The 55,635-nt window shown below is 69.2% G+C and carries 55 protein-coding genes (2 of these 55 running past the window's edge); 15 read left to right on the top strand and 40 right to left on the bottom strand.

Annotated features, from left to right (window positions below; translation table 11 throughout):
• Positions 1-1,036: the beginning of a protein kinase domain-containing protein gene (locus tag ACFO8M_RS14215; protein WP_387976309.1), read on the bottom strand. It extends 1,280 nt beyond the left edge of the window; 1,036 of the gene's 2,316 nt are visible here — the first part of the coding sequence; the start codon lies at positions 1,034-1,036; the stop codon falls past the left edge of the window.
• Positions 1,017-2,081 (bottom strand): patatin-like phospholipase family protein, encoded by a 1,065-nt coding sequence (locus ACFO8M_RS14210; protein WP_387976306.1) that lies wholly within the window; start codon positions 2,079-2,081, stop codon positions 1,017-1,019. The genes ACFO8M_RS14215 and ACFO8M_RS14210 overlap by 20 nt, the downstream gene beginning before the upstream one ends.
• A 198-nt stretch (positions 2,082-2,279) precedes the next feature.
• Between ACFO8M_RS14210 and ACFO8M_RS14205 the strand changes: the two genes are divergently transcribed.
• From ACFO8M_RS14205 to ACFO8M_RS14195, 3 genes are read left to right on the top strand one after another with little or no spacing between them, the layout of a single operon-like run.
• Positions 2,280-3,221: a hypothetical protein gene (locus tag ACFO8M_RS14205; protein WP_387976303.1), complete on the top strand. Its 942-nt coding sequence runs from the start codon at positions 2,280-2,282 to the stop codon at positions 3,219-3,221.
• Positions 3,222-3,235: 14 nt separating this feature from the next.
• Complete coding sequence (locus ACFO8M_RS14200) at positions 3,236-3,364, top strand: hypothetical protein (protein WP_387976301.1); 129 nt, start codon at positions 3,236-3,238, stop codon at positions 3,362-3,364.
• Positions 3,357-4,484: an amidase gene (locus ACFO8M_RS14195; protein ID WP_387976298.1), complete on the top strand. Its 1,128-nt coding sequence runs from the start codon at positions 3,357-3,359 to the stop codon at positions 4,482-4,484. Before ACFO8M_RS14200 ends, ACFO8M_RS14195 begins: the two co-directional genes overlap by 8 nt.
• 328 nt (positions 4,485-4,812) lie before the next feature.
• Here the strand turns inward: ACFO8M_RS14195 and ACFO8M_RS14190 are convergent, their stop codons facing one another.
• Positions 4,813-5,433 (bottom strand): response regulator transcription factor, encoded by a 621-nt coding sequence (locus ACFO8M_RS14190; protein ID WP_112135091.1) that lies wholly within the window; start codon positions 5,431-5,433, stop codon positions 4,813-4,815.
• Positions 5,434-5,622: 189 nt separating this feature from the next.
• Here ACFO8M_RS14190 and ACFO8M_RS14185 point away from each other — a divergent pair, with 189 nt between their 5' ends.
• Positions 5,623-7,353 (top strand): P-loop domain-containing protein, encoded by a 1,731-nt coding sequence (locus ACFO8M_RS14185; protein WP_387976296.1) that lies wholly within the window; start codon positions 5,623-5,625, stop codon positions 7,351-7,353.
• Positions 7,354-7,622: 269 nt separating this feature from the next.
• Here the strand turns inward: ACFO8M_RS14185 and groL are convergent, their stop codons facing one another.
• Together groL and groES are read right to left on the bottom strand one after the other, a co-directional pair.
• Positions 7,623-9,260 carry a chaperonin GroEL gene (gene groL / locus ACFO8M_RS14180; protein WP_387976293.1) on the bottom strand — a complete coding sequence of 546 codons (1,638 nt, stop codon included), beginning with the start codon at positions 9,258-9,260 and terminating at the stop codon, positions 7,623-7,625.
• 53 nt (positions 9,261-9,313) lie between these two features.
• Entirely contained in the window at positions 9,314-9,613 is a 300-nt protein-coding gene (gene groES / locus ACFO8M_RS14175; RefSeq protein WP_091037834.1) for a co-chaperone GroES, read from the bottom strand.
• 218 nt (positions 9,614-9,831) lie between these two features.
• On the opposite strand from groES, the gene ACFO8M_RS14170 reads away from it, so the two are divergent.
• Positions 9,832-10,995 (top strand): THUMP-like domain-containing protein, encoded by a 1,164-nt coding sequence (locus tag ACFO8M_RS14170; protein WP_387976289.1) that lies wholly within the window; start codon positions 9,832-9,834, stop codon positions 10,993-10,995.
• Here the strand turns inward: ACFO8M_RS14170 and ACFO8M_RS14165 are convergent.
• The 5 genes from ACFO8M_RS14165 to ACFO8M_RS14145 all read right to left on the bottom strand — a co-directional run bounded on the left by ACFO8M_RS14165 (position 10,992) and on the right by ACFO8M_RS14145 (position 13,852).
• The gene (locus tag ACFO8M_RS14165; protein ID WP_387976286.1) at positions 10,992-11,276 is read right to left on the bottom strand and encodes a HigA family addiction module antitoxin; all 285 of its coding nucleotides are present in this window, start codon (positions 11,274-11,276) and stop codon (positions 10,992-10,994) included. The two genes, ACFO8M_RS14170 and ACFO8M_RS14165, sit on opposite strands and share 4 nt — an antisense overlap.
• A 46-nt stretch (positions 11,277-11,322) precedes the next feature.
• A complete protein-coding gene (locus ACFO8M_RS14160; protein ID WP_387976283.1) occupies positions 11,323-11,604 on the bottom strand; it encodes a type II toxin-antitoxin system RelE/ParE family toxin in 282 nt (93 codons plus the stop codon).
• Positions 11,605-11,757: 153 nt separating this feature from the next.
• Positions 11,758-12,150, bottom strand: coding sequence for a RidA family protein (locus ACFO8M_RS14155; protein WP_387976282.1), 393 nt, complete (start codon positions 12,148-12,150; stop codon positions 11,758-11,760).
• Between the two features lie 53 nt (positions 12,151-12,203).
• Positions 12,204-12,716, bottom strand: coding sequence for a 5-(carboxyamino)imidazole ribonucleotide mutase (purE, locus tag ACFO8M_RS14150; protein WP_387976279.1), 513 nt, complete (start codon positions 12,714-12,716; stop codon positions 12,204-12,206).
• Positions 12,717-12,718: 2 nt separating this feature from the next.
• Positions 12,719-13,852, bottom strand: coding sequence for a 5-(carboxyamino)imidazole ribonucleotide synthase (locus ACFO8M_RS14145; RefSeq protein WP_387976277.1), 1,134 nt, complete (start codon positions 13,850-13,852; stop codon positions 12,719-12,721).
• Between the two features lie 179 nt (positions 13,853-14,031).
• Here ACFO8M_RS14145 and map point away from each other — a divergent pair, with 179 nt between their 5' ends.
• A complete protein-coding gene (gene map, locus ACFO8M_RS14140; protein WP_387976275.1) occupies positions 14,032-14,799 on the top strand; it encodes a type I methionyl aminopeptidase in 768 nt (255 codons plus the stop codon).
• Here the strand turns inward: map and ACFO8M_RS14135 are convergent.
• The 4 genes from ACFO8M_RS14135 to ACFO8M_RS14120 all read right to left on the bottom strand — a co-directional run bounded on the left by ACFO8M_RS14135 (position 14,796) and on the right by ACFO8M_RS14120 (position 19,700).
• Positions 14,796-15,425: a GNAT family N-acetyltransferase gene (locus tag ACFO8M_RS14135; protein WP_387976272.1), complete on the bottom strand. Its 630-nt coding sequence runs from the start codon at positions 15,423-15,425 to the stop codon at positions 14,796-14,798. The two genes, map and ACFO8M_RS14135, sit on opposite strands and share 4 nt — an antisense overlap.
• A 31-nt stretch (positions 15,426-15,456) precedes the next feature.
• Positions 15,457-16,695 carry a molybdopterin molybdotransferase MoeA gene (locus ACFO8M_RS14130; protein WP_387976269.1) on the bottom strand — a complete coding sequence of 413 codons (1,239 nt, stop codon included), beginning with the start codon at positions 16,693-16,695 and terminating at the stop codon, positions 15,457-15,459.
• A 54-nt stretch (positions 16,696-16,749) separates the two neighbouring features.
• Positions 16,750-17,640: a UTP--glucose-1-phosphate uridylyltransferase gene (locus ACFO8M_RS14125; RefSeq protein WP_387976266.1), complete on the bottom strand. Its 891-nt coding sequence runs from the start codon at positions 17,638-17,640 to the stop codon at positions 16,750-16,752.
• 86 nt (positions 17,641-17,726) lie between these two features.
• Positions 17,727-19,700, bottom strand: a complete 1,974-nt coding sequence (locus ACFO8M_RS14120) for a diguanylate cyclase (protein WP_387976264.1) — start codon at positions 19,698-19,700, stop codon at positions 17,727-17,729.
• A 158-nt stretch (positions 19,701-19,858) separates the two neighbouring features.
• Here ACFO8M_RS14120 and ACFO8M_RS14115 point away from each other — a divergent pair, with 158 nt between their 5' ends.
• Positions 19,859-20,461: a 5-formyltetrahydrofolate cyclo-ligase gene (locus ACFO8M_RS14115; RefSeq protein WP_387976261.1), complete on the top strand. Its 603-nt coding sequence runs from the start codon at positions 19,859-19,861 to the stop codon at positions 20,459-20,461.
• Between the two features lie 90 nt (positions 20,462-20,551).
• Positions 20,552-20,872 carry an FmdB family zinc ribbon protein gene (locus ACFO8M_RS14110; RefSeq protein WP_387976258.1) on the top strand — a complete coding sequence of 107 codons (321 nt, stop codon included), beginning with the start codon at positions 20,552-20,554 and terminating at the stop codon, positions 20,870-20,872.
• 61 nt (positions 20,873-20,933) lie between these two features.
• On the opposite strand, the gene ACFO8M_RS14105 is transcribed toward ACFO8M_RS14110, so the two are convergent.
• The 5 genes from ACFO8M_RS14105 to ACFO8M_RS14085 all read right to left on the bottom strand — a co-directional run bounded on the left by ACFO8M_RS14105 (position 20,934) and on the right by ACFO8M_RS14085 (position 25,668).
• Positions 20,934-23,120, bottom strand: coding sequence for a transglycosylase domain-containing protein (locus ACFO8M_RS14105; RefSeq protein ID WP_387976255.1), 2,187 nt, complete (start codon positions 23,118-23,120; stop codon positions 20,934-20,936).
• A 72-nt stretch (positions 23,121-23,192) separates the two neighbouring features.
• Positions 23,193-24,146, bottom strand: coding sequence for a complex I subunit 1/NuoH family protein (locus ACFO8M_RS14100; protein WP_387976253.1), 954 nt, complete (start codon positions 24,144-24,146; stop codon positions 23,193-23,195).
• Positions 24,136-24,750: an NADH-quinone oxidoreductase subunit C gene (locus ACFO8M_RS14095; RefSeq protein WP_387976250.1), complete on the bottom strand. Its 615-nt coding sequence runs from the start codon at positions 24,748-24,750 to the stop codon at positions 24,136-24,138. The genes ACFO8M_RS14100 and ACFO8M_RS14095 overlap by 11 nt, the downstream gene beginning before the upstream one ends.
• Positions 24,743-25,309, bottom strand: coding sequence for an NADH-quinone oxidoreductase subunit B (locus ACFO8M_RS14090; RefSeq protein WP_387976248.1), 567 nt, complete (start codon positions 25,307-25,309; stop codon positions 24,743-24,745). Before ACFO8M_RS14090 ends, ACFO8M_RS14095 begins: the two co-directional genes overlap by 8 nt.
• Entirely contained in the window at positions 25,300-25,668 is a 369-nt protein-coding gene (locus ACFO8M_RS14085) for an NADH-quinone oxidoreductase subunit A (protein WP_387976245.1), read from the bottom strand. Before ACFO8M_RS14085 ends, ACFO8M_RS14090 begins: the two co-directional genes overlap by 10 nt.
• 215 nt (positions 25,669-25,883) lie before the next feature.
• Between ACFO8M_RS14085 and ACFO8M_RS14080 the strand changes: the two genes are divergently transcribed.
• From ACFO8M_RS14080 to ACFO8M_RS14065, 4 genes are all read left to right on the top strand, one after another.
• Complete coding sequence (locus ACFO8M_RS14080) at positions 25,884-26,777, top strand: RNA polymerase sigma factor (RefSeq protein WP_387976242.1); 894 nt, start codon at positions 25,884-25,886, stop codon at positions 26,775-26,777.
• Positions 26,774-27,697, top strand: a complete 924-nt coding sequence (locus ACFO8M_RS14075; RefSeq protein ID WP_387976239.1) for a hypothetical protein — start codon at positions 26,774-26,776, stop codon at positions 27,695-27,697. Before ACFO8M_RS14080 ends, ACFO8M_RS14075 begins: the two co-directional genes overlap by 4 nt.
• A gap of 332 nt (positions 27,698-28,029) precedes the next feature.
• A complete protein-coding gene (locus tag ACFO8M_RS14070; protein WP_387976236.1) occupies positions 28,030-29,883 on the top strand; it encodes a 2-oxoacid:acceptor oxidoreductase subunit alpha in 1,854 nt (617 codons plus the stop codon).
• Entirely contained in the window at positions 29,876-30,895 is a 1,020-nt protein-coding gene (locus ACFO8M_RS14065) for a 2-oxoacid:ferredoxin oxidoreductase subunit beta (protein ID WP_387976233.1), read from the top strand. Before ACFO8M_RS14070 ends, ACFO8M_RS14065 begins: the two co-directional genes overlap by 8 nt.
• Positions 30,896-30,954: 59 nt before the next feature.
• On the opposite strand, the gene ACFO8M_RS14060 is transcribed toward ACFO8M_RS14065, so the two are convergent.
• Together ACFO8M_RS14060 and ACFO8M_RS14055 are read right to left on the bottom strand one after the other, a co-directional pair.
• Positions 30,955-32,154 (bottom strand): hypothetical protein, encoded by a 1,200-nt coding sequence (locus ACFO8M_RS14060; protein WP_387976230.1) that lies wholly within the window; start codon positions 32,152-32,154, stop codon positions 30,955-30,957.
• Between the two features lie 79 nt (positions 32,155-32,233).
• A complete protein-coding gene (locus ACFO8M_RS14055) occupies positions 32,234-32,974 on the bottom strand; it encodes an IclR family transcriptional regulator (RefSeq protein WP_387976400.1) in 741 nt (246 codons plus the stop codon).
• A 675-nt stretch (positions 32,975-33,649) separates the two neighbouring features.
• Here ACFO8M_RS14055 and ACFO8M_RS14050 point away from each other — a divergent pair.
• Together ACFO8M_RS14050 and ACFO8M_RS14045 are read left to right on the top strand one after the other, a co-directional pair.
• Complete coding sequence (locus ACFO8M_RS14050) at positions 33,650-34,816, top strand: MFS transporter (protein WP_387976227.1); 1,167 nt, start codon at positions 33,650-33,652, stop codon at positions 34,814-34,816.
• 77 nt (positions 34,817-34,893) lie between these two features.
• Positions 34,894-35,889 carry a polyprenyl synthetase family protein gene (locus ACFO8M_RS14045; RefSeq protein ID WP_387976224.1) on the top strand — a complete coding sequence of 332 codons (996 nt, stop codon included), beginning with the start codon at positions 34,894-34,896 and terminating at the stop codon, positions 35,887-35,889.
• 197 nt (positions 35,890-36,086) lie between these two features.
• On the opposite strand, the gene ACFO8M_RS14040 is transcribed toward ACFO8M_RS14045, so the two are convergent.
• From ACFO8M_RS14040 to ACFO8M_RS14025, 4 genes are read right to left on the bottom strand one after another with little or no spacing between them, the layout of a single operon-like run.
• Positions 36,087-36,335: a type II toxin-antitoxin system RelE family toxin gene (locus ACFO8M_RS14040; RefSeq protein ID WP_387976222.1), complete on the bottom strand. Its 249-nt coding sequence runs from the start codon at positions 36,333-36,335 to the stop codon at positions 36,087-36,089.
• Entirely contained in the window at positions 36,332-36,592 is a 261-nt protein-coding gene (locus ACFO8M_RS14035) for a type II toxin-antitoxin system Phd/YefM family antitoxin (protein WP_387976220.1), read from the bottom strand. Before ACFO8M_RS14035 ends, ACFO8M_RS14040 begins: the two co-directional genes overlap by 4 nt.
• A gap of 35 nt (positions 36,593-36,627) precedes the next feature.
• Complete coding sequence (locus ACFO8M_RS14030) at positions 36,628-37,218, bottom strand: TetR/AcrR family transcriptional regulator (RefSeq protein WP_387976217.1); 591 nt, start codon at positions 37,216-37,218, stop codon at positions 36,628-36,630.
• On the bottom strand, positions 37,196-38,722 hold the full coding sequence (locus ACFO8M_RS14025; protein ID WP_387976214.1) for an MFS transporter: 1,527 nt from the start codon (positions 38,720-38,722) through the stop codon (positions 37,196-37,198). Before ACFO8M_RS14025 ends, ACFO8M_RS14030 begins: the two co-directional genes overlap by 23 nt.
• 279 nt (positions 38,723-39,001) lie before the next feature.
• On the opposite strand from ACFO8M_RS14025, the gene ACFO8M_RS14020 reads away from it, so the two are divergent.
• Positions 39,002-39,550 (top strand): hypothetical protein, encoded by a 549-nt coding sequence (locus tag ACFO8M_RS14020; RefSeq protein WP_387976212.1) that lies wholly within the window; start codon positions 39,002-39,004, stop codon positions 39,548-39,550.
• Between the two features lie 56 nt (positions 39,551-39,606).
• On the opposite strand, the gene nuoN is transcribed toward ACFO8M_RS14020, so the two are convergent.
• The 15 genes from nuoN to ACFO8M_RS13945 form a co-directional block, all read right to left on the bottom strand.
• Complete coding sequence (nuoN, locus tag ACFO8M_RS14015; RefSeq protein WP_387976209.1) at positions 39,607-41,160, bottom strand: NADH-quinone oxidoreductase subunit NuoN; 1,554 nt, start codon at positions 41,158-41,160, stop codon at positions 39,607-39,609.
• Entirely contained in the window at positions 41,153-42,697 is a 1,545-nt protein-coding gene (locus tag ACFO8M_RS14010; RefSeq protein WP_387976206.1) for an NADH-quinone oxidoreductase subunit M, read from the bottom strand. The genes nuoN and ACFO8M_RS14010 overlap by 8 nt, the downstream gene beginning before the upstream one ends.
• Positions 42,694-44,592, bottom strand: a complete 1,899-nt coding sequence (gene nuoL, locus ACFO8M_RS14005; RefSeq protein WP_387976203.1) for an NADH-quinone oxidoreductase subunit L — start codon at positions 44,590-44,592, stop codon at positions 42,694-42,696. The genes ACFO8M_RS14010 and nuoL overlap by 4 nt, the downstream gene beginning before the upstream one ends.
• Before the next feature lie 10 nt (positions 44,593-44,602).
• A complete protein-coding gene (gene nuoK, locus ACFO8M_RS14000; protein ID WP_387976200.1) occupies positions 44,603-44,902 on the bottom strand; it encodes an NADH-quinone oxidoreductase subunit NuoK in 300 nt (99 codons plus the stop codon).
• Positions 44,899-45,678 (bottom strand): NADH-quinone oxidoreductase subunit J, encoded by a 780-nt coding sequence (locus ACFO8M_RS13995; RefSeq protein ID WP_387976197.1) that lies wholly within the window; start codon positions 45,676-45,678, stop codon positions 44,899-44,901. The genes nuoK and ACFO8M_RS13995 overlap by 4 nt, the downstream gene beginning before the upstream one ends.
• Positions 45,675-46,241 (bottom strand): NADH-quinone oxidoreductase subunit NuoI, encoded by a 567-nt coding sequence (gene nuoI / locus ACFO8M_RS13990; protein ID WP_387976195.1) that lies wholly within the window; start codon positions 46,239-46,241, stop codon positions 45,675-45,677. The genes ACFO8M_RS13995 and nuoI overlap by 4 nt, the downstream gene beginning before the upstream one ends.
• Entirely contained in the window at positions 46,242-47,552 is a 1,311-nt protein-coding gene (gene nuoH, locus ACFO8M_RS13985) for an NADH-quinone oxidoreductase subunit NuoH (RefSeq protein WP_387976192.1), read from the bottom strand. It abuts the gene before it with no gap.
• A complete protein-coding gene (locus ACFO8M_RS13980) occupies positions 47,552-49,999 on the bottom strand; it encodes an NADH-quinone oxidoreductase subunit G (RefSeq protein ID WP_387976189.1) in 2,448 nt (815 codons plus the stop codon). Before ACFO8M_RS13980 ends, nuoH begins: the two co-directional genes overlap by 1 nt.
• Position 50,000: 1 nt before the next feature.
• Positions 50,001-51,251, bottom strand: a complete 1,251-nt coding sequence (gene nuoF, locus ACFO8M_RS13975) for an NADH-quinone oxidoreductase subunit NuoF (protein ID WP_387976397.1) — start codon at positions 51,249-51,251, stop codon at positions 50,001-50,003.
• A 77-nt stretch (positions 51,252-51,328) separates the two neighbouring features.
• Complete coding sequence (gene nuoE, locus ACFO8M_RS13970; RefSeq protein WP_387976186.1) at positions 51,329-52,036, bottom strand: NADH-quinone oxidoreductase subunit NuoE; 708 nt, start codon at positions 52,034-52,036, stop codon at positions 51,329-51,331.
• Positions 52,033-53,367, bottom strand: coding sequence for an NADH-quinone oxidoreductase subunit D (locus ACFO8M_RS13965; RefSeq protein WP_387976183.1), 1,335 nt, complete (start codon positions 53,365-53,367; stop codon positions 52,033-52,035). Before ACFO8M_RS13965 ends, nuoE begins: the two co-directional genes overlap by 4 nt.
• The gene (locus ACFO8M_RS13960; RefSeq protein WP_387976179.1) at positions 53,364-54,038 is read right to left on the bottom strand and encodes an NADH-quinone oxidoreductase subunit C; all 675 of its coding nucleotides are present in this window, start codon (positions 54,036-54,038) and stop codon (positions 53,364-53,366) included. The genes ACFO8M_RS13965 and ACFO8M_RS13960 overlap by 4 nt, the downstream gene beginning before the upstream one ends.
• A complete protein-coding gene (locus tag ACFO8M_RS13955; RefSeq protein ID WP_387976176.1) occupies positions 54,035-54,670 on the bottom strand; it encodes a NuoB/complex I 20 kDa subunit family protein in 636 nt (211 codons plus the stop codon). Before ACFO8M_RS13955 ends, ACFO8M_RS13960 begins: the two co-directional genes overlap by 4 nt.
• Before the next feature lie 10 nt (positions 54,671-54,680).
• Positions 54,681-55,040 (bottom strand): NADH-quinone oxidoreductase subunit A, encoded by a 360-nt coding sequence (locus tag ACFO8M_RS13950; protein ID WP_387976173.1) that lies wholly within the window; start codon positions 55,038-55,040, stop codon positions 54,681-54,683.
• Between the two features lie 4 nt (positions 55,041-55,044).
• Positions 55,045-55,635, bottom strand: partial view of a geranylgeranyl reductase family protein gene (locus ACFO8M_RS13945; protein WP_387976170.1) — the 3' portion only. 696 nt of this gene lie beyond the right edge of the window; the window shows 591 of its 1,287 coding nt (coding positions 697-1,287); its start codon lies off the right edge, out of view — the gene reads right to left on this strand; it ends in the stop codon at positions 55,045-55,047.

Below are 55,635 nucleotides of genomic sequence, written 5' to 3'. Positions count from 1 at the left end.
CCTTGACCTCGGGCGCGACGTATCCGGCCTCGCCGGGTTCGGCCCCGGGGAGTATGCGGGTGTGGAGGAAGTTCACGCCGAGGTCGATGAGCTTGAGCTTGACGGTGGTGTCGTTCTCCGCCTGGACGATGATGTTCGACGGGGTCAGGTCGTCGTGATGACCGACCTTCTCCGCGAGCACGGCCATCGCGTCCAGCAGGGCGGTGCCGAGGACGCGCAGCTGCTCGACGTCGATGGCACGCAGGATCTCGGACTTCGGTTCCTTGCGCTTCCCGGCGATCGAACGGAGGTGGTCGGTGAGGGTCGGACCGTCGACGAAGTCCATGAACACCCAGCTGTCATGGCTCGCCCAGACCGTGACCAGCGGTGACTCCTTGGGGCGGACACCGCCGAAATCGCGCTGGTAGTCCTTGGTGGCCTTGACCATCGCGGGAGTGCGCAGGTGCGGGTAGATGAGGCATTTCAGGGCATGGCGCTCGGCGCGGCCGACCGCGGGGGGCTTCGCGTACACGGAGATGATGATCGACGTGGTGCCGTGGCGGTGGAATTCCATGGAGGTGAAGTCGATGGTGTTCCAGACGGCTGCCACCGGCCCGTCGCTTTCAGACGGCGCGTACAGACCCTTCATTGCCTGTTGCACCTGGGGATCGGCGATGAGCTTGCGGCACAGTGCAACCGGCGACTCACCGGCGATCTCGCCGCTCTCGTAGGCCTCGCCGAGGTAGCGGATCCGGTCGGAGCGGTGCATCGAGACGAGCGTGAGCAGGAAGACCCCGAGATAGCCGGTGGTCACGGGACTCACCCGGTCGTCCGCTTCGGGGTCGGACCACCAGGCCCAGAGCGCTTCCATCTCGACGGACCGGTCGACGGTGAGCCGGTCGGCATAAGCGCGCTCGTCGAGCGGCACGTCGAGGAGCGCGGCCCGCCAGTCCTCGGGCTTCCAGCGATCGAGCTTCGTTGCGGCGGTTCTGTTTTCGGTGCGGCCGGTGAGGTGCGCGCAGGCGGCGGAGAGGAGGTCAACCGATGCGTTCGCCATTGGCGGTCCTAACGGTGACGAATCGGGGCACGGAGCGGAAGGAGCCGTCGCGGATCTCCGCGACCGGGATCCCTTGGATCGCGGCGCTCATGACGGCGTGCGCGTGGCGGGCGGCGGCGGTGAGCGCGTCGCGGTCCCTGGTCTGGTTGCCCACTTCACGCATCCACGGCAGCGGCGCGAGGTCAAGGACGCTAGGTCCTGGTCCGGGCTCGGTCATCCACTGCTGCAACTGTTTTCGTTGCGTCCGGTACCCGAACTGGGAGTCGACGTAGGCCCGGCCGAGTCCCTTCTTGAGCCGTTCCAAGTAGGCGACGGAGAAGCGCCGGCCCGGGGTGAGGCGGGTGGGCGGGGCCTTGATCGGCTTGGTGCTCAGGGAAAGCACGTGCGTGCACCCGTCTTCCAGTGCGAGCAGGTGGGGGTGGGCGGTGAGCACGCCGCCGTCGAGGGCCCGCTCGCCCCGGAACATGCCGGTGCCGGGGACGGCCACGGGCATCCAGCAGCTCGCCTTCAGCGCCGATTTCAGGTCCTCTCTGGACTCGAACTCGTGCGGGCCGATCCCGGTGAGGCTGTCCACCAGGCTGATCGTGACATGGAACTCGACCGGGCTATTGAGGATCTTCTCGAAATCGAGCGGTTTGATGGCCTCCAGGACTTCCTCGAAGGCGTAGTCGAGGTTGAGCATGGGGCGCTTGGTGAACATCTGCCGCATGTCGACGAACTCGCGCGTGCACAGGTCGTCGAAATAGATGGTCAACGGGTACCAGCAGTCGCCGCCCGACATGAAATAGGCGGCGTTGATCGAGCCGGACGAGGTGCTGTACACGGCGTCGAACACGCCGCGCAGGCCCAGGTCGTCGAGGGCGACGAGCATCGCGGCGGAGGTGACCCCGCGCATCCCGCCGCCTTCGACGGCCAGGCCCAGCTTGCACCCGTCGACCCGGGCGCCAGGCGCGGAACCCGCGGCTTGACGTGCCCGGACCAGTTCGAGGACGGGATGGTCGTCGGCCCAGTAACGGGCGGCGTCGAAGGCGTATGCATCGGACAATTCGGCCTCGCTCAGGGGAGATGGAGCGGCGGAATCGGATTGTCCTCAGGATAGCCCTAACGGCCACAATGCGCAGTCCGGAAAACGCCGGACCCGTCCCGTGTCCGAGGGTCGGAGCCGCACCGGCGTTTTCGGGTCCGCGACATGCGGGCCGCGCCGGGGGTTCAGATTTCGGCTGCGGCGAAATACCCTGGTGGCATGGCATCACTCACGCCGGAGGACCGGCTGCGGCTGGCCCAGGAGATGGACAAGACCCGTCTGCGCATGTACCGCATGAAGGTGCTCCGGGAGCAGCCCGACATCGGGCCGTTGGCGCAGCAGCGCGCCGTCCTGGACTGGATGAGCACCGGCGGGATCCAGGACTTCGGCGTCCCGCAGGAGGAGCGCCCGCAAGGGATGGAGGCGGCCCTCGCGAACGACCTCGAACGCTCGTATGCGCGACTCGCCGCGGCCTTCGACGCGACCGAAGCGCCCTGGGCGCTCGCCGGAAGCCTGGCGGTCTCGGCCCGGATCGAGCCCGTGTACATGACCCATGCGAGCGTGATCCTGTCCGTCAGGGAAGAGGAGGTCGCGCACGCCATCCTCGACGGGCTGGAGGAGTCGGGGCTGCGCCTGCTCAGCGTCACCGACCAGATGTCGGTCAAGAACTGGGACCACGAGCAGGGCCGACCGGCCGACCTGGCGAACATCGAGATCGAGCATCACCCGAACGGACTCGTCGCCGGAGCCCGGCTCGTCGACGACTCCGACGACCGGGACCTCGAGGTGGACTTGATCTTCGCCGCCTCCGGGATCGAATCCGAGATCACCGCCGCGGCCGAGGTGCTGGAGATCCTTCCCGGGCAGGAGTTCCGGGTGGCCCGCACCGGGCATCTGATCGCGTTGACGCTCCTGTCGTTCGGTGAGACCGGTCGCCAGCCGCTGGCCGACCACTTCGAGACGATGGACGCGTTCGATTCCGAGCAGGCCTACGGCGGCATCCGCGAACACGCCGATCTCAAGGCGTTGACGGACGCGGCCACCGACGAGGACTGGCGTCTCGCCTGGGAAGCGGCCGACCTGATGACGAGCAGGAGCGCCACCAGGTCGCGCGACCTTCGGGCGGAGCTGGCGGCGTTCCTGGCGGAGTCGGAGGACTGAGTCCGCCGGCTCCGGTGCCGACACGCAGGCTCGTGGCGACCCTCGGCGGGCCGTTCGCCGAGACCGCGGAACACTGGATCACGACAGGTCTCGACGAAGACCTGGACGAGCGCACATCGCCGAAGGAGCTCCACCTTGACTGATCCATTCATCAGGACCTTTGAGGACATGGGGCGCGAAGGACCCTTGGCTGGGCTGCGTCTGGCGGTGAAGGACCTGTTCGACCTCGCGGGAGTGCCCACGGGCGCAGGCAATCCGCGTTGGCTCGAGACCCATGAGGTGCCGACCGAGGACGCGGCGGCGGTGGCGCGGCTGCGCGCCGCCGGTGCCCGCGTGGTCGGGAAGACGATCACCGACGAGTTGGCGTGGAGCCTCAACGGCACCAACGCGCACTACGGGACGCCGGAGAATCCGGCCGCACCCGGGCGGGTGCCCGGCGGGTCCTCGTCGGGGTCCGCTTCGGCGGTCGCCTTGGGGCTGGCGGACATCGGCCTCGGCACGGACACGGGCGGTTCGATCCGCGTCCCGGCGTCCTATTGCGGGCTGTACGGCCTGCGGCCGACCCACGGGCGGGTGAGCCTGGAGGGCGCGGTGCCGCTCGCGCCGTCGTTCGACACGGCCGGGGTGCTCACGCGGGACGCGGCGACGCTGCGGCTGGCGATGGGCGTGCTGCTCGAAGGGACCGCAGCGGCCGGGCCGATCACGAGACTGCTCGCGCCCCAGGACATCTGGGACGAGATCCCGGAGGCGACACGGGCCGCGGTGATGCCGAAGGTCGAGTCGCTCGGGCTCGAGGTGGACCACTCGCCGCTGTTCGGCGAGGTGGACGATCCGTCGCCCCTGGAGACCGCGCGGGTCGCCTATGCGACCTTGCAGGCTTGGGAGGCGTGGCAGGCGCACGGCGGGTGGATCGAGGCGAACGCCCCCGAGTTCGGGCCGGGCGTGACGGCCCGGTTCGCGAACGCCGCGAAGATCGGCAGCGCCGATATCGCTGTGGCGCAGAAGGTCCGCAGCGGCATCGTCGCGCTCGTCCGGGACCGGCTGCCGGAGGGCACCGCGCTGGCGATCCCGGCCGCGCCGGGACCTGCTTTCAAGATCGGTGGAGCGCCCGACCGCGAGGCGATCGTGCGGCTGACGTGCATTGCGGGGCTGGCGGGCGCGTCGGGCCTGGCCGTGCCGGCCGGCACGGTCGATGGTCTGCCGGTGGGACTCCAGCTCGTGGCCGCGCCGGGCGGCGACGAAAGGCTGCTGGAACTGGCCTGACCGGAAGCGCTCCGAGTCGATAGGTCGGTAGCCGCCGAAGGCGATCCGGCCGCGGGTCCTCACCGCGTGCCGGTGGCGTCCGCGTCCGCCGCGGCGGCCTCGCGAAGCTCGAGATCGAGCGCCGCGTGCCGCCGCCAGGACCGTGCCGCGGGGCCCCCGCCCCGCGGAAGGCCTCGGTCCGGTCGTCTCGTCTCATCGGGTTCTCGCGCGTAGGCGATCCGGTACCAGTGAGGCTGCCGGTCACTGCGGTCTCGCTGCGCGCGGATGGGTCCGGGGAACGGTCGCGTCCTCCCCTGCCAGTCGGGACGCGTTTGTCTTCAGTGGATGTTCAGCAGACGAGGCCGGAACGGAAGGCCTCGGCCACCGCGTGGGCCCGGTCGCGGGCGCCGAGCTTGCGGAACATGCGCCGCGCGTGGGTCTTGACGGTGTCTTCGGAGACGAACAGGTCGCGTCCGATCTCCGCGTTGGACTTCCCTTCGCTCATGCCCCGCAGGACTTGGAGTTCGCGCTCCGTGAGCTTCATGCCCTGGAGCGTCGAGCGCTGCCGCGGAACGGCTTCCGTGACGCGCTGGAGCGTCGGCGAGGCGAACATGATCGCCTGCGCCAGCGCGACCAGCAGGTCGTCGGAGTTGTTGGACGGGGTGCGGATGACACCCCGGGCGCCCGCGGCGACCACCATGGCCGCCGTGCGCGGATCGGCCGCTCCGGACAGGAGGACTCCTGTCCTGGGCGAGCGGGCGCGGACGGTCTTCACGAACTTGACCGGGTCGGGCGCGGCCAAGGCCACGTCGACCAGCACCACGTCCACTTGGCGTCGGCCGAGCTCGAGGAACAGCTCCGGCGAGCCCTCGACCGACTTCACCGCCTGCGCCAAGCCCATGCGGGTCGCGCAGGCCGAGATCTTCTGTCCGGCTTGAGGAGTCTTAACACAGACCAGTACGGTTCTCACTTTGTTCTACCTTTCGCTGCGGTAGGCCGTGCGTGTCTCTCTGTTACCAGCACGCAGGCGGTCCGCCGCCATGACGCGAGTTCGCGCGAATTTTTCGAGTGACTTTTCGAGTTTTCGGGACGAGGCGTGGACGCATGGTGTTCGGGTTCGCTGACGCGAGTTCCTCGTCCCGGATGGGAAACTGGGGGCATGACACAGCGAAGAGGCGGTCGACGGTACCGAGCCGAGTCCCGCGATTTTGGTGATTCTCGTTCACATCCACCTCGCCATGACCTGTCTAACGAACTAACGGCCCTGGAAGGTACGAGTTACGGCCGATATAAATCCTTGCGTGGCAAATGGTGGGCAGGTCCGGCGATTCTGGACATTTCCAAGATCCAGTCCGACCCGTACGCGCCGCCGAGCCGGGTCGCGCTCGAGTTCGACGCCGAGGCCGCTGACCTGCTCGAAGACTGGTACGCGACGCCGGAGCGGCGGCGGGCGCTGGCGGTGCTGCTCGCCAAGCGCTTCCGGAAGGCGTGCCCCACAAGGGACCTGCGGATCGATGCGGGCGGGCAGGAGATCCTCCGCCGGGCCTCCTGCACGGTGGGCGAGGACGGGTCGGTGGTGTTCCGACTCGGCGCGCAGCTGCCGGGGCACGGGCGGCGGATCGCGGGGCGGCAGGCCGCGCGGCTGCTGTGCGAGATCCTGCCCGACGCGGCCGACGAGACGCTCGCGGTGCCCGAGGAGGACGTGCTGGTGTGGACGCGGCACGCCGATGACCTCAAAGCGCTCAGGGAGGCCGTGGCGGCCGCGGGACTGGTCGGGTTCGTGGCGGACGGGGCGATGCTCGCGAGGCGTTCAGGAGTGGACCAGCGGCCCTTGGAGAACGGCGTGCCGTTCGCGACGCCGGAGTCGATGGCGGTCGAGTTCGACCTGCCGCACGCGGGGACGGTGCGGGGCATGGGGATCGGCCCTGGAGTCACCCTGATCGTCGGCGGCGGCTTCCATGGCAAATCGACCCTGTTGCGGGCCTTGGAGTCCGGGGTGTGGGACCACATCCCCGGGGACGGGCGCGACCTCGTTGTCGCCGACTCGTCGGCGGTGAAGATCCGGGCCGAGGACGGCCGCGCGGTGACGGGCGTCGACGTCCACGCGTTCGTCGACCACCTGCCGAGCGGGGACGACACGCGGCATTTCACGACCGAGAACGCGTCCGGGTCCACCTCGCAGGCGGCCGCGGTGGTCGAGGCCCTTGAGGCGGGCGCGAAGGCGCTGCTCATCGACGAGGACACGGCCGCGACGAACCTGATGATCCGCGACGCGCGCATGCAGGAGCTCGTGGCGAAGGACCGCGAGCCGCTGACGCCGCTGGTGGACCTGGTGCGGTCGATGGCCGACGACCACGGGGTGGCGACGATCCTCGTCATGGGCGGCTCGGGCGACTACATGGACGTGGCCGACCGGGTCGTGCTCATGGACGCGTACCGGCCTGAGGACGTGACGGAGCGGGCGAAGGCCTTGGCGGCCAAGCCGACCGGGCGGACGGTGGAGGCCGGGGGCTTCCGGATGCCGCGGGCGCGCGTGATCGACCCGCGGTCGGTGTCCTCCGAGTCGCGCGGGAAGCAGAAGATCAAGGCCGGCGGCACGGACGGGCTGCGATTCGGCGAGTCCGATGTGGATGTTCGATCGGTGGAGCAGATCACCGACCCGGCGATGACGACCGGGATCGGCCTGGCGATCGAGGCGGCCGTGCGGCACGGCTGGATCGACGGGGAGGCCACCGTGGCGGAGGTCCTGGACCGCTTGGACGAGGTGCTGGACGCCGGCGGCGAGGCCGAGCTGCTGCGGATCCGGGAGGTGGACCTGGCGGTGCCGAGGCGGTACGAGGTGGCGGCGACGCTCAACCGGATGCGGGAGCTCGTGGTGCACCAGGAGTGATGGGGCCCTGCGGATCCTGGTGGAACCAGGCATCTGGGAGGGAACAAAAAGTGCCTTCGCGGCTCCGATCCCCAAAGGCCGCGAAGGCACTTGAACTCTATCGGTTTCCCGACAGTAGTGCGACTAAGTGTCGGGATGTTGACACTTGGAGTTCCGTCCAGGCGTTCGACCTGGGCTTAAACCACGGCCGAAGAACGGAGCAAGGCCGCCGACGGTGTCGGCGGCCTTGCTTGCGTTCCGTTGCGGAGTCCTACGACCCCGGCCCGGCTCTAGTGCGAGTGGCTGTGCCCGCCGTGCGAGTGCGAGTGGCCGTGACCGGCTTCCTCGTCCTCGTCCGCGGGCTTGTCCACGATCGTCACCTCGGTCGTCAGCAGCATGCCGACGATCGAACCGGCGTTCAGCAGCGCGTTGCGGGTGACCTTCACCGGGTCGATGATCCCGGCGGTGACCAGGTCCTCGTACTCACCGGTGGCGGCGTTCCAGCCTTCGCGCCAGCCCTTGCCCTCGACCGCGTTCACGATCACGTCGCCGGACTCGCCGGCGTTGATCGCGATGCGGCGCAGCGGCTCGGACAGCGACTCCTCGACGATCCGCAGACCCACGCGGGCCTCCGGGTCGTCCAGCTCGATCTTCTCGAGCACGCTGATCGCGTGGATCAGGGCCGCGCCGCCGCCGGCGACGATGCCCTCTTCCACCGCGGCCTTGGTCGCGTTGACCGCGTCCTCGATGCGGTGCTTGCGCTCCTTCAGCTCGACCTCGGTGGCCGCGCCGACCTGGATGACGGCGACGCCGCCCGAGAGCTTCGCGAGGCGCTCCTCGAGCTTCTCGCGGTCCCAGGAGGACTCGGTGGTGGAGGCCTGCTGCTTGATCTGCGCGATGCGGGCGTCGACGTCCGCGCGCTCCCCGCCGCCGTCCACGATCGTGGTGGCATCCTTGGAGACGGTGACGCGACGGGCCCGGCCCAGGTGCGACAGGTCGGCGGCCTTGAGCTCCAGGCCCACCTCAGAGGAGATGACCTCGGCGCCCGTGAGGGCCGCGATGTCGCCCAGGATGGCCTTGCGGCGGTCGCCGAAGGCCGGGGCCTTGACGGCGCACACGCGCAGCGTGCCGCGCAGGGCGTTCACCGTCAGGGTCGCGAGGGCCTGGCCCTCGACGTCCTCGGCGATGATCAGGAGCGGCTTCGAGGTCTCCACGACCCGCTCCAGCACCGGCAGCAGCTCTTCGATCGAGCCGACCTTGCCGTTGGTGATGAGGATGTAGGGGTCCTCGAACACCGTCTGGCGCGAGTCCTGGTCGGTGATGAAGTTCGGCGAGATGAAGCCCTTGTCGAACTGCATGCCCTCGGTGACCTCGAGGATGGTCTCCAGGCTGGAGCCGTCCTCGACCGAGATGACGCCCTCGACGCCGACCGTGTCCATGGCCTTGGCGATGAGCTCGCCGATCTCCGGGTCCTGCGCCGAGACCGCCGCGACCTGCGCGATGTTCTCGTGGTCGGAGATCTGGATGGCCTGGCGCAGCAGCTCGTCCGAGACGGCGTTCGCCGCGGCCTCGATGCCCTTGCGGATCGCGATCGGGTTGGCCCCGGCCGTGACCGCCTTGATGCCCGCGCGGCTCATCTTCTGAGCCAGCACGGTCGCGGTGGTGGTGCCGTCGCCCGCGACATCGTTCGTCTTGGTGGCGACTTCCTTGACCAGCTGCGCGCCGAGGTTGGCGTACGGGTCGGCGAGCTCGATCTCCTTGGCGATGGTGACGCCGTCGTTGGTGATCAGCGGCGCGCCGAAGGAGCGCTGCAGGACCACGTTGCGGCCCTTCGGGCCGAGCGTGACCTTGACGGTGTCGGCCAGCTGGTCGATACCGCTCAGCAGGTTGTGCCGCGCGTCCTCGGCGAAGTTGAGAATCTTCGGCATGGGTGTCCCTTCCTAAGACACGAAAGGGCCCTCAAGTGAGGGCCCCAGGCGTGCTAGTTCTCGACGACCGCGAGGACGTCGCGCGAGGACAGGACGAGGTACTCCTCGCCGTTGTACTTGACCTCGGTCCCGCCGTACTTGGAGTAGATGACCACGTCGCCGACCTTCACGTCGATCGGGAGGCGGTTGCCCTTGTCGTCGAAGGCGCCCGGGCCCACGGCCAGAACGGTGCCCTCCTGGGGCTTCTCCTTGGCGGTGTCGGGGATGACGATGCCCGAGGCGGTGGTGGTCTCGGCCTCGTTCGCCTGGACCACGATGCGGTCGCCCAGCGGCTTGATGGCAGCCTTGCTCACTTGGTTTCTCCAAACCTGCGTGTTCAATACGGATGTCGCCACGACGGCTCGGGTCTCGTCGTCGCGGGTGCCGAGGCACCGGCCCGTGGCTGTTGGCACTCTCCAGGTGAGAGTGCCAAGCCGATCATAGCGCTTAGCAATCTCGGTCTGCGAGTGCTAAGACGTAAGTTAATTCACGCAGGTGGGGACCGTCAACACGGGGTCTCCGACGTCATACCATGAGGCACGTGGATACCAGCCTGCTCCAAGCCCTGAAGGCCGCCCCCGAGCTCCAGAACCAGGCCGCGGAGGCCCTGCGGAAGGACGGCGACCGGGCGCCGCTGACCTTGCGGAAGGCGGGCATCGCCCCCGATCTCGCGGCAGCGGCATTGACGCTGGCGGACCTGCGCGAGCACGCCAGGACCAAGTTCGGCGAGCGGGCGGAGAACCTCTACTTCACCAGGGCCGGCCTGGAACAGGCCACGCGGTGGGTGGTGGCGGAACGCCGGGCCGCGCGGTTCGCGAGGCACGCGGACGAAGTGACCGACCTGTGCTGCGGACTGGGCACCGAGGCCCTGGCCTTCGCGGAAGCGGGCATGAGGGTCGAGGCCGTGGACATGAGCGCGGAGACCGCCGAGTACGCGAAGGCGAACGCCGACGCGACAGGCCTGACGGTCGAGATCAAGGTAGGCGACGCCCTCAAGACCCCCCTGCTGGAATCGGCCTTCGCCGACCCGGCCCGCCGCTCGGGCGCGGGACGGAACTTCAACCCGGCCGACTACTCGCCGCCGTTGAACGACCTCCTGACCCACATGTCGAAGACCAAGTTCGCCGCCCTGAAACTCGGCCCGGGCATCAGCCATGAGTGGATTCCAGAAGGGGCCGAAGCGGAATGGGTCTCGGTGGATCGGGACGTCGTCGAGGCCTGCCTATGGCTGGGCGAGGCAGCGGAGGTCAAGCGAAGGGCAAGCCTCTACAAGTCGGGCAAGTGGCACGAGCTGACGGGTGCAGGCAACGAGCACGCCGAAGTAGGCGAGATCGCGGACTACCTCTATGAGCCGGATGGAGCAGTGATCCGGGCAGGCCTGGTGGCAGAGCTGGCGGAGCAGCTGGCAGCCCACACCGCCAACGAGACCATCGCCTACCTCTACAGCAATGAGCTGCGGGAAACCCCGTTCGCCAGGGCCTGGAAGGTGGAGGAAGTCTGGCCCCTCCACCCCAAGAAACTGCGGACCCTGTTGGCAGAACGAGAAATCGGCCGCCTGACGATCAAGCAAAGAGGAACGGGAATCGACCCGGCAGCGCTGAGGAAGCAGCTGAAGCTGAAGGGCGCCAACGAGGCGACGCTAGTGCTCACCCGCCTCGGAGAAGCCCACGCGGCAATCCTCTGCCAAGAGGCCTAGGCGGCCGCGAACGGCTTGATCTGACGCAGATCGTTCGCGAGGCGGTCGCGCTCGATCTCGAGGTCGTAGCGGTTCTGGAGGTTCATCCAGAACCGGTCGGAGGTGCCGAAGTACCGTGCGAGCCGCAGAGCGGTGTCGGCGCTGATGCGCCGTTTACCGTGCACGATCTCGTTGATCCGTCGTGGCGGCACCCCGATCGCCATCGCAAGCCGGTACTGAGAGACGCCCAGTGGCTCCAGGAACTCCTCGGCCAGAATCTCTCCCGGGTGAATCGGCGGCATCAATGCCTCCATCAGCCTCCCCTTCCCGTGTCGCGTCCACCTCAATCTAGTGATAGTCAACGATCTCAACCCCTTCCGGGCCCGCATCTGTCCAGCGAAAACACACCCGCCATTGCTGGTTGACCCGGATGCTGTGCTGCCCTTCACGGTCGCCTTTCAGCTTTTCGAGGCGGTTGCCGGGCGGTACCCGAAGGTCCTCGATCGTCTCAGCCGCGTCGAGCATCGTCAGCTTCCGGAGCGCGGCGCGCTGCGTGGCGTCGTCGAACCTCTTCGATCGCTTCCTCTCCCATATCCGCTCGGCTTCCTTGTCGGCGAATGACCTAAGCACGCCCAATAATAACGCATCGCGTTAATAACGTCGAGCGTTCATACAGTGCCGCGTGGGCTTCGGCGAGTTCTTCCTCCGTGAATTCGCCACGCCCACGGGTGTGCGCGTTGAGAAGCTCACGAAGGCGCTCTCGCCGAGGCGGTCGGTGGTCGCTCATTCGGGGAGGCGGGCGGTTAGGTCGACTTCTATGAGTTGGCCGGGGTAGCCGAGGGCGGTTACCCCCATTACCGTGCTGGCGGCTTTGAAGGCGGGGCCGAGCGGGGTCTTCTCGGAGAGGTGGTGCCAGGCGCCGCCGACGGTGGCGCTGTCGGCGCTCACCACGTAGACGACCGAGCGGACCACGTCCTCCGGTTTCGCCCCGACCGAGTCGAGGGCGGCGAGGCAGTTGGCGACCACCTGGTCGATCTGCGCTTCGAGGTCGCCGATACCGACGACCTGCTGGTCCTGGTCGACCGGGCACTGTCCGGCCAGATATGCCGTGCGGCCCGTTTCGACGATCGTCACGTGCTCATAGCCCCCGGTGGGGTGCAGCTCATTGTTCGACACACCGCGAGTCTATGGCCGGGGCCCCCGGTCGGGAACCGAGTTTTCCGGAGCCGCTACTCGGGATTGGCGATGCGGTAGCGGAGCTTGGCGTCCTTCTCGGTGACCATGCGTTCGAGGTCGACCTGGAAGTCCGAAATCTTCTGGCGGAGGGCCTCGTCGGTAGCGCCGAGGATGCGGACGGCCAGGAGGCCCGCGTTGCGCGCCCCCGCCACCGAGACCGTGGCGACCGGGATGCCGGCCGGCATCTGGACGATCGAGAGGAGGGAGTCCATGCCGTCGAGGTGCTTGAGCGGCACCGGGACGCCGATGACCGGGAGCGGGGTGGCGCTGGCGACCATGCCGGGCAGGTGGGCGGCGCCGCCGGCTCCGGCGATGATGACCTGGAGGCCGCGGGAGGCGGCCGAATCGGCGTAGGAGAGCATCCCGTGCGGGGTGCGGTGGGCCGAGACGACGCGGACCTCGTGAGCGATGTCGAACTCTTTGAGGGCTTCGACGGCCGCTTCCATGACGGGCCAGTCGGAGTCGGAGCCCATGATGACGCCGACGCGCGGCTTGTGCTCGGTCATGTCTATTCGCCTTCTTGAAGCCATTTCGCGGCCCGCAGGGCGCGGCGCCGCAGGACGTCGGGGTCGTCGCCGCAGACGGTGACGTGGCCGATCTTGCGGCCGGGCCGCACCGCCTTGCCGTAGAGGTGGACGTGCGCGCCCGGGTCTTCGGCGAGGAGGTGCTGGAGGCGCTCGTCGAGGCGCGGGCCGCCGGGCGGGCCGCCGAGGACGTTGGCCATCACGGTGTACGGCGCGGCGGTCTCGGTCGAGCCGAGCGGGTAGTCCAGGACGGCGCGCAGGTGCTGCTCGAACTGGCTGGTGCGGGCGCCTTCGATGGTCCAGTGGCCCGAGTTGTGGGCGCGCATCGCGAGTTCGTTGACGAAGAGGCCCTTGCTGGTCTGGAAGAGTTCGACGGCGAGCATGCCGCAGACGCCGAGTTCGGCGGCCACGGTTTCGACGATGTGCCCGGCCTGCTCGGCGGTCGCCTCGTTCAGGCGCGGGGCCGGGGCGATGACCTCGGTGCAGATGCCGCCGGTCTGGACGGTCTCGACGACCGGGTAGACGGCGGTCTCGCCGCGCGGGGAGCGGGCGATCTGGATCGCGAGTTCGCGCTGGAGGGCCATGCGCTCCTCGACGATGAGGCGGATGCCGGAGGCGAGCACCGCTTCGGCGTCGGCGGGCGTGTCGATCATCCACACGCCCTTGCCGTCGTAACCGCCGGTGGCGGCCTTGAGGACGCACGGGAGGCCGAAGGCCTCGACGTCCGAGATGGAGTCGACGGGGGCCCAACGAGGTTGGGGCAGGCCGAGTTCGGTGAGGCGGGTGCGCATGGCCTGCTTGTCCTGGGCGTACAGCAGGGCCTCGGGGCGGGGCTGGACCTCGACACCCTCGGCGACCAGGACGCGCAGCGCCTCTTGCGGGACGTGCTCGTGGTCGAAGGTGACCACGGTGCAGCCCTTGGCGAAGCCGCGGAGGTCCTCGACGTTCCGGTAGTCGCCGTAAGCGGTCGCGGGGGTGACGACGGCGGCGCTCTCGGCCGGGTCGCCCGCGAGCACTTTGAGGCTCTGGCCGAGGGCGATGGCGGCCTGGTGGGTCATGCGGGCGAGCTGACCGGCGCCGATCATGCCCACCGTCGGAAGTTGCGTCGCGGCGTCCACGGCCAGAGCCTAACCCGGGCCCAGGTCCCGGCCCCGGTGTTCGGCACGTGGCGTGACCTGGACCCTTACAGGATGATGGGATGTCTCGGCGGTCGCAGTTTGCGGGGGCTCGCGGCGGCGGTGGGCGAAAGCGGCGATGATGGAGGGGACACCGCTTTGCCGAGTTCCGAAGGGCCGCCATGATCGAGTACTACTCCCCCGCCGAGATCGAGGCGATGCGTCCGGCAGGGCGCTTCGTGGCCGGGATCCTCACCGAGCTGTCGCAGACCGCCGAGGTCGGCATGAACCTGCTCGAGCTCGACGACCTGGTCGCGCGCCGCATCAAGGAGGCCGGGGCGGTCTCCTGCTATGTGGACTACCACCCGTCCTTCGGCGGGAGTCCGTTCGGGAAGGTGCTGTGCACCTCGGTGAACGACGCGGTGCTGCACGGCCTGCCGTTCGACTACAAGATCCAGGACGGCGACCTCGTGAGCTTCGACTTCGCCGCGGAAGTGGACGGCTGGGTCGCGGACTCGGCCCTGTCGGTCGTGGTCGGCAACGCGAGCGAGCAGGACCTGCACCTCATCGACACGACGGCGCGGGCGCTCGAGGCGGGCATCGCGGCGGCGAAGGTCGGGAACAAGCTCGGGGACGTCGGACACGCGATCGCCACCGTGGCGCGCGGCGACGGCCTCGGTGTGAACACCCAGTTCGGCGGCCACGGGGTCGGCCGGACCATGCACGGCGACCCGCACGTGCCGAACGACGGCCGCCCGGGCCGGGGCATGAAGCTCAAGCCGGGACTGGTCATCGCGATCGAGCCGTGGTTCCTGCAGACGACCGACGAGATCGTCTACGACCCGGACGGCTGGACGCTGCGCAGCGCCGACGGTTCGCGGGGCGCGCACATGGAGCACACGATCGCCGTCACCGAAGACGGGCCGATCGTCCTGACCGCCAGGAGCTAGTGGTCCGCTTCGGTCCGGGCGAGCCGGGTCATGCGGTCGATCATCCGCTCGGTGGCGATCTCCTCGGCGGTGACGGCGTACCCGTAGTGGTCGCGCCAGTCGCCGTCGATGTAGAGGTAGCGCTTGTGCAGGCCTTCGCGGCGCAGGCCGAGCTTCTCGGCGACCCGGTTCGACGGGCCGTTCTCGGGCCGGATGTTCACCTCGATGCGGTGCAGGCGGCCGACGGTGAGCGCGTGGTCGATCACGAGCGCCAGCGCGGTGGCGGTGATGTTGCGCCCGGCGTGGCCGCGGTCGATCCAGTAGCCGGCGTAGGCGGAGCCGAAGGCGCGGCGCACGATGTTGCCGACGGTGAGGCCGCCGACGAGCCCGCCCTGCCAGCAGACGGCGAGCGGCCAGCTGGTGCCGTCCTTGATGGAGCGTTTGAGGCCGCGGACCATCGCGCGGAACGCGGCGGGCGAATGGGCTTCGTGCCAGGTGGTGCCGGTGCCGGGTTCCCAAGGGGCGAGCCAGGCTTCGTTGGCGCGGCGCAGTTCGGACCAGCGGTTGGCGTCGGAGCGTCGGAAGGGGCGGACGCTGACGTCGCCGTGGTGCAGGTGCACGGGCCAACCGGGGTTGGAGAGGGTCATTCGGTGTCCAGCGGCGGGTCGTTCGAGAAGATCATCGGTTCCGGTCCAGGAGCAGCACGTCTACGGTCGATCCGGCGGGCACCCGGGTCGCGTTCTCGCCGATGGTCATGAGACCGGTCGCCTCGGCGAGTCCGGAGAGCGTGTAGGAAGTGGATCCCAGCGGGGCGACGGTGTAGCCGCCGCCGCGCCTCTCGGCGACGCGGACGGGCCGGAATTCCCTCAGCCCGTTCGGTGAGGATACGGGCTCGGTCAGGTTGGCGCGCACGCTGGGCCGGAAAACGGGCTCGGCTCCGGCGAGGCGCTGGATGAGCGGGCGGGCGATCACCTCGAAGGCGATGGTGGCGGCGACGGGGTCGCCGGGGAGGCACACGACGGGGACCTCTTCGGGGCCGATGGTGCCGAAGCCCATGGTCTCGCAGAGGTAGACGGCGACGGGGTTGAAGTCGACGGCGCCGTCGCGGGAGAAGGTGCGGCGGACCATGTCGCCGGGGCCGAGGCCGGTGCCGCCGGTGGTGATGACGAGGTCGGCGCGGAGGATCTGGTCGTCGAGGACGGACCGGAGGGCGTCGGGTTCGTCGTCGCAGATGCCGACGCGGTAGGCGTGGGCGCCGGCTTCGGAGGCGGCGGCGGTGACGAGGTGGGAGTTGACGTCGATGAGCTGGCCGGGCTGGGAGGGCCGGCCGGTGTCGACGAGTTCGTCGCCGGTGGCGATGACGACGACGCGGGGGGTCGGGCGGACGACGACGTCGGCGACGCCGGCGGCGGCGAGGAGGCCGATGAGGTTGGGGGTGACGCGGCGGCCCTCGTGGGCGAGGATCTCGCCCGAGGCGCGTTCGGATCCCATGCGGCGCACGCCGTGTCCGCGGCGGGGCACCTGGCGGACGTCGACGGTGGCCATGCCCTCGTCGGTCCAGGCCAGGGGCACCACGATGTCGGCGCCGACCGGAAGGGCGGCGCCGGCGGCGACTGAGAAGCACGTGCCGGTGACGAGGCGGACGGGCCGCCAGGACGACGCGGCCAGGTCGCCGAGGACCTTGAGGCCGACGCCGCGCTCGGGGCTGGCCCCGGCGATGTCGTCGGCGTTGCACGCGTAGCCGTCGATCGCGGCGTAGTCGAAGGCGGGGACCGGCCCGGGGTTGACCGCGTTCTCGGCCAGGACCGACCCGGTCGACTGGGTCATGTCGATGTCGACCGGGGGCAGGGGTCGCACCAGGGCCAGCGCCTTCGCAAGGAAGTCGGCCAATGGTGTCGCCTCGCCGGTCCCCTTCACTCCTCATCCCCCCGTCGGTCAAGTTCCTCTCAGCGCCGCCTTGCGGTCGCCGGGTCAGTCAAGTGTCGCACTGAATTCGCGCAGCCAGGCGTTGAAGCCGGGCAAGTCGTCCCGCTGGGTGGCGAGCTCGACCAGGGTCTGGAGGTACGCGACGGGTTCTCCCGTGTCGTAGCGGCGACCTCGGAAGACGACCGCGTGGACGGGGGTTCCGTTGGCGCGCATGGTTTCCATGGCGTCGGTGAGTTGGATCTCGCCGCCGCTTCCGGGCTCGGTCCGCTCCAGGACGGGGAAGATGGAGCCGGGGAGGACGTAGCGTCCGATGAGGATGAGGTTGGACGGCGCGTCTTCGAGGGCGGGCTTCTCGACGAGGCCGGTGACGCGGACGACGTCGTCGGCGTCGGTGGTTTCGACTGCGGCGACGCCGTATCGGCTCACCTGGTCGTCGGGGACCTCGATGAGCGCCAGGACGATGCCGCCGGTCTCGGACTGGAGGTCGATCATGCGCGGCAGGAGCTTGTCGTCGAGGTGGCACCATTCGTCGCCGAGGAGGACGGCGAAGGGCTCGTCGCCCACATGGGAGGCGGCGCGGCCGACGGCGTGGCCGAGGCCCTTGGCGCCGCCCTGGCGGATCGCGGTCATCTCGGCGATGGACTCGGGGGCCTTGACCTTCGCGAGCATCTCGTCCTTGCCCTTGGCCTTGAGGGCGTTGTCGAGGTCGGCGCGGGCGTCGAAGTAGTCGATCATGGCGTCTTTGCCTGGGGCGGTGACGAGGGTGACGTCATCGGCGCCGGCGGCGGCGGCCTCCTCCACGATGTACTGGAGGACCGGCTTGTCGACGATCGGCAGGAGTTCCTTGGGGATGGCCTTGGTGACCGGGAGGAAACGGGTGGCGAAGCCTGCCGCGGGGATGACGGCTTTTGTGGCGCGAGGCGAGGTTGCTGACATACCGCGAGGGTATCGTGCACACGCTGCGTCGGAGGTCAGCCACCCTGGCGAACGGAGGGTGAACGTTCATGTCGGGTGGTCCGGCTCTAGACCGCGACTCTCCATGTGTCGCGACCGGCGGCTTTGGCGGCGTAGAGGGCTTCGTCGGCGGCGGTGAGGACGCCGGAGGCGGTGTCGGAGTGCTCGCCGAGGACGGCGATGCCGATGGAGACGGTGATGCGGAGCTCGCGACCGCCGGAGGCGTCGTTGACCTTGAAGCGCTTCGCGTTGACGGCCCGGCCGAGGCGCTCGGCGACCGCGGAGGCGCCGCCCGCGTCGGTCTCGGGCAGCAGCACCATGAACTCCTCGCCGCCGTGGCGGAACGCGAGGTCGACCTCGCGGATCTGCCCGGTGATGCGGCGGGCGAGCTCGATGAGCACCTGGTCGCCGACGGGGTGGCCGTACGTGTCGTTGACGTCCTTGAAGCGGTCGAGGTCGATCGCGAGGAGCGCGGAGGGCCGCTGGTAGCGGCGGGCGCGTTCGGCCTCGCGGCGCAGGGAGGTCTGCATGAACCGGTAGTTCCACAGGCCGGTGAGCGGATCGGTGAGGCTCAGGCGTTCGGCGTGGCGGTGGAGGAGCACGTTCTCGACCGCGACGGTGGCCTGCCCGGCGAAGGTCTTCAGCGTGTCGACGTCGCCGCTTTCGAACTCGTCCCCGGCGATCCGGTTGTAGAGGACGAGGACGCCGAGGACCCCGGCGTCGGTGCGCGGCGCGCCGCCGAACTCGGACTCGTTGGCGGAGCGGCCGCGTTCGTGCTCGACGAGCGGGCGGCCCGCGAAGGGGACCGCGACGATCGTGTGGGCGTCCGGTTCGGTGGGGGCGCGGTGGTGGCCTTCGAAGCGGCCGTCGACGATGCGGCCGTTGGCGGGGACGCCTTTCGCGGCGATCGCGCCGATGATGCCCTCGCCGATGCGGATGCTCGCGGGCTGGTCGATGCCGAGGTCGCCTTCGCCGGCCCGCTCGCGGAGCTGGTCGGCGTCGTCCACGTCGACGAGCATGATGACGCCCGCCTCGGCTCCGGCGGTGACCATCGCGGTGTCGAGGATGACTTCGAGGATGCGGTCGAGGTCGAGGGTCGCGGTGAGGGTCTGGCCGAGGCGGCCGAGCTGGCCGCGCATCTGGTCGCGGGAGGCCGTGAGCGCCTGCACGTACGCCTGAGTCTGCGCGGTCATGCGGTTGAACGCGAGCGCGAGCTGGGCGACCTCGTCGCGGCCGTGGACGGGCACGCGCACGTTGAGGTCGCCTTCGGAGACGCGCTCGGCGGCGGCCGAGAGCTCGGCGAGGGGCCGCGTGGTCGAACGGGCGAGCCACGCGGCGAGCCCGACCGCGCACACGGCCGAGGCGGTGACCATCGCGGCGAGCGTCCAGTACATCGGGGTCACGTCGGTGGCGACGGTGCCGATGCTCAAAGGCAGGAAGGCGTCGGTGAAGTCCCAGCGACCGGCGTCGGCGCTGCCGACTTCGAGGAGGTCGGGGCGGGAGTCCTGGAGGATGATGTCGGCGTCGGCGACGCGGGCGAGGCGGCCGAGGAACTCGCGGTCGACCACGCGGAAGGCGCTGAAGACCGCGGTGGAGCCGTCGGCGTTCTGGACCTCGGCCTGGGCGCCGAGCGCCACGATCTCGCCCGAGCCTACGTTGGCGACGGTCTCGCCGCAGTCGACCCAGTTGCCCTCGGGGGCCTCCGCGCCGATGTCGGTGCCCGGATCGGTGCCGACCGAGGCGAGGCTGGAGAAGACGACGCCGTCGACCACGGCGCGGTCGACCAGGAGCTGCGCCATCTCGACCGCGTCGGACTGATCGCCGCTACGGTAGTTCAGGGCCACGGCCGCGGCCGAGGCCTGGATGCGCTCGCAGATGGTGCCGAGGGTCGAGTCGACCATCGTCACCGCGGAGTTCGCCAGCGCGTCGCCGCGGGAGTCCGCCAGGTGGGACATGACGGCAGCGACGAAGACGGCCCCCACCAATACCGGTCCCAGCACGACGACAAGGAACGCCGTGGTGAGCCGTGAGCGCAGCGACACTGAAGCCCCCTCAAGTTCACTGCTTAGAAGACTACCTAGAGCTACGGAACGGACACGACACGGCAGGGGCTTTATCGGAGGATTAACCGAAAGGGTGAGTGCGACAGGACGTTCAGGGGAATCCTTCCAGGTAGATACCACCATTGAAAGGAACTGGCATGCAAGAGGCGAAGGCGGCGGCGCGCCGACACCTGCTCGAGGCGCGGAAGGCGATGCCCGGCGAGCAGCGCGGGTACGCGGACCTGGCGACCTGGAAGGCCTTGCGGGACTTCCTGATCGAGGTCGTGGACGAGGGCGCCGTGGTCGCGGCGTACCGGCCTTTCGGCGCGGAACCGGGCGCGGCACTCGAACCCGAACTGCCCGAACGACTCGCGGTCGTCTACAAGGTCCTCGAACCGGTGCTCCTGCCGGACAAGGATCTCGCCTGGCGCGAGGTCGGAGGGCCTGGGGGCCAGGGAGAACCTGACGAGAACTCGGTCGGCGGCGACGGCCCCACGCCGGGCGGGGCGGTGCTCGGACCGGACGCGGTGGCGCATGTCGCGGCCGTGATCGTCCCGGGCCTCGCCGTCTCAAATGATGGGATTCGACTCGGGAGGGGCGGCGGTTCCTACGACCGGGCGCTGGCCCGGGTGGGCCCGGACGTGCCGGTGGTGGCGCTGCTGCGCGACGGCGAGTTCGGCATCGCGGTCCCGGCCGAGCCGCACGACCGGGCGGTGACGGGTGTGATCACCCCGGCGAAGGGGTTCACGTCGTTGAGATAGCCCACACTCCACAGGCGGATGGGATTAGCACTCCTCGGCGTTGACTGCTAATGTCGATCGGGATTTGTGTTGACTGCTGGAGGTTAGGCCGTGCCTGTCTACGAATACCGCTGCAAGGAGTGCGGGTACGAGTTCGACCGTCACCAGTCGTTCTCCGAAGCGCGTTTGACGGACTGCCCGAGCTGTGCGGCGAAGGGCGGCCTGCGCAAGGTCTTCGGGAACGTCGGCGTGACGTTCAAGGGCAGCGGGTTCTACCGCACCGACTCCCGGTCCACCGACTCCAGCTCGCTCAGCTCGAACGGCTCCAAGAACGGGTCGAAGAAGAGCGAGGGCAAGTCGGAGGCCAAGTCCGAGACCAAGGCCTCCTCGAGCGCCAAGTCCGACTCCGGCAGCGCCGCCAAGGCCGCCTGAGCGGGAGTCATCTGAACGTTCACCGGTGCCCGGTCGCAGCTAGCGACCGGGCACCGGTCTTTCACGTCGTGCCGTCGCCGCCGTCCGGGGTCTCGGACGACTCGCCGTCCCCGATTTCGGAGTCGGTTTCGGGGGGACTCTCGGACTCCTGGGCCGCCTCGGCGTCGATCTCGTCCTGCTGCCGGGCCGGTTCCTCGTCGGTCAGCGGGTCCTCCCCCTGGCTGACCATGCCTTGCTCTTCCAGCATGGCCTCTTCGAGCTCCTCTTGGTCCAGGCGGTACTCGTCGGAGCGGCCGTCCATCACCTGCCACCAGATCCGCTCGGCGATCGTGCCCTCGTGCGAGCTTCCGTCGCCCTCCTTCTTCTCGTCCCCGGCCCACACCGCGAGCGAGAGGCCCTCGGAGAAGCCGGTGTGCCAGGTCGAGGAGGCGTTCACGGCGACCTCGTAGTCGTCGTACTCAAAGCTGTTCAAGTAGAGCGGCAGCGCGGCCTCGCCGGCGATCCACGGCTCGAACTCCGTCTCGGCGGTCTCGGGCTCGGCGTCGTAGAGCTCGCCTTCGGGGCCGCTGACGGTCTCGACGAAGAAGGGCTCGGCGGTGGTGCCCTCGGCGGCGATCGCCGCATGCATCGAGGCGGCGTCGAGCGTGGTGATCGGGTAGGCGCCGATGCCGATGTCGGGGTGGAAGCCGATGGCCTCGGCGGGGTCGATCTCGGCGGCCACGCCGTGCTCGTCGAGGTCGTGCGGGTCCCACATCCGGTCGACGCCGAGCGCGGCGGCGGTCCGGGCGATGGCGTCGCCGCCGAGGCGCTCCGACATGTCGTAGACGGCCGTGTCGATCTTCCCGCCCACCGCGTCGGCGAGGCTGATGTCCTCATCGGGGTCGGCCCCGCCGATGTTCACCAGGTCCTTCGGTTCGCCCTTGTCGTCGACGTAGGTCGCGAACTGGCGGGGCGAGTTCCCGTCGAGTTCGGACGACCAGACGTCGATCCCGGCGTGCATGGCCGCCGCGAAGACGACGGTGTTGAACGAGGTCCCGGGCCGGTGGCCGACATCGGCGGCGAGGTCGAGCCCGGCGCCGTTCTCGCCCCCGTAGTAGGCGAGGACGCGGCCGGTGCCGGGTTCGACGGCGGTGAGGGAGGCGGCCGTGTCCTCGTCCGCCGCGGCGACCTCGCGGATGCCGCTCCGCTCGACGGCGAGCTCCTGGAGCTCGGGGTCGAGGGTGGTCACGATGTCGAAGCCGCCGCGCAGCACCTCGTCGGTGCCGATGCCGGCGTCGGCCAGCTCCTGGAGCACGAAGCCGTTGGTGATGAAGCCTTCCGGGCCGAGCCCTTCGGGGTCGTTCGTCGGGTCGAGGGTCTCCGGGAGCGCGGTGATCGCGTCGCGCTTGACCTGGTCGAGGCGGCCCGTGAGGACCATCTGGTTCAGCACGTAGTTCCAGCGCTCAGTCGCCTCCTCGACGCTGCCGCCGCTGCCGTAGGGGTCGCGCGGGTCGTAGGGGCCGTCAGGGGATTTGATCTGGGCGACAAGGAGCGCGGACTGGGAGGTGGAGAGGTCGGCGGCCGAGCGGCCGAAGAACTCCTGCGCGGCGGCCTCGACCCCGTACGCTCCGCGTCCGAAGTAGACGATGTTGAGGTAGTGGTTGAGGATCTGGTCCTTCGAGTACTCGTCCTCCATCTTCATCGCCATGGCCGCCTCGCGGGCCTTGCGGAGGTAGGAGCCGTCGCCGCGGATGTCGGCGACGAGGCCGACGTACTGCTGGGTCAGGGTGGAGGCGCCCTGCTGGTCGCCGCCTTTGACGTTGTTGACGAGGGCGCGGAGCACTCCCTTGGCGTCGACCCCGGGGTGCTCGTAGAAGTTGGCGTCCTCGGCCGCGACGATGGCGTTCTCGACGTCGTCGGCGATCTCGTCGAGGTCCACGGAGGTGCGCTGCTCGGCGGCGAGCTCGCCCATCACGGTCGTGCCGTCGCTGTAGTAGACCGTGGAGCCCTGGCTGAGGGCCGCGTCGAGCTCCTCGGGGAGGTCGACGGTGGCGTAGAAGACCGAGCCGACCACGAACGCGGTCGTCGCCAGGACTGCGATGACGAGCCCGAACGCGGCGATCGTGCGCTTCTTGCGGCGGTGCTTCGGCTTGGTCCGCCGGGGCCGCTTCGCCGGGGCCTCCGCGGCAGCGGGCCGTTTCAGGAAGGGCAGCAGGTTGATCGTGCGGCCGGGATCGTCGGTCTCGGCGGTGTCTCGACCTTGTTCCATGCTCAGGAATACGCGCGAAACTCGTCAAACGGTTGCGCCGTGATCAACTAATCCTTATGGGACAGATGTGACTCAGAGGGCCAGTGCGACGGCCGTGGTCAGGACGAGCTGAGCGAGCGCGACGGGGACGAGTCCTTTCCAGCACAGGGCTTGGATCTGGTCGACGCGCAGGCGAGGCCAGGCCACGCGGAGCCAGATGACGACGGCGGCGAGCGCGCCGGTCTTGAGGAGCGTCCACAGCCACCCGAGCGATTCGGGGCCCGGGCCCTTCCAGCCGCCGAGGAAGAGGACGGCGGTGAGGGCCGAGATGACGACGATGCCGACGTACTCGGCGAGCAGCAGCAGCGCGAAGCGCAGCCCGGCGTACTCGGTGAGGTAGCCGAAGACGAGCTCGGAGTCGGCGACGGGCGCGTCGAAGGGCGGGCGGCGGATCTCGGCGAGCCCGGCGGTGAAGAACACGAGCGCGGCCGGGGCCTGCCACAGGAGCCACCAGGGGTTCCAGGCCTCGACGATCGCGGGCAGGCTGAGCGTCCCGGCCGCCACGGCGACCGAGGCGGCGGCGAGCACGAGCGGGAGTTCGTAGGCCATGAGCTGCGCGGCCCCGCGCAGCGCGCCGACGAGCGTGTACTTGTTGGCCGAGGACCACCCGGCCATGAGGACCGCGAGCACGCCGACCCCGACGAGCGCGACGACGATGAACAGCCCCATGTCGAGGTTGGCGCCGACGAGGTCGCCGGGTCCGAGCGGGATGAACAGGATGACCAGGAGATACGGCAGCAGCGCGACGGCCGGCGCGAGTTTGAAGACCGGCTTGTCGGCGGCGTCGGGGACGAGGTCCTCCTTCTGCGCGAACTTGACGCCGTCGGCGATGAGCTGCGCCCAGCCGTGGAAGCCCCCGGCGTGCATCGGGCCGAGGCGGCCCTGCATGTGGGCCATGAGCTTGTGCTCGGTCTGGCCGACGACCAAGGGCAGCACCAGGAACGCGGCGAGCACGGCGGCGATCTTGACCGCTACCTCAAGAAGCATCGGGCCGCCTCAGGCGGGGATCGGGTGCTTCGGGTTCCATCCAGTCGTCAGGGGAGCCGGGCGGGCGCTTGGGGGCGCGCTTTCTCACGGTGCCATGGCCCTCACCTGGTTCTTTGGCGCCGGGCCAGGGCTTGACGACGCGGGAGGCGAGCACGAAGTCCTTGCGGAGCGGGTGGCCCTCGAACTCGGGGGCGAGCAGGAGCGGCTGGAGGTCGGGGTGGCCGGGGAAGTCGACGCCGAACATCTCGTGCGTCTCGCGCTCGTGCCAGTCGGCGCCGGGGTAGAGGTCGGTGACTGAGTCGACGGCGCCTTCGGTGAGGAGGGCGCGCAGGAGGACGCCGCGGCGTTCGGCGACGGACCAGAGGTGGGCGACGATCCGGAAGCGGGGGCCGGGAGCCGGGGCGTCCTCGCCTTCGGCTTCGGCTGGGCCCTCATCGACGGCGGAGAGCCAGTCGAAGAAGTCGCAGCCGAGGTCGTCGCGGCAGGCGCGCACGGCCGCGTGCCAGTCCTTGGGGTCGACGTCGGCGACCGAGCGCGGGCCGTCAGTACCGAGTTCGTCGACGCCGAGGGCGGTGCGGACGCGGTCGTCCCAGAAATCAGGCACCGGGCCTCCTCAAGAGCGGTCGCAGGCTCGGTTTGCGCTGTGCCGGTTCTTCGGCTCGCGAGCTTCGCCGAAGCGGCTCGGCGGCGATCTTCTTCTGGAGCTCGCCGATGCCGTACAGGAGCGCCTCGGGGCGGGGCGGGCAGCCGGGAATGTAGACGTCGACCGGGATGATCTGGTCCACCCCTTTGGTCACGCAGTACGAATCCCAATAGGGCCCGCCGGAATTGGAGCAGGCGCCGAAGGAGATCACGTACTTCGGCTCGGGCATCTGCTCGTAGAGCCGTTTGATCGCGGGGGCCATCTTGTCGGTCACGGTGCCCGAGACGACCATGAGGTCGGCCTGACGCGGCGAATGCGCGAAGGGGATCACGCCGAGGCGCATGAAGTCGTGGCGGCTCATCGAGGCGGCGATGAATTCGATCGCGCAGCAGGCGAGTCCGAAATTGAAGACCCACAGGGAATAGCGGCGGCCCCAATTCAGGACGTAGCGGATCGGCTCGCCGAGCACGTTCGGATCGGCATCCGAACGGCGAGAAGGGAACGGCAGTCTCACCGCCATCGCAGGACCCCTTTCCTCCAGGCGTACGCGAGTCCGAGGGCGAGGACGCCCACGAAGACGCCCATCTCGACCGCGGCGGCGGGGCCGAAGCCCCGGAACACGGCGGCCCACGGGAACAGGAACACCGCTTCGACCGCGAAGAGCACGAACAGGAACGCGTAGACGTAGTAGCGGATCTGGACCTGGGCCCAGTCCTTGCCGACCGGGTCCACACCGCACTCGTACGCCTTGCCCTTCTCGGCGGAGGGCGCGCTCGGCCGCAGGAGCGAATTGGCGGTCATCGCGGCGGCCACGAACGCGAACCCGGCGAGCAGCAGCACCCCGAACGTGAGGTAGTCGCCCAAGCGGGTGGAGTCCATATCCACACCTTAATGCCGCGCAGGCCCCGGCGATACCCGTGTGCGCGCCCGAATCGGCACGATTCCGAGCCGTTTTCGAGGAACTCCGGCGCACCGGGCGCAACCGCACGGCATTGACGGACGTGTTGTTGTACGAAGAGGATTCACGGCGACTGCGGCACGGCCCCCATCAGCGGCCGAGCGGCACTCGCGCGCGCTATGCACAGGTAACAGGAATGGGATCACCGCACATGACCGCCGCCGGCGCTTCGACGCTGCTCCGGGTCGACGACGAGTTCGCCTCGCTGCTGCTCGACCGGCCCGCGGACCTCGGCGACGCCTTCGGCGCCCCGGCCGGTCCGGCCGCCGAAAGGATTGTCGACATAGCGACCCCGCCTCGCATCTCCCCCTTCACTAAAGCGACAATGGTTGCCACCGGGCACGAACACGATGACCCGGACCTTGCCCTTGTCCCACCTACCTGCGCTGGAGCGGATGTGCGAACGGAGGCGGATTTCACCGACCTCTACGAGAAGCATTTCTCGGAGCTCGCGGCCCAGGTATGCGCCTACCTCGGCGACGCCACCGAAGCCCAGGATCTGGTCCAGGAGGCCTTCCTGCGCGCGTGGCAGCGCTGGGACAAGGTCGGCGGTTACGAGGAGCCGGTCGCGTGGGTGCGCCGCGTCGCGTGGAACCTCGCCACCAGCAGGCACCGCCGCAACCAGGTGGCGCGCAAGTTCCTCCAGAAGTCCTCCGCCCCTGAGCTCGCCCCGGCCGCGAGCCCCGACCACGTGGCGCTCGTCGCCGCGCTGAAGTCGGTCCCGGCCAAGCGGCGCCAGGCGCTCGTCATGCACTACATGGCGGACATGACGATCAGCGCGATCGCCGAGGCGACCGGTGCGAAAGAGGGCACCGTCAAGTCCTGGCTGCACCGCGGCCGCAAGGAACTGGCCGCGCTGCTCACCGATACCGCGGCCGACCCGAAGCCGGCCAAGGCGGTCAAGCAGTCCGTGGACGGCGACGCCGATCCCGACACCATGCCGATCCGCATCCGGCGCGCGATCCCGGGGGCCCAGCGGGGACCCCGGTCGGCGAGCCGCCGAGCTTCCGTGAAGGAGGACCGCTCATGACCGTCGACCCTGAGGACGACCAGGTCCGCGCGGCCTTCGCGAGCTTGAAGGCGGAGTCGTCGGCGCACTTCCCGCCGCCGCCGGTGAACGAGCTGATCATGCGCGGCCCGGCCGCGCTGCGCCGCCGCAGGCTCGTCTCGCTCGCCGCCATCGTCGGCGCGTGCACCGCCGTCACCGCGGGCGGTTTCGCCGTGGCCCAGACGCTCGGTCCGCTCGCGGGCGGGCCCGAATCGGCCGATGACGGCAACACCGCCGTGGCGACCTCGCCTTCCGACGAGACCCCGAGCTACGACATCGGCGACCCGGCCAGCCCGGAGTCGGACGAGCACGAGTCCCCGACCGACCAGGCCACGATCCCGGCCGAGACGACGCTGGTCATCACCGACCCCGGCGAGTACGGCGACGCCTGCACCGCAGGGTCGCTCGGCTTGAACGTCGAGGACTGGACCTTCGGCGACGAGACGCCGTGGTCGATCGTCTTCGACGCCGGATCGGGCGTCGGCCCGGTGCTCGGCGACGTGGACGGCGACGGCGCGGAGGATGTCGCGGCCGTGCTCGAATGCCGACCCGAAGGCGGCGACGTCTTCACCGTCGGCGTCTCCGCGTTCTCTTGGAACGAAGACGGCACCTCGCTCGAGCAGCTCGGTTGGGTCTGGGAGCCGCACACCCTCGGGTCCACCGTCGCGATCGCCTCGATCGAGGACGGCGTCGTCACGGTCGACGCCGCCGACGCGACCTACCCCGAGTACACCGGCGAGTTCCAGTACGTGTGGGACGCCGCGACCGACGCCTTCGCGAAGGTCGAGGACGACGCGACCACCGAGCCGGTGCCGGACGAGAGCCCGAGCAGCCCCACCCCGGACGAGACGCCGACGGCGGAGGAGTCCACCGAGACGACGCCCTCCAGCGGGTCCTTATAGGAGACCGGCCGGGTTCGGCGGCGGTGTCGGAAGCCCGACTCCGGCGTGTCGCGCCGGCCTTCGCGTCCACGATCCGAGACGGCGGAACGGCCCCGCTCCGGCTCTGACACAGCCGAAACAAGAGGTCCAGGTCACTGCGAGCGGCGAGTTGTCCCAGCATGTGAGCCAGATCGCGGTAAGTGGTGTCGCCTACATCGCGCCCGGGTCGCAGGGTTGGCACCGCGAGCCGGCGCCCGCGTAGCATCGCTATTAGCAGACTCGACGGAGCCCCGCTCCCCGATCCGAAACGCCGCAGACCCTGCGCGCCCCAGAACCCGCAAGAGGAGAACTAGGTGAATACCGTCCGGCAGCTCGACCGGGTCGTCATCCGCTTCGCAGGGGACTCCGGCGACGGGATGCAGCTCACTGGTGACCGCTTCACAGCGGAGACCGCCAAGCTCGGCAACGACCTGTCGACACTCCCGAACTACCCCGCCGAGATCCGGGCCCCCGCGGGCACCCTCCCCGGCGTGTCGAGTTTCCAGATCCACTTCGCGGACACGGACATCCTCACCCCGGGCGACCAGCCCGAGGTGCTCATCGCGATGAACCCGGCGGCGCTCAAGGCGAACCTCCGCGACCTCAAAGCGGGCGGCACCATCGTCGTCAACACCGACGAGTTCACCAAGCGGAACCTCACCAAGGTCGGCTACGACGCGAACCCGCTCGAAGACGGCTCGCTCGACGACTACCAGGTGCACGCCGTCGCCCTCGCGACCTTGACGATCGGCGCGCTCGCCGAGCACGAGGTCAGCAAGAAGGACGCCGAGCGCTCCAAGAACATGTTCGCGCTCGGGCTCGTCTCGTGGATGTACTCGCGTCCGACCGAGGCCACCGAGGACTTCCTGCGCGGCAAGTTCAAGGCCAAGCCGGCCATCGCCGAGGCGAACATCGCGGCGCTGCGCGCCGGATGGAACTACGGCGACACCACTGAGGCGTTCGCCGTGCGCTTCGAGATCCCGCCGGCGAAGCTCAACGCGGGCACCTACCGCAACATCACCGGCAACCAGGCCCTGGCCTGGGGCATCACCGCCGCCGGTGTGGCGTCGGGGCTCCCGGTGTTCCTGGGCGCGTACCCGATCACCCCGGCCAGCGACATCCTCCACGAACTCTCCAAGCACAAGCGCTTCGGCGTCACCACCGTGCAGGCCGAAGACGAGATCGCCGCCGTCGGTGCGGCCCTTGGCGCCTCATGGGGCGGGGCGCTCGGCGTCACCACCTCCTCGGGCCCGGGCATCGCGCTGAAGTCGGAGACCATCTCGCTCGCCGTCTCGCTGGAGCTGCCGCTCCTGGTGGTCGACGTGCAGCGCGCCGGTCCCTCGACGGGCCTGCCGACCAAGACCGAGCAGGCCGACCTCATGATGGCCATGTTCGGCCGCCACGGCGAGGCCCCCATCGCGATCCTCGCCCCGCAGTCCCCTTCGGACTGCTACGAGATCATGATCGAGGCCGCGCGCATCGCGCTCGCCTACCGGACCCCGGTCATGGTGCTGTCGGACGGGTACATCGCCAACGGCGCCGAGCCGTGGCGCCTGCCCGAGACCGCCGAGCTGCCCGACATCTCCGTCGAGTTCGCGACCGAGACGAACGGTGTGGACAAGGCGGGCGAGCCGACCTTCCTGCCGTACCTGCGCGACCCCGAGACGCTCGCGCGTCCGTGGGCCGTCCCCGGCACGCCCGGCCTCCAGCACCGCATCGGCGGCATCGAGAAGGCCGACAAGACCGGCGACATCTCCTACGACCCGGAGAACCACGACCACATGGTGCGCACCCGCGCGGCGAAGATCGCCGGGGTCGACGTGCCGGACCTGGAAGTGGACGACCCCAACGGCGCGAACGTGCTCGTCCTGGGCTGGGGCTCCACGTGGGGCCCGATCGGCGCCGCGGTGCGCGGCCTGCGCGACAAGGGCGTTCCGATCGCCCGCGCGCACCTGCGCTACCTCAACCCGATGCCGAAGAACACCGCCGAGATCATCGCGCGCTACGACAAGGTCGTGGTGCCCGAGATGAACCTGGGTCAGCTCGCGCTCCTGCTGCGCGGCAACTTCCCCGGCACCGACGTGGTCGGCTACAACAAGGTGCGCGGCCTGCCGTTCACCTCCAACGAACTGCAGGACGCCCTCGAGGAGGTCATCAAGAATGGCTGACGTGCAGCTTGACGCCCCGAAGCTGAAGGCCAAGGACTTCAAGTCGAGCCAGGAGGTGCGCTGGTGCCCCGGGTGCGGCGACTACGCCATCCTGGCGGCGGTCCAGTCGTTCCTGCCCGAGCTGGGACTCGAGCGCGAGAAGATCGCGTTCATCTCCGGCATCGGCTGCTCCTCGCGGTTCCCGTACTACCTCAACACGTACGGCCTCCACTCGATCCACGGCCGCGCCCCGGCCATCGCCACGGGCCTGGCGGTCTCCCGCCCGGACCTGTCGGTGTGGGTCGTCACCGGCGACGGCGACGCGCTGTCGATCGGCGGCAACCACCTCATCCACGCGCTGCGCCGCAACGTGAACCTGAAGATCCTGCTGTTCAACAACCGGATCTACGGGCTCACCAAGGGCCAGTACTCCCCCACCTCCGGGCCGGGCACGCTCACCAAGTCGAGCCCGATGGGCTCGGTCGACGCGCCGTTCAACCCGCTGTCGCTGGCGCTGGGTTCGGAGGCCACGTTCGTGGCCCGCACCCTCGACTCCGACCGGGCGCACCTGCAGGACGTCCTGCGGGCCGCGGCCGAGCACGAGGGCTCCGCGTTCGTCGAGATCTACCAGAACTGCCCGATCTTCAACGACGGCGCGTTCGAGGTCCTGAAGAACCCGGAGACCCGCGACGAGTCGATCATCCGGCTCCAGGACGGCGAGCCGATCCGCTTCGGCGACAAGGTCGTCGTGCAGTCCGGTTACGGGCTCCAGGTCAAGGACGCCGCGGAGGTCGACGAGGCCGACGTGGTGGTCCACAAGGCCGATGTGGACGACCCGGCTTACGCGTTCGCGCTGTCGCGGCTGTCGGGCATCGCGCTCGACCACACCCCGATCGGCGTGTTCCGCAACGTCAAGCGGCCCACGTACGACGCGGACGTGCGCACCCAGGTCGACGAGGCCGCCACCGGCGTCGACCGCAAGGAGGCCCTCGACCGGCTCCTGCACTCGGGCGACACCTGGACCGTGCTCTAGGAAAACGTGTGAACGCGGGCCGGACGCTTCGGGGTCCGGCCCGCTTCCTCTTGCACGCCTTAGCTTTCGAGCTCTTCCTGGGCCTTGGTCAGGATCGCGCGAACCTCTTCCTGCCAGGCGTAGGTCTCAACCTCGATCGACACGTAGAACGCCTCCCGGGAGTCGCCCCACGCCTGCTCCGCGGTCTCGCGGTAGCCGGTCTCATCGCCGCATTCGGCGAGGTCCACGGCCAACGCGATCTCGAAGGCCTTCTTGCCTTCGTGGTCGGTGGGGGCGTCATCGGGCAGGTCCGGGTGGTCGCCCACCACGGAGCCCTCGCCGTTGTACAGCTCGTAGAGGTAATCGCCGATGGGTAGAGAGCCCTCTTCGTCGAACTCCCAGTTGTGCCGGTCGTGCTCGGCGAGACACTCGACCAGTTCGACCTGGACCGGGGCGATCGCCTCGTCGTACATGGTCTGGGAGTCCTCCGCGTTCGCGAAGTCGTCCATGGGGTTCACCGGCCGGTACTCCCAGTACGCGCTGCGGCCCTTGTTGCCTTCCGGATCCTCGACCCGTCGCAGGTCACCGTAGAGCGCGTCGATCATCTCGCGCATGCAGCCGCCCGGTTCGGGCTGCTCGTAGGCGAACTCGTCGCCGGTGTAGACCTCGTCCTCGCTCTCGTCGGCCGCTTCCCGCGCCTCGCCGATGAGATAGCCGTACTCGTCCAGTGCGGCCGCCTCGCCGATGTAGGCCACGTAGTAGTCGTACTGGCCCTGGGGGTCGAGCGCCTCGAACGCGCTGTTGTCGGGCCCGACCGGACGCCCCTCGAGCGCCATTTCGTCCTCTAGCGAGTCGGCGAACTCGTGGCCCTTGTACGCCGAGTACTCCTCGACCTCATCGGGGTCCGCGCCTTCGGCGTGCGCCCACAACCCGAGACCGTACTTAGAGGCCTCCTCGACCGTGGGCAGCCAGTTCCCCCAGTCGTCAGCCTCGTACAGGGACTCCTGCGGCTCGGGCTCGTGGACCCAGAAGAGCATCTGGTCGTGGACCGTGAAGTCGTCGTCCTCCAGGCACGCCTGGACGATCCGCGCCTCCGCCGACTCCAGTTCGAACAGCAGCCGACTGCTCTCGTTGACCATGTCGACCAGCCGCGTCTCCTCGAACACCTCGCCCGAGTCCTCGGCGGCGTCGCCGTCCTTCGCGTCGTCAGTGCAGGCGGCCGTGGCCGCCAGGGCCAGCGCGGCCGCGAGGGCGGCTGCGGCCCGGGTCTTGCGTTGCATCGATCCGCGTTCCTCTCAATGAAGTCGAAGCGCCTTCGACTCCCTGAGTACGCGTCCCTTCCGCTGCGGGGTTGCCCGGTCAGAGGAGGGGTTCGAGTTCGGCGGCGGCGTCGCGCAGGCGCTGCGTGAGCAGCGGCCAGGAGGTGCGGATCTCCTCGAGCGGGAGCGCGACGGCGAAGACGATCCGCTCGCCGGGCACGTCGCCTTCGCGCACGACGACTCCGGCGCAGCCGACGCCTTCGCGGAACTGGCCCATCTCGGCGTAGACCCCGGATTCGCCGTAGACGGCGAGGTCGTATTCGAGGGCGTCTGGTTCGATGAGGGTGCGGCGGGTGAACGGCCGCATCCCGGCGGACTTGAGGAACCGGGCCCGGTCGTGCGGTTGCAGGGTCGCGAGGAGGGCCTTGCCGAGCGCGGTGGCGTGGGCGCCGTCGTCGAAGCCGACGATGAGGTCCTCCACGTGCGGGCTGCGGTTGCCTTCGATGACGTCGGTGACGGCCGGTCGGCCTTCGACGAAGCGCGCGATGAACGTCGAGTACCCGGTCTCGTTCGACATGCGGCGCATGAACTCGCCGCAGGTGCTCGGCCCGGCCATGGCGCGGGTGAGCTCGGAGTAGCGGTCGGAGACCTCGAGGCCGAGCGTGTAGCGGCCGTTCTCGTCGCGGCGCAGGTAGTGCTCGTAGACGAGTGTGCGCAGCAGGTTGTAGGCGGTGGCGCGGTTGAGGCCGCATTCGAAGGCGATGCGCGGGGCCGTGACGCCGGTGGCGTGCCGGCCGACCAGCTCCATGATGCGCAGTGCCCTCTGGACGCTCTGGATCATCTTGGTCGGCTCGCCTTGCGCGATCGGGAAGGCGCCGGCCGCTGCGGTGTCCTTGGCGGGCTTGTGGTCCGGCGGCGTGGGCCGGCTCCGCTTCGCCCGCGTTCGGGGCGCGCCCTTGTAGTTCGGGACGCCGCCTCGTGGCTCGTCCCCTGGTCGCCGCTGCTCCACCATGCCGCCGCTCCAATTTGCACCAGTTGATCCAACGTGGGCCACCGGGTACGGCGCCGGCTGGATCGGCCGTGATCTAACTATATAAACAACAGCCGGTTGCGTCACGGTCGCATACGGGGCAGTATCTATCTGTCAGCACCGTTCGTGGTCCGGCTCCGGCCGGTCGCGGACAAACCGCGGCGGCGGCGTCGAGTCCCCACCAAACTTCCTCGCCTCCGCCGCGGACATTCGAATAACCGAAACGCGGCGGCTCCCTCCCACCAGGGCCGCCGCGTTTCGTTCGCCCCCGTTTCGTGCTGCGAGCGAAGACGATGCGGCGGTTCCGGGCGGAACCGCGAGTCGAGCGGGACCACTGGCGCCCCGCACGTGCTGTCGTACAAGCGCAACAGTCGCACACGCTGTGTGTCCGCGTCAAGACACATCACCCGATGGGGGATGCACGATCTGAGTCCCCCTATGTGAGAACGAATCTGGTTATCAGATATGCGGGGTACGGTTGCCGTCGTGTCCACCATCGCGCCCTCCCGCCCGCGGACCTCCACGACGGTCACCGCCGCCATGACCGTCCAGGTCGCCGCCGTCCTCCCGCTGTTCCTCTTCGGCGGGCTCGCCGTGCAGATCACCGGCGAACTCGGCATGGGCGTCACCGCGATCGGCTGGATCTCCGGCATCTACTTCGCCGTCTCCGCGCTCACCACCGTGCCCTCTGGACGGCTCGTCGACCGGTTCGGGGCACTGGTGACGGCCAGGATCGCCATCGCGATGTCGGCCGCGGGCCTGCTCGGGATCGCGTTCATCGCCCACGACCCGCTCGTGCTCACGGCGTTCATGGTGCTGTGCGCGCCCGCGAACGGGCTCGGTCAGCTCGCCTCGAACACGGTCCTCAGCGAATGGGCGCCGCAGGGCCGCCGCAGCCTCCTGTTCGGCGCCAAGCAGGCCTCGGTGCCGCTGTGCACCATGCTCGGCGGGCTCAGCGTCCCCGTCGTCGCGCTCACCCTCGGGTGGCGGTGGGCGTTCGTCATCGGGGCCGGCCTCGTGCTGCTCGCGTTGATCCCCCTCGCCGGGCTCGGCCGGCCAGCGGTGCGGGAGAAGAACAAGTCCGCGCGGTCCTTCGACCTCCAGCTGCTGCTGTTCGCCGTCGCGACCTTCCTCGGCTCGCTCGCGGCGACCCCGATCGGCTCGTTCGCGACCACGTACACGGTGGACATCGGCGGGTCGGAGCGCTACGCGGGCCTGGTCCTGATGGTCGGCGGCATCGCCGGCGTCATCGGCCGCACCGGTTTCGGGGCGCTCGCAGACTTCCGCAAGGGCGGCGAGTTCACGATCATCGCGCTCATGCTCACGACCGGCGCGGCCGGGCTCGCGACGTACCTGTTCGAGCTGCCTTGGCTGCTGCCGTTCGGCACCGCGGCCGCGTACGGTCTCGGCTGGGCCTGGCCGGGCCTGATGAACCACGCGGTCGTCAGCCGGTACGCGGACGCCCCGGCGCTGGCGACGTCGGTGACGCAGACGGGGATCTTCCTCGGCGGCGCGGTCGGCCCGATCTGCTTCGGACTTCTCGTGGAGCACTCCGGTTGGGGTACCGGATGGACCGCGGCGGTCGCCTCGATGGCAGCGTCCGCCCTGTTCATCGTCGCGGGCAGCATGGTCGGCAAACGACTCCCGCATTGACGTTCCTCGTTGCGGCGCGCGCGACTCCCGGATCCCGTGCCGAACGGTCCGGGGCGCTTACGCGATAGGGTGTGCCTGTGGTGACCACCCGACGCGCCCAGACCGCGATGACCTTCTCCGACGAGGCCTTCGCCGAGGAGATCCGAGCTTCCCTCGACCTCGTCGAAGAGCGCCTGCTCAAAGCCGTCGACACTGACCAGCCGCTGCTGCGCCAGTCCGGGTCCCACCTCATCCGCGCAGGCGGGAAGCGCTTCCGCCCCATGCTCACCCTCGCGTGCGCGCACCTGGGCGACCCGGCCCGGCCGGGCATCCTCGACGCCGCGGTCGCGCTGGAGCTCACGCACCTGGCGACGCTGTACCACGACGACGTCATGGACGAGGCCGCCGTGCGCCGCGGCGCCCCGAGCGCGAACGCCCGCTGGGACAACTCGGTGGCCATCCTCACCGGCGACTACCTGTTCAGCCAGGCCGCCCAGATGATGGCCGACCTCGGCATCGAGGCCGTGCGCATCCAGGCCTCGACGTTCGCGCGGCTCGTGCGCGGCCAGATCAACGAGACCATGCCGCAGCCCGAGGGCATCGACGCGGTCGAATGGCACCTGGAGATCCTCTCCGAGAAGACCGGCTCGCTCATCGCGACCTGCGCGAAGTTCGGCGCCTGGTTCGCTGGCGCCGCCGAGGAGACCATCGCGATCGCCGAGGAGTTCGGCGAGGTCATCGGGGTGGCGTTCCAGATCACCGACGACATCATCGACATCGCCTCGGACTCTTCGGGCAAGACCCCCGGGACGGACCTCCTCGAAGGGGTCCCGACCCTCCCGGTCATCTACGCCCTCGCGGACGACGACCCGGCCGAAGCGCGCCTGCGCGAACTCGTCGCCGGCCCCGTCCCGGAGGAAGACCTGCCGGAGGCGCTGGAACTCCTGCGCGCCTCGAAGGCCCTGGAGCAGGCCAAGGCCACGCTGCTGCAGTACCAGGAACGCGCCCGGGGCCTCGCCAAGTCCCTCCCCGAAGGCCCGGCCCAGAAGGCCCTGGTCGACATCTGCGACTACATGATCGAACGCGACGCCTAACTCGGCGGATGCAGCCCGCTCCCACGGGTCGTCGTCGCCGAGACGGTTCGCTCCGAACAATGCGTCCGCTTCAGCCCGCATCTCCGCGTAGTCGATATGCGGCAATCGCTGAGCGCGCCTTACGAGCTCCTCCGATGTGCGCTCGCGAGCCGCTCTCCTTCCATTCAGGGACCCGTTCTCACCAGCGGGCTCACGAGTCATTCGGTCCGCCCTACGTTCTCGATGCCGATGACGCTCAGCACCTCGTCGATCCGGTAGAGCACTCGCCACGCGCCCACGCGGGCACGCCGGTAATCCGGCCCCCAGGCGACCGAACCTGCCGGCCGCGGGTTCTCCTCCAGCAGGTCCAGGAACGCCAAGAGTTCTTCGAGCTCACCGTGATGGGTTGCCATGAACCGTGAGACCTGCGCGACGACGACCGGTTCCCACTGGACGACATAGCTCACTGCGCGGCGGCCTTCGCCGCAGCATCCCGCAGAAGCCGTTTGGCTTCCTCGTGCTGAATCGGCTGCACGCCTTGGGCTCGGGAGATCTGGTTGCGAAGGGCGGCAATCGTGTCCTCCATGTCCTCCCAGTCGCTGAAATTCACCACCATGGCGATGGGGCGATCGTGGTCGGTGATGACGATCTGCTCATGCGCGGCGGCACGGCGAACGATGTCGCCGAGTTTCGGCCGCGCCTCGGTAATAGTGTAAGTCGTCATGCATTTAGATTAACATGACATGCATGTCTGCCGTGTTAGAGCGGGGCTCCCGCTTCGAGGTGGGCGAGGCAGCGGTCGAGGTTGGCGGCGAGGTCGTCCTTGGTGCCGTCGGTCTCGGACCAGGCGCTGATCGCCACGGTCCACGAGGCCACCACGAGCGCGGTGAAATGCCGGACCTCGAGGTCGTTCGCCGAGCGGCCGGTGCGTTCGGCGATCATCTCGGCGAGGAGCCGCTCGGTGGCCGCCGACTGCCCGACCTGGCGGGCGCGCAGGGCCGGGACGGAGAAGATCATCCGCACCCGCCGCCGCACCCGCTCGATGTCCTCGTCCGTGAACTCCCCGAAGAGCACGGCGAGGACCGCGCGCAGGGCCTCCAGCGGCGCGGTCCCCTCCTGCTGGCTCTCGAAGACCTGCACGATGAGCGGGTCGTACTCGTCCTGGACGACCACGTCCTCCTTGACCGGGAAGTACCGGTAGAAGGTCGAGGGGGAGACGCCCGCGGCTTCGGCGATCTGCTCGATCGTCGTCGCGTCGTAGCCCTGCTCGTCGAAGAGCCGCAGGGCCTCCTCCTGCAACCGGTGCAGAGTCTCGATCTTCTTGCGCTCACGCAGCCCGGGACGGTTCATGCTGCGATTGTGCCTCGCTCGTCTCCGGGTGCTTCGGGAACCTCGGTCCCGCCGCGAACGCGACCACGACGGCGAGCACGGCGCAGACCAGGAACACCGCGCTCATCCCGTCGGTGAAGGCCGCGAACGCCTGCTGCGCGGTCTCCGGCGATCCGAGCGCTTCGGCGACCGCGGCCGCGCCGGCCACCGAGTCCTCCGCGGCGGCCTCAGCCTCGGGCGGGAGCGGAGGCAGATCGAGTTCCGCCAGGTAGACACTGGAGGCGATCGACCCGAACACGGCCACACCGATCGCGCCGCCGGTCTGGCGCAGCGTCTGCATCAGAGCGGAGCCGATCGCGGCGCGGTCGGGCGGGAGCGCCGCGAGGACCGCGTCAGTCGCGGGCACGAGGGACATCCCGAAGCCCGCGCCGAGGACGCCGAGCCACAGGGCGACCGGGCCGAAGCCCGTGCCGGGCTCGGTGCCCATGGCGGCGACGCAACCGGCCGCGCAGAGGATCAGACCGCTGATCACGGTGACCCGGTAGCCGAACCGGGCGGCCAGGCGCTCGGCGCCGAGGCCGCCGACCATGAGGCCGCCGATCATCGGCAGCAGCCGCAGCCCCGTCCCGAAGGCGCTGTGCCCCTGGACGATCTGCAGATACTGCGGCACCAGGAAGAGCGCGCCCATCATGACCATCGAGGAGGCGGTGGCGATGACCGAGCCCCACAGGAACGCGCGGTCGCGGAACAGCCCGAGGTCGACCATGGGAGCTGCGGACCGCGCCTGCGAGACGACGAACAGCGCGATGAGCGCAAGGCCCCCGAGCCCGCCGATGAGCGTCGCCGGGGAGAACCAGCCGTCGACGGGCGCCTCGATCACGCCGTACACGAGCGCGGCCAGGCCGAGCACCGCCGCGAGTGCGGCGAACGGCTGGAGGCGCGGGGCGCTGCGGTCGGTGGATTCGGGAAGCAGGAACGCGATCGCGATGAACCCGAGCACGATGAGCGGCACGTTGATGAGGAAGACCGAGCCCCACCAGTAGTGCTCGAGGAGCCAGCCGCCCAGCAGCGGGCCGAGCGGCAGGCCGATCGCCATGCCGGCGGTCAGGAGCGCGACGGCGCGGGTGCGTTCGGCACCGCTGAACATGCTGGGCACCACCGCCATCGACACGGGCATGACCACGGCCGCGCCGACGCCCATGAGGGCGCGGGCGGCGATGAGCACGCCCACCGAGTCGGCGGCCGTCGCGAGGGCGCAGGCCGCGCCGAAGATCGCGAGTCCGGCGAGGAGGACCTTCTTGCGCCCGAACCGGTCGCCGAGGAGTCCGGCGGGCAGGAGCAGGGCCGCGAGCGCCACGATGAAGGCGTCGACGAGCCATTGGAGTTCGGCGGTGGAGGCGTCGAGGTCGACGGCGAGGGTCGGGAGGGCGACGTTGAGGATCGTGATGTCGAGGCCGACGACGAGCAGGCCGAACAGGAGCGAGAAGAGGGCCCACCAGCGACGGCGGGCGGATACGGGAGCCATGGCGCCTCAATTCTGGAAGTAACTATTATTTGACAGTAACTTCCATAAATTTGGCTGTCAAGGCGACGAACTGTGTCCGAACCGTTCGTGTTCTGGATCGCACCGGTTCCCTGCGGGTGGTCGGCGTTCGCTATCGTTCAGAGGTCGCTTCCCCAGGAAGCGGCGCCCCCAGCCAGGGCGAAGCTTGCGAGCCCTGCCCTTAGCTCAGCGTCCCGATGTCGACTTCGAGGTCCATTGGGCGATCCTTCGGCGCATCTCCGCAGCCGAGAAGGGAGCGCAGTGCGACCCAGACACACCGGGCCCTCTGCCAAGCCGAAGTCCGTGCTCGCCGCGCAAGGCGTCATCTGGCTCCAGTTCGCGGCCATCATGCTGCTCTACTCGATCGGCGTCCGCTTCCTCTTCGACGCGACGCGATCGGCCTCCAGCCACGACTCGATGCTCGACGTCATCGGCTCGATCGACCTCGAACGCCTGGTCACGATCCTGCTCAGCGTCGCCGTCACCGTCTCCATGCCGTTCATCGCCACCCGCCTCGGCCGCCGCCGCGCCCACGCGGTCAAGGCCGCCTGGTGGGCGCTGGCGATCGTCCCGGCCGCGATGTACCTCTGGATCCTCGGCCGCGCCTACTTCGCGACGTTCCCCGACGAGGCTCCGTTCTTCATCAGCGCCGCCGCCATGCTCGTCGTCTGCGGCTCGTTCCCGACCGCGGCCCTCCTCCTCCTGCAATCCAAAGCCTCCAAGGCCTGGTTCGCCGCCGAAGAGCTCTTCGAGGAGATCGACCGCGAACTCTCCGACACGGCCGAACTCGAAGCCGCCAAGGTCAGCTAGCGATCAAACGAAGAAGCCGCGGGAAGCATTGGCTTCCCGCGGCTTTCTGGTCGGCGTTAGGTGTTGAGGAAGGTACTGGCCTGATCCACGATTTCCAGAAGGAAGCCGGGGGCGATGCCGAGGATGACGGTGGCGGCGACGCCTGCGGCGACGACCGTGCCGGCCATGGGGCTCGGCAGGTTGACGGTGGGGGCGTCCAGGGCGGGCTCGTTGAGCCAGAGCAGGACGACCACCTTCAGGTAGGGGAAGGCCAGGATCGCCGAGGAGATGACGCCGACGATCACGAGGCCGAGTTCGTCGGCTTCGAGCGCGGCGGCGAACAGGCTGAACTTGGCCGTGAATCCGCTCGTGAACGGGATGCCCGCCAGTGCGAGCATGAGGATCGTGACGACCGACGCGGTGCCCGGGGACTTCTTGCCGAGTCCGGCCCAGCGGCCCAGGTGCGTGGCCTCCTCGTCGCCGTCGCGCACGAGCGAGACGACGGCGAACGCGGCGATCACGGTGAAGCCGTAAGCGGCCAGGTAGAACATGGTCTGGCCGACCGCCTCGCCGAGCGCGATCACCCCGATGAGGAGGTAACCCGCGTTCGCGATGGAGCTGTAGGCGAGCAGGCGCTTGATGTTCCGCTGGGTCACCGCGAAGATCGCGCCGCCGAGCATGGTCGCGATGGCGATCACGGTGAGGATCAGGTGCCAGTCCCAGGCCGAGGAGGACAGGCCCACGTTGAAGACCCGCAGGAGTCCGCCGAAGGCCGCCACTTTCACGCAGGCCGCCATGAGGGCGGTCACGGGAGTCGGCGCTCCTGTGTAGACGTCGGGAGTCCACATGTGGAACGGGACCGCGGCCGCCTTGAAGAGCATCGCCACCGCGATCATCGCGACGCCGATGTACAGGAACAGGCGGGGCTGGCCGGAGCTGACGCCCGCCTGGTTGATCCCCGCGAGGTCCACGGTCCCGGCGAAGCCGTAGAGCATGGCCATGCCGTAGACGTAGAACGCGGAGGCGAACGCGCCCAGCAGGAAGTACTTGAGCGCGGCCTCCTGGCTGATGAGGCGGCGGCGCTTCGCGAGGCCGCACAGGAGGTACAGCGGGAGGCTGAGCATCTCGAGGGCGACGAACATGGTGAGCAGGTCGCCCGCGGTCACGAACATCATCATGCCGCCGACGGCGAAGAGCGTCAGCGGGAAGATCTCGGTCGCGCCGTCCTCGCGCCGCTGCGCCTTGTCCGCGGCCGAGTCGGCGACCACGGCGGCTTCGGCGACGAAGTCGCCGCCCCGCGTGGTGCGGCGCTCGGCGAGGAGGAGCACGGCGATGATGGCGAGCATCGCCAGCGTCCCTTGGAGGAACAGGCCGGGGCCGTCGAGGACGATCGAGCCGAGGCCGACGCCTTCGATGGAGAAGGCGGCGCTGTTCTTGCCCGCGTTCAGGACCACCGCGGTGAACGCGGCGGCCAGTGCGGCGACGGCCAGGATGACCTGGACGGGGAGCCTGCGGGCCTTGGGAACGACGGCTTCCACGAGGAGCCCGCCGAAGGCCGCGACGAACACGATGATCATGGGGGCCAGGCCTGCCCAGTCGATCTGGACGCCGGCTTGCTGGGCCTCATTCATTGGTGACTCCTTCTGCGGCGGGCAGGTCTTCCGGTTCGCCCGAGATGAACAGGAGCGTGTTGTCGACGGCCGGTTCGACGGTGTCGATGAGCGGCTGCGGGAAGAAGCCGAAGCCGAGGATCGCGATCACCAGCGGGGCCACGAGGGCCTTCTCCCGCAAGGTGAGGTCGCGCTTCATCGCGGGAACCGTGTCGAGCGCGGGGTTCCGGTCGCCTTGCATGGTGCGCTGGTACATCCAGAGCACGTACGCGGCGGCGAGGATGATGCCCAGGGTCGCGACGACCGCGACCGGTTCGTTGCCGGTGAAGGCGCCGAACAGGACCAGGAACTCGGAGATGAACGGCGCGGTGCCCGGCAGCGAGAGCGAGGCGAGCCCGGCGAACAGGAAGATCCCGGCGAGCACGGGCAGGGTCTTGGCGGCCCCGCCGTAGTCGGCGATCTGCGCCGAGCCGCGGCGGATCGCGAGGAAGCCGACGACGATGAACAACAGGCCCGTGGCGAGGCCGTGGTTGAACATGTAGAGGACGGCGCCCGTCGCGGACTCCTGCGTGAACGCGAAGATCCCGAGTCCGATGAAACCGAAGTGGGCGATCGACGTGTAGGCGACGAGGCGCTTGAGGTCGGTCTGCCCGATGGCGACGAACGCGGCGTAGACGACGCCGATGACGCTCATGCCGATGATCCACGGCGCGAAGGTCTGCGTCGCCTCGGGGAACATCGGGATGCAGTAGCGCAGGATCGCGAACGTGCCGATCTTGTCCATCACGCCGACCAGGAGCGCCGCGACGGCGGCCGGTGCCGCGCCTCCGGCGTCCGGGAGCCAGGTGTGGAACGGGAAGAACGGGGCCTTGATCGCGAAGGCGATGAAGAAGCCGAGGAACAGCCAGTTCTGCAGCGTCCCGTCCGCCATCGGCTCGGTGTCCACAAGGGTCTGCCAGTCGAAGACGCCGCCGTTGTTCACCCACAGGGCGATCACGGCGACGAGCATGAACATGCCGCCCAGCAGCGAGTACAGGAAGAACTTCACCGCCGCGTACTGCTTCTTCGGGCCGGTGCCGTAGGAGCCGATGAGGAAGTACATCGGCACGAGCATCGCTTCGAAGAAGAAGTAGAACAGGAGGATGTTCGAGGCCAGGAAGGTCGCGAGCATCGCCGCTTCGAGCGCGAGGATGAGCGCGAAGAACGCCGGGACCGAACGCTTCACGGCGTCCAGGTCGCGCCAGGCCGCGAGCATCGCGATCGGCGTCAGCCCGGCGGTCAGGATGACCATCAGGAGCGCGATCCCGTCGACGCCCCAGGACAGGTTGAGGTCCCAGGCCTCTACCCAGGCGTACGACTCGGTGAATTGCAGCCACGGCGCGCCCGCGGAGTAGTCGAAGCCGATCGCCACGAGGGCGGTGAGCACGGCTACGACCCCTGAGACGCCGAGCGCGGTCCAGCGGGCCGCGTCGGCGTTCTCGCGGCGGATCGACGCGACGATCACGGCCCCGATCAGGGGCACGGCGACCAGCGCCGACAGCAACGGGAGTTCGTTCATTGGACGACCACCACCATGAGCGCGGCCACCACGATGACGGCGCCGGACAGAATGGACAGGGCATAGGAGCGGACGAAGCCGGTCTGCATCGTCAGCAGCCGTCGTGACGTGCCGCCGATCAGTGCGGCCAGGCCGTTGACGGCCCCGTCGACGCCGCGGCCGTCGACCGCGACGGAAGCGTTGGCGGCCAAGCGGCCCGGGCGTTCGAACAGGCCGCGGTTGACGGCCTCGCCGCCGAGGTCGGCGCGGGCGACCCGCACCGGCCAGGCCGCGGCGCGCGGCACTTCGTCGGTGCCGCCGCGGAACAGGAGCCAAGCGAGGGCCGCGCCGAGCACGACGACCACAGTGGTCGCGATGGTGACCTGCATGTGGGTCAGGTGCCCGTGCGCCTCATGGTGTTCGCCGAACACGGGCGTGAGCCACTCGGTGACGGGCGAGGCCATGAGGCCGCCCGCGCCGAGGGAACCCAAGCCCAGCAACAGGAGTGGGCCGGTCATGATCGCCGGGGACTCGTGCGGGTGCACGTCCTCGGTCCAGCGCTTGGGGCCGTGGAAGGTGAGCACGAACAGCCGCGTCATGTAGAACGCGGTGATCGCGGCGCCGAGCAGCGCGGCGCCGCCGGCGGCCCAGCCCTGCCAGCCTTCGCGCGCGAACGCGGCGGCGATGATCGGGTCCTTCGTGAAGTACCCCGAGAACGGGAACAGGCCGATGATCGCGACCCAGCCGGCCGCGAAGGTGGCGTAGGTGAACGGCATGACCCGCCACAGGCCGCCGAAGCGGCGGATGTCGGTCTGGTCGTTCATGGCGTGCATGACCGAACCGGAGCCGAGGAACAGCCCGGCCTTGAAGAAGCCGTGCGCCAGCAGGTGGATGATGCCGAGCGCGAACGCCCCGCCGCCCAGGCCGACCGCGAGGAACATGTAACCGATCTGCGAGACCGTGGACCAGGCGAGGACCCGCTTGATGTCGTCCTTCGCGCAGCCGACGATCGCGCCGAACAGGAGCGTCAAGGCGCCGATGAGCACGACCGCGGTCTGCACATCGGTGTTGAGGCTGAAGATCACGTTCGAGCGGGCGATCAGGTACACGCCCGCGGTCACCATGGTGGCCGCGTGGATGAGCGCCGACACCGGGGTCGGGCCCTCCATCGCGTCCGGGAGCCAGGTCTGGAACGGGAACTGGCCCGACTTGCCGCAGGCCGCCGCCAGGAGCAGCAGCCCGATGGCGAGACTCGTTCCGGTGGAAAGCGAAGCGGCGCCGCTGAAGACCTCGGCGAAGTCCACCGTGCCGAGCGTGCCGAGCATGATGAACATCGCCAGGAGGAACCCGACGTCGGCCACGCGGTTGGTCAGGAACGCCTTCTTGCCGGCGGTCGCTGCGGCGGGCTTGATCTGCCAGAACGCGATGAGGAGGTACGAGGCGAGACCCACGCCCTCCCAGCCGATGAACGTCATGAAGTAGTTGCCGCCCAGCACGAGCACGAGCATCGCGGCGACGAACAGGTTGAAGTAGCCGAAGAACTTCCGGCGTCCCGCGTCGTGCGACATGTAGCCGACCGCGTAGACGTGGATCAGGAAGCCGACCCCGGTGATGAGCAGGCAGAACACCGCGCTCAACGGGTCGAAGAGCAGGCTCGCCTCGATGTCCAGGTCCCCCACGGAGAGGAGCGTGAACAGGTCGAGGTCGGCGCTCTTGTTATCCAGGCCCGCAAGGGATCCGAACATCGCGAGGGCGAGCGCGAAGGCCGCGCCGACCGTGGCGACGCCGAGCCAGTGGCCCCATCGATCGGCCTTCCGGCCCGCGAGCAGCAGGACCGCGGCGCCGAACGCGGGCAGCGCGATGAGCAGCCACACCAGCGACAGCAGCCCCTCGGCGGGTGCGTACGTGATTTCCACTGTGTCCCCTCTAGGCCTTCAGCAGGTTGGCGTCGTCGACGGAGGCGGAGCGCCGGGACCGGTAGATCGCCATGATGATCGCCAGGCCCACCACGACCTCGGCGGCGGCCACGGCCATCACGAAGAACGCCATCACCTGCCCGTCGATCGTGCCGGAGGTGCGCGCGAACGTGACCAGCGTCAGGTTCCCGGCGTTGAGCATCAGCTCCACGCACATGAACACGACGATCGAGTTGCGCCGCACCAGCACGCCGACCGCGCCGATCGTGAACAGCGCGGCGGCCAGGATCAGGTAGTACTCGGGGCTCATGCGTCCCTCCCTTCCGTGTGCTTCGGAGCCGCTTCGGCCGAGGTCAGCTGACGCGGCGGCACGTACGGCGACAGCGACGCCGGCTCGATCGAACCGTCAGGCCGCAGAGCGGGAGTGGCGGTCGAGTCCGAGGTCGCGAACACGCCCGGGCCGGGCTTGGGGCCCGGGTAGTTGCCGGGGGCGAACCGCTCGCGGCTGTGCGCCTTCTGCCCGCGGTAGCCGCCCTTCTTGGCGACGTGCGCGAACATCAAGGCGCCGACCGCGGCCACGGTGAGCACGCCCGAGACGACCTCGAACGGGAACAGGTAGGTCGAGAACAGCGCCTCGGCGATCGCCTCGACGTTCGACTGGGCCCCAGTGGCCCAATCCGGGTCGGCGGCGATCGTCATGCCGGAGACCGCGCGGGCCAGACCGGAGGACAGCAGCGCCGCCAGGCCGATGCCGAGGACCACCGCGAACAGGCGCTGGCCGCGGAGCGTCTCGAACATGGAGTCCTTCGAGTCGCGCCCGAAGAGCATGAGCACGAACAGGAACAGCATCATGATCGCGCCCGTGTAGACCATGATCTGCACGAAGCCGAGGAACGGCGCGGACTGCATGATGTAGAAGACCGCCAGGCACATCATGGTGATCGCGAGCATCAGCGCCGCGTGGATCGCCGAGCGGGCCAGGACGAGGCCGATGGCCCCGCCGAGCGCGATCGGCGCGAGGATCCAGAAGAAGACCGATTCGCCCATTGACGCGCTCTGGGCGACGGTCTGCGCGAGGTCGATCACTGCTCACCCCTCTTGGTCTGCGCGAGCATCTCCGTGAGCGAGAACTCCGCGCCCTCGCTCGCACCAGGATTGTGGGGGCCCGACTCGTAGTAGGCCTTCTCGTTGTCGCCCAAGCGCATCGGGTGCGGCGGCTGCTCCATGCCCTCCAAGAGCGGAGCCAGGAGCTCCTCCTTGGTGAAGATGAGGTCGCGCCGGTCGTCGCGGGCCAGCTCGTACTCGTTGCTCATGGTGAGCGAACGGGTCGGGCAGGCCTCGATGCACAGGCCGCAGAAGATGCAGCGCGCGTAGTTGATCTGGTAGGTCTTGGCGTACCGCTCGCCGGGCGAGAACCGCTCGGCCTCGGTGTTCTCCGCGCCTTCGACGTAGATCGCGTCGGCCGGGCAGGCCCAGGCGCACAGCTCGCAGCCGATGCACTTCTCGAGGCCGTCCGGGTGCCGGTTGAGCACGTGCCGGCCGTGCGAGCGCGGCTGGAGCTTCGACGGATTCTCGGGGTAGTCGACCGTCACCTTCGGCTTGAACATGTGCGAGAAGGTGACGCCGAAGCCTTTAGCGAAACCGGACATCTACTCCTCCTCCTTATCTGGGCGGGAGCCGTTGATGGGAACCGCGGAAGTGTTGGCGGGCTCGAGCTCTTTGAGGGCCCGCGGGCTCGGCGGGACGGCCAGGTCCATCGGCGGGACGGGGAAACCGCCCATGCCGGTGTCCGGTTCGGCCGGGACCTCGTACTGCTTCCGGTTGGGCCAGAAGAAGATCAAGGCCATGACGACGATGGCGGCACCGCCCGCGAAGGCGATGCGAGTCGGCAGCTCGTTGTCGGTGTCGAGCCCGATGTTCATGGCCGCCAGGACCATGAGCCACACGAGCGAGACCGGCACGAGGACCTTCCAGCCCAGGCGCATGAACTGGTCGTAGCGCAGCCGCGGGAGCGTGCCGCGCAGCCACACGTAGAAGAACAGGAACGCCAGGACCTTCCCGAAGAACCAGACGAGCGGCATGAAGCCCTCGTTCGCGCCCGGCCACCACGAGTTCGGGAACGGCGCGGCCCAGCCGCCCAGGAAGAGCGTGACGCACAGGGCCGACATCGTGACCATGTTGACGTACTCGGCCAGGAAGAACGACGCGTACTTCAAGCTCGAGTACTCGGTCGCGAACCCGGCCACGAGCTCGGACTCGGCCTCGGGGAGGTCGAACGGGGCGCGGTTGGTCTCGCCGACCATCGAGATCACGAAGATCACGAAGCTCGGCGCGAGGATGATGAAGTACCAGCCCGGCAGCGTGATCTCAGTGCCGCCGAAGTTCAGCGGCAGGCCCTCGGCCTGCGCCGCCACGATCGCGCTCGTCGACATCAGCTGCGACTGGAAGAACACCGTCAGCACCGCGAGGCCCAGCGCGATCTCGTACGAGATCACCTGCGCCGCAGCGCGAAGCGCACCAAGCAGCGAGTAGGCCGAACCGGAGGACCAGCCCGCCAGCACGATGCCGTAGACGCCGAGCGCCGAGCACGCGAGGATCAGGAGCACGCTCACCTCGAAGTCGGTGAGCTGCAGCTCCGTCTCCATGCCGAAGACGTTCACCTCGGGCCCGAACGGGATCACCGCGAACGCCGTGAACGCGCAGGCGACCGCGATGACCGGTGCCGCGATGAACACGACCTTGTCGGCCGTCCGCGGCATCACGTCCTCTTTGAACGCCAGCTTCAGGCCGTCCGCGAGCGACTGCAGCAGACCGAAGGGCCCGTTGCGGTTCGGCCCCGGCCGCACCTGCATGATCGCCACCACGCGCCGCTCGAACCAGATGGTGAACAGCACCAGCAGCACGAGCACGACGAAGACGAGCACGCCCTTGACGAGCATGAGCCAGATCGGATCGTTCATCATTTGACCGCCTCCACGGATTCTCCGGTCTTAGCGGCCGGGCGAGGGACGTTCGGGTAGGCGCGGATCGTGACGACATCGCCCGAACCGGCGCCGAGGTGGCGGTAGATCCCGCGACCCGGCGCGTTCTGCGGCAGCCAGACCACGCCCTCGGGCATGTCGGTGACATTGAGCGGCAACGTGATCCCGCCGATCGAGGTCGAGACGGTGACACCGCCGCCTTCAACGGCGCCGATCGCCTTCGCCGTCGCCGCGCTCAACCGCACCACCGGGTCAGGGGCGCAACCGGCGAGGTGCGGGTTGTTCTCCTGGAGGGAGCCGCCGTCGAGCAGCTGACGCCAGGTCGCGAGGACCGCTTTGCCGTCCTCCTGCGCGTGGGCCGCGTGGTCGGAGGCCCAGTCCGGGGCGGGCTGGCGCGTGAGCGGGTCCGGCAGGCCGGCGAGTTCCGCACGGACCGTATGGGTCTCGGCCGTGCCGAGTTCGAACCCCATCGCCTGGGCGAGGGTGTCGAGCACCGCGTGGTCCGACATGAGCTCCGAGGGGATCACCGTCTCGAAGGTCCGCAGGCGCCCTTCCCAGTCGAAGTAGGCGCCGGGCTTGCCGGTCACCGGGGCGACCGGCAGGATCACGTCCGCCACGCGGGTGACGGCCGAATGCCGGATCTCAAGGGAGACCACGAAACGGGCCGCGTACAGCGCCGCCTCGACGGCGGGCCCGTCCGCGAAGTCGTACGGGTCGACGCCGCCGATGAGCAGCGCGTCGATCTCGCCGTCAGCGGCGGCCTGCAGGATGTCCCAAGCGCCGCGGCCGTCATTGCCCGGCAGCTCCTCGACGCCCCAGTACTCGGCGAGCTGCTCGCGGTCGGCCGCATAGGAGGCGAGCCCGCCGCCGGGCAGCAGGCCCGGCAGGCAGCCGGCCTCGACCGCGCCGCGGTCCCCGGCGCGCCGGGGAATCCAGGCGAGGCGGGCACCGGTGGCGCGGGCCAGTCGGACCGCCGCGGAGAACGCGCCCTCGACCATGGCGAGGCGCTCCCCCAGGAGGATCACCGCGCCCTCTTCGCTGAGCGCGTCGCGCACGAAGCCGCCGCGCTCCCAGCCGTCCAGGAGCTCGGCCTCTTCACCGGGCAGGGACTCGATCAGGTTCGCGTTGAGCTTGGCCGTGCCTCGCGTCGCGAACGGCGCGACCACGTGCACCCGCTGGTTGCCCGCGCGCACCGCTTTGCGCAGGCGCAGGAACGCGATCGGGCACTCCTCTTCGACCTCGAGGCCCACGGTGACGACCACGGGGGCCTTCTCCAGGTCCTCGTAGGTGACCGAGCCGCTGGAGGGGTAGACCCCGGCGACGGCGTGGGCGAGGAACTCGGACTCCTCAGTGGAGTGCGGGCGGGAGCGGAAGTCGATGTCGTTGGTGGCGAGGGCGACCCGTGCGAACTTGGAGTACGCGTAGGAGTCCTCGACCGTGAGGCGGCCGCCCGGCAGGACGCCGACGCGGCCGGCGGCCTCCTTGAGCCCGGCCGCGGCGCGGCGCAGGGCCTCGGGCCAGGACGCCTCGCGCAGCGACCCGTCCTCGTCGCGGACCAGCGGCTTCGTGATGCGGTCGGCGGCGTCGATGTAGGAGGAGGCCCAGCGGCCCTTGTCGCAGTTCCACTCCTCGTTCACCGCCGGGTCGTCGCCCGCGAGGCGGCGCATGACCTTGCCGCGGCGGTGGTCCGAGCGCTGCGCGCACCCGGCCGAGCAGTGCTCGCACACGCTCGGGCTCGACACGAGGTCGAAAGGCCTTGAGCGGAACCGGTACTGCGTGCCGGTGAGCGCGCCGACCGGGCAGATCTGGACGGTGTTGCCCGCGAAGTAGGACTCGAACGGCTCGTCCTCGTAGACGCCGACCTGCTCCAGCGCGGAGCGTTCCATCAGCTCGATGAACGGGTCGCCTGCGATCTCGTCGGAGAAGCGGGTGCACCGTGCGCAGAGGACGCAGCGCTCGCGGTCGAGGAGCACCTGCGAGGAGATCGGCAGCGCCTTCTTGTACGTGCGCTTGTCCGCCGCCTCCATGCGCGTCTCGGTGCGGCCGGTGCTCATGGCCTGGTTCTGGAGCGGGCATTCGCCGCCCTTGTCGCAGACCGGGCAGTCCAGGGGGTGGTTGATCAGGAGGAACTCCATGATCCCCTCCTGGGCCTCCTTGGCGACCTCGCTGGTGTGCTGGGTCTTGACGACCATGCCTTCCATGGCGGTGGTCGTGCAGGAGGCGGCGGGCTTGGGCATCCCGCGCCCGTTGCCCATGTCGGGGACGTCGACCAGGCACTGGCGGCAGGCCCCGGCGGGCTTGAGCAGCGGGTGGTCGCAGAACCGGGGGATCTCGATGCCGATCTGCTCGGCGGCCCGGATGATCAAGGTGCCCTTGGGGACGGTGACCTCGACGCCGTCAATGGTGAACGTGACTTGATCGGTCATGTCAGTGCGCTCCGATCTTCTCAGCGTCGAAGAGGGCCGGCTTGTGTCCCTCGATGTAGTCGAGGTAGTCCTGCCGGAAGTACTTCAGCGACGAAGTGACGCAGGAGGTCGCGCCGTCGCCGAGGCCGCAGAAGGAGCGGCCGAGGAGGTTCTTGCACGCGCTCTCGAGGAGCTTCAGGTCGCCGAGGGAGCCGCGGCCGGACAGGATGCGCTCGTACACGCGCACCATCCAGTAGTTGCCCTCGCGGCACGGCGTGCACTTGCCACAGGACTCGTGGGCGTAGAACTTGATCCAGCGCCAGCAGGCGACGACCGGGTCGTCCTGGTCGGAGAAGATCATGACCGCGGTGGTGCCCAGGATGGATCCGGCCTTGGCGACGTTGTCGAAGTCGAGCGGGACGTCGATCGAGTCGGCCGAGAGCATCGGGGTGGAGGAGCCGCCGGGGGTGAAGAACTTGAGCTCGTGGCCCTCGGACATGCCGCCGGCGAGTTCGATGAGCTCGCGGAGCGTGGTGCCCAGGGAGCACTCGTACTGGCCGGGGTGCTTGACGCGGCCGGACAGCGAGTAGATCATCGTGCCCGCGGCGTTCTCGGAGCCGAGGTCCTTCCACCATTGGGCGCCGCCGAGCACGATGTGCGGGACGGCGGCGATGGAGCCGACGTTGTTGATGCAGGTGGGCTTGTTGTAGAGCCCGTGCGTGGCCGGGAAGGGCGGGCGCAGGCGCGGCTGGCCCCGCTTGCCCTCCAGGGAGTCCAGGAGCGCCGTCTCCTCGCCGCAGATGTAAGCGCCTGCGCCGGAGTGGATCACGACTTCGAGGTCGAACCCGGTGCCGAGGATGTCCTTGCCGAGGTAGCCGGCCTCTTTCGCTTCGCGCACGGCGTTGCGGAGGCGCCGGGCGGCGTGGATCGCCTCGCCGCGGACGTAGACGAACGCGCGGCTCGCCTTGATCGCGTACGAGGCGATGATGATGCCCTCGATGAGCGAGTGCGGGTCGTTCATCATGAGCGGCAGGTCCTTGCAGGTGCCCGGCTCGCCCTCGTCGGCGTTGACGACCAGGTAGTGCTCCTGGCCGTCGTCGGGCACGAACTGCCACTTCATGCCGACGGGGAACCCGGCTCCGCCGCGTCCCCTGTGGCCGGACTCCTTCATGAAGTTGATGAGGTCGCCCTCGGAGTACTTGAGGGCCTTGCGGAGCGCCTTGTAGCCGTCGAGCTGCTCGTAGACGTCGATCTTCCACGCGCCCGGGGACATCCAGCGCTTGGTGACGACGGGCTTGAGCTTGTTGAGGACGTCCTCGCGGGGCCGCCTTGGACCGGGCACGGTAACGCTCACTTCGCTTCCTCGTGTTCTTTGGCGGCATTGTCAAGGAGCGGCGCGGCGGGGTCGTACGTCGGCGCGGCGATCCCGGCCTCCGCTGCGAGGCGGGCCCCGGCGAGCGTCGGGTCGCCTTGGGCGTTGCCTTCGAGCCCGGCGGTGCGCTCCTCGTCGAACCCGGCCAGCTGCACCGAGATCTCCCGGAGCGTGCACAGCGGCGCGCCGCGGCTCGGGACCGGGCGGCGCCCCTCCTTCAACTCGCGCACCAGCTCCAGGGACTTCGCCTCGTCCATCTCGTCGTAGAACTCGTAGTTCACGGTGACGACGGGCGCGTAGTCGCAGGCGGCGAGGCACTCGGCGTGCTCCAGCGTGATCTTGCCGTCCACAGTGGTCTCGTTGTGGTCGACGTCGAGTTCGTCGCTGAGCGCGTCGAAGAGCTTCTGCCCGCCCTTGGCGTGGCAGAGGGTGTTGGTGCACACCGAGACCAGCCAGTCGCCGGCCGGTTCGCGCTTGTACATGGTGTAGAAGGTCGAGACCGCCTGCACTTGGGCCTTGGTGATGTTCAGGACTTCGGCGCAGAACGCGATGCCGTCGTCCGAGACGTAGCCGTCGTGCGACTGCACCAGGTGCAGCAGCGGCAGGAGCGCCGAGCGCTCGCGGCCCTCGGGGTAGCGGACGAGGATGGCCTCGGCCTGCTCGCGGATCTTCTCCGGGTAGTTCACCTGTCGCAACCTCCCATGACCGGGTCGAGCGAGGCTCCACCAGCGATGACGTCCGCGAGCAGGCCGCCTTCGGCGAGCGCGGGGAGCGACTGCAGGTTGATGAAGGAGGGATCTCGCATGTGAATGCGGAACGGCCTCGTGCCGCCGTCGGAGACGGCGTGGATGCCGAGTTCGCCGCGTGGGGCCTCGATGGCGGTGTACACCTGCCCGGCCGGGACCCGGAAGCCCTCGGTGACGAGCTTGAAGTGGTGGATCAGCGCCTCCATCGACTGGCTCATGATGTGCCGGATGTGGTTGAGGCTGTTGCCCATGCCGTCGCCGCCGAGGGCGAGCTGCGCGGGCCAGGCGATCTTCTTGTCCTCGACCATGACCGGGCCGGGCTCGAGCTTGTCGAGGCCCTGGCTGATGATCTTGAGGCTCTCGCGGATCTCCTCCAGGCGCACGACGTAGCGGGCCCAGGCGTCCGCGCCGTTGTGGGTGGGGACCTCGAAGTCGTACTCCTCGTAGCCGCAGTACGGCATGGTCTTGCGCAGGTCCCAAGGGAGACCGGCGGACCGGAGGACCGGGCCGGTGACGCCGATGGCGAGGCAGCCGGAGACGTCGAGGTAGCCGACGCCCTGGGTGCGCTCCTGCCAGATGGCGTTGCCGGTGAGGAGGCCTTCGTAGTCGTCGAGGCCCTGGGGCATGTAGTCGACGAACTCGCGGATCATCTTGATGCCGTCCGCGGGGAGGTCCTGGGCGACGCCGCCGGGGCGGATGTAGGCCATGTTCATGCGCAGGCCGCAGACGGCCTCGAAGATGTCGAGGATCTTCTCGCGGTCGCGGAAGCCGTAGATCATCATCGAGAGCGCGCCGAGCTCCATGCCGGTGGTCGCGAGCGCGACCAGGTGGGAGCTGATGCGGTTGAGCTCCATCATGATCACGCGGATCACGTCGGCGCGGCGCGGCACGGTGACGCCGAGGAGCTTCTCCACGGCGAGGCAGTAGCCGGTCTCGTTGAAGATCGGCGCGAGGTAGTCGGCGCGGGTGACGAATGTCGTCCCTTGTGTCCAGTTGCGGTACTCGAGGTTCTTCTCGATGCCGGTGTGGAGGTAGCCGACGATGGGGCGCACCGAGCGGACGGTCTCGCCTTCGAGCTCGCAGACCAGGCGCAGCACGCCGTGCGTGGACGGGTGCTGGGGGCCGAGGTTGACGATGAGGCGCTCTTCGCTGACCGGGTCGACCGAGGCGACGAGCTCGTCCCAGTCGCCGCCGGTGACGGTGTAGACGCGGCCTTCTGTCGTGTCCCGTTCGGCCGCATAGGCGTCGGTGCTGTTATCCGTGGCGGTCACTTGTAGGCCCTCCTCTCGTCGGGCGGCGGGATGTGCGCGCCCTTGTATTCGACGGCGATGCCCCCGAGCGGGTAGTCCTTCCGCTGCGGGAAGCCCTCCCAGTCGTCGGGCATGAGGATGCGGGTGAGGTGCGGGTGGCCCTCGAAGACGACGCCGAACATGTCGTACGCCTCCCGCTCCTGCCAGTCGGCGGTCGGATAGACGGCCGTGACGGACTGGACCACCGGGTGGTCGAGGCCGACGGCGGTCTCGAGCCGCACGCGGCGCCGATAGGTCATCGACGTCAGGTGGTAGGCGACGTGCAGGCGGTTCTGCTGCTCCGGATAGTCCACACCGGACACCGAGTTGCACAGCTCGAAGCGGAGGCTCTCGTCGTCGCGCATGGCCTGGCAGATGTCGGCGACCCGGTCGGGCGCGACGTGGATCGTCAGTTCGCCGCGGTCGACGATCACCGCTCGGGTGATCTCGTCGCCGAACAGCTCCCGGAGCGTGCCGACGATCTCGTCGAAGTACTCGCCGAGCGGTTCGGGCGTGGAGACGAGCTCGTAGGTGCTGGGGCTCTGCTTGACGAGCCCGCCGAACCCGGAGGTGTCGCCGGTGCCGGAGACGCCGAAGAGACCCTCTTGGCGCTGCTTGCGAGCCATGAATTGGTCCGGCTCTTTCTCGCTCATCGCTTCGCCACCGCCTTCCGGATGCGCAGCTGCTCCTCGTTCCCGGCCTTCACGGCCTCGGTCCACTCCTTCTTGCGCTGCTTGTCGAAGCGGTAGGAGGAGGGCATCGCGCCGGGCTTGATCACCGGCTCGGGGAGGTCGGCGAGGGCCTGCTTGCGCTTGTCCCCCAACGGTTCGTGCTGGACCTTCTCGTGGAGCTTGAGGATCGCGTCGAGGAGCATCTCGGGGCGCGGGGGGCAGCCGGGGAGGTACATGTCGACGGGCACGACGTGGTCGACGCCCTGCACGATCGCGTAGTTGTTGAACATGCCGCCGGAGGTGGCGCACACGCCCATCGAGAGGACCCACTTCGGTTCGGGCATCTGGTCGTAGATCTGGCGCAGGACGGGGGCCATCTTCTGGCTCACGCGTCCGGCGACGATCATGAGGTCGGCCTGGCGCGGGGAGGCGCGGAAGACCTCCATGCCGAAGCGGCCGGTGTCGTAGCGGGCGGCGCCGGTGGCCATCATCTCGATGGCGCAGCAGGCGAGGCCGAACGTGGCGGGCCACATCGAGGCCTTGCGGGTCCAGTTCACCAGTGCCTCAACGGTGGTGAGGATGATGCCCTGCGGGAGTTTCTCTTCTACACCCATTATCGGAACCTCAGTCCCAGTCCAGTCCGCCGCGACGCCATTCGTAGGCGTAGGCGACGAACAGCGCGGCGATGAACATGAAGACGGCCCAGAACCCGAAGATCCCGAGGACGTCGTGGTGGACCGCCCACGGCACGAGGAAGATGATCTCGATGTCGAAGACGATGAACAGCATCGCGGTGAGGTAGAACTTCACCGGGAACTTCATCGGGCCCTCAGACGTGGGGGCCGGCTCGATGCCGCATTCGTAAGGGTCGTACTTGGCGCGGTTCTTCCGATGGGGGCCGGTGATGCGCGAGGCGACCACCGAGACGATGCCGAACCCGGCGCCGATGGCGAACATGATGACGACCGGTACGTAGACTTCCATCTCCTCAGACCCTCCTTCCCAGTCCGGGCGTGACGATCCGCATGCCGTTGACGATCCGGTCGGCGGTGTCGCGCCCGGGTCGGTCGGTGAGGTTCGCCAGCAGTTTCAACACGACGCGCATGAGCGCGGGACGTTTCAGGCCGTGCTCGGTGCACAGCCTCATGACGGCGGGCTTGCCGATGAGGTGCGAGAAGATGCCGCCCATGCGGTAGTACGAGCCCCAGAGGTCGTCCATCTTGTCGGCGTAGGTGCGCAGCACGGCTTCGCGGCGGGGCACCGAGCGCGCCTTGAACGCTTCGGCGACCGTGGCGGCGGCGACTTCGCCCGCTTCGATGGCGTAGGCGATGCCCTCGCCGTTGAAGGGGTTGACCATGCCGCCGGAGTCGCCGACGAGCATGAGGCCGCGGCTGTAGTGCGGGGTCCGGTTGAAGCCCATGGGAAGTGCGGCGCCGCGGATGGGCCCGTCAGCGTTCGCCTCGTCGGCCAGGCCCCACTCCTCGGGGGTGTTGGCGAGCCAGTCGCGAAGCAGCGCACGGTAATCGGTCTTCTGATACCCGTCGGAGGAGTTCAGGACTCCCAGTCCGACGTTGACCCG

Origin of the sequence: Glycomyces rhizosphaerae, from assembly GCF_042647865.1 — a bacterium.
GTDB classification, from domain to species: domain Bacteria; phylum Actinomycetota; class Actinomycetes; order Mycobacteriales; family Micromonosporaceae; genus Glycomyces; species Glycomyces rhizosphaerae.
The sequence above is the reverse complement of the archived record's forward strand: the minus strand, read 5'-3'. Positions and strand labels throughout refer to the sequence as shown.

What these genes read in the sequence shown, in the direction of transcription:
- ACFO8M_RS14060 (WP_387976230.1), bottom strand. Translation starts at nt 32,154, where the DNA reads ATGCAACGCAAGACCCGGGCCGCAGCCGCCCTCGCGGCCGCGCTGGCC.
- ACFO8M_RS14185 (WP_387976296.1), top strand. Translation starts at nt 5,623, where the DNA reads ATGACACAGCGAAGAGGCGGTCGACGGTACCGAGCCGAGTCCCGCGAT.
- ACFO8M_RS14010 (WP_387976206.1), bottom strand. Translation starts at nt 42,697, where the DNA reads ATGAACGAACTCCCGTTGCTGTCGGCGCTGGTCGCCGTGCCCCTGATC.
- ACFO8M_RS13960 (WP_387976179.1), bottom strand. Translation starts at nt 54,038, where the DNA reads ATGAGCGAGAAAGAGCCGGACCAATTCATGGCTCGCAAGCAGCGCCAA.
- ACFO8M_RS14085 (WP_387976245.1), bottom strand. Translation starts at nt 25,668, where the DNA reads ATGGACTCCACCCGCTTGGGCGACTACCTCACGTTCGGGGTGCTGCTG.
- ACFO8M_RS13980 (WP_387976189.1), bottom strand. Translation starts at nt 49,999, where the DNA reads ATGACCGATCAAGTCACGTTCACCATTGACGGCGTCGAGGTCACCGTC.
- purE (WP_387976279.1), bottom strand. Translation starts at nt 12,716, where the DNA reads ATGACCGAGCACAAGCCGCGCGTCGGCGTCATCATGGGCTCCGACTCC.
- ACFO8M_RS14035 (WP_387976220.1), bottom strand. Translation starts at nt 36,592, where the DNA reads ATGACGACTTACACTATTACCGAGGCGCGGCCGAAACTCGGCGACATC.
- ACFO8M_RS14055 (WP_387976400.1), bottom strand. Translation starts at nt 32,974, where the DNA reads ATGATCCAGAGCGTCCAGAGGGCACTGCGCATCATGGAGCTGGTCGGC.
- ACFO8M_RS13955 (WP_387976176.1), bottom strand. Translation starts at nt 54,670, where the DNA reads ATGGGTGTAGAAGAGAAACTCCCGCAGGGCATCATCCTCACCACCGTT.
- ACFO8M_RS14105 (WP_387976255.1), bottom strand. Translation starts at nt 23,120, where the DNA reads ATGGAACAAGGTCGAGACACCGCCGAGACCGACGATCCCGGCCGCACG.
- ACFO8M_RS14135 (WP_387976272.1), bottom strand. Translation starts at nt 15,425, where the DNA reads ATGACCCTCTCCAACCCCGGTTGGCCCGTGCACCTGCACCACGGCGAC.
- ACFO8M_RS14100 (WP_387976253.1), bottom strand. Translation starts at nt 24,146, where the DNA reads ATGCTTCTTGAGGTAGCGGTCAAGATCGCCGCCGTGCTCGCCGCGTTC.
- ACFO8M_RS14025 (WP_387976214.1), bottom strand. Translation starts at nt 38,722, where the DNA reads ATGGCTCCCGTATCCGCCCGCCGTCGCTGGTGGGCCCTCTTCTCGCTC.
- ACFO8M_RS14065 (WP_387976233.1), top strand. Translation starts at nt 29,876, where the DNA reads ATGGCTGACGTGCAGCTTGACGCCCCGAAGCTGAAGGCCAAGGACTTC.
- ACFO8M_RS13950 (WP_387976173.1), bottom strand. Translation starts at nt 55,040, where the DNA reads ATGGAAGTCTACGTACCGGTCGTCATCATGTTCGCCATCGGCGCCGGG.
- ACFO8M_RS14165 (WP_387976286.1), bottom strand. Translation starts at nt 11,276, where the DNA reads ATGCCGCCGATTCACCCGGGAGAGATTCTGGCCGAGGAGTTCCTGGAG.
- nuoF (WP_387976397.1), bottom strand. Translation starts at nt 51,251, where the DNA reads ATGTCCCCGGGCGCGTGGAAGATCGACGTCTACGAGCAGCTCGACGGC.
- nuoI (WP_387976195.1), bottom strand. Translation starts at nt 46,241, where the DNA reads ATGTCCGGTTTCGCTAAAGGCTTCGGCGTCACCTTCTCGCACATGTTC.
- groL (WP_387976293.1), bottom strand. Translation starts at nt 9,260, where the DNA reads ATGCCGAAGATTCTCAACTTCGCCGAGGACGCGCGGCACAACCTGCTG.
- map (WP_387976275.1), top strand. Translation starts at nt 14,032, where the DNA reads ATGATCGAGTACTACTCCCCCGCCGAGATCGAGGCGATGCGTCCGGCA.
- ACFO8M_RS14125 (WP_387976266.1), bottom strand. Translation starts at nt 17,640, where the DNA reads ATGTCAGCAACCTCGCCTCGCGCCACAAAAGCCGTCATCCCCGCGGCA.
- ACFO8M_RS14170 (WP_387976289.1), top strand. Translation starts at nt 9,832, where the DNA reads ATGAGGCACGTGGATACCAGCCTGCTCCAAGCCCTGAAGGCCGCCCCC.
- nuoH (WP_387976192.1), bottom strand. Translation starts at nt 47,552, where the DNA reads ATGAACGATCCGATCTGGCTCATGCTCGTCAAGGGCGTGCTCGTCTTC.
- ACFO8M_RS14075 (WP_387976239.1), top strand. Translation starts at nt 26,774, where the DNA reads ATGACCGTCGACCCTGAGGACGACCAGGTCCGCGCGGCCTTCGCGAGC.
- ACFO8M_RS14115 (WP_387976261.1), top strand. Translation starts at nt 19,859, where the DNA reads ATGCAAGAGGCGAAGGCGGCGGCGCGCCGACACCTGCTCGAGGCGCGG.
- ACFO8M_RS14080 (WP_387976242.1), top strand. Translation starts at nt 25,884, where the DNA reads ATGGGATCACCGCACATGACCGCCGCCGGCGCTTCGACGCTGCTCCGG.
- ACFO8M_RS14090 (WP_387976248.1), bottom strand. Translation starts at nt 25,309, where the DNA reads ATGGCGGTGAGACTGCCGTTCCCTTCTCGCCGTTCGGATGCCGATCCG.
- nuoN (WP_387976209.1), bottom strand. Translation starts at nt 41,160, where the DNA reads ATGAATGAGGCCCAGCAAGCCGGCGTCCAGATCGACTGGGCAGGCCTG.
- nuoK (WP_387976200.1), bottom strand. Translation starts at nt 44,902, where the DNA reads ATGAGCCCCGAGTACTACCTGATCCTGGCCGCCGCGCTGTTCACGATC.
- ACFO8M_RS14030 (WP_387976217.1), bottom strand. Translation starts at nt 37,218, where the DNA reads ATGAACCGTCCCGGGCTGCGTGAGCGCAAGAAGATCGAGACTCTGCAC.
- ACFO8M_RS14205 (WP_387976303.1), top strand. Translation starts at nt 2,280, where the DNA reads ATGGCATCACTCACGCCGGAGGACCGGCTGCGGCTGGCCCAGGAGATG.